The sequence below is a fragment of the Kitasatospora sp. NPDC094028 genome (assembly GCF_049543595.1).
GTDB lineage: Bacteria > Actinomycetota > Actinomycetes > Streptomycetales > Streptomycetaceae > Kitasatospora.
In genome coordinates, this window is sequence record NZ_JBMVFA010000029.1 from 62,015 (window position 1) to 114,594 (window position 52,580).

At 75.1% G+C, this 52,580-nt stretch carries 47 protein-coding genes and 2 pseudogenes; 18 read left to right on the forward strand and 31 right to left on the reverse strand.

Features of this window, described 5'->3' with window-relative positions; all coding sequences use genetic code 11:
• Nucleotides 1–208 precede the first annotated feature (208 nt).
• Both ACPC54_RS31815 and ACPC54_RS31820 read right to left on the reverse strand, forming a co-directional pair.
• Nucleotides 209–982 (reverse strand): hypothetical protein, encoded by a 774-nt coding sequence (locus tag ACPC54_RS31815; protein WP_498969811.1) that lies wholly within the window; start codon nucleotides 980–982, stop codon nucleotides 209–211.
• Complete coding sequence (locus tag ACPC54_RS31820; protein WP_498969812.1) at nucleotides 979–1,746, reverse strand: serine hydrolase domain-containing protein; 768 nt, start codon at nucleotides 1,744–1,746, stop codon at nucleotides 979–981. Before ACPC54_RS31820 ends, ACPC54_RS31815 begins: the two co-directional genes overlap by 4 nt.
• A 185-nt stretch (nucleotides 1,747–1,931) precedes the next feature.
• On the opposite strand from ACPC54_RS31820, the pseudogene ACPC54_RS31825 reads away from it, so the two are divergent.
• Nucleotides 1,932–2,072, forward strand: a pseudogene (locus tag ACPC54_RS31825) (response regulator transcription factor); the annotation flags it as partial.
• Nucleotides 2,073–2,103: 31 nt separating this feature from the next.
• Here the strand turns inward: ACPC54_RS31825 and ACPC54_RS31830 are convergent.
• On the reverse strand, nucleotides 2,104–3,042 hold the full coding sequence (locus ACPC54_RS31830; protein WP_498969814.1) for an NADP-dependent oxidoreductase: 939 nt from the start codon (nucleotides 3,040–3,042) through the stop codon (nucleotides 2,104–2,106).
• A gap of 131 nt (nucleotides 3,043–3,173) precedes the next feature.
• Here ACPC54_RS31830 and ACPC54_RS31835 point away from each other — a divergent pair, with 131 nt between their 5' ends.
• Nucleotides 3,174–3,581, forward strand: a complete 408-nt coding sequence (locus tag ACPC54_RS31835; RefSeq protein WP_498969815.1) for a winged helix-turn-helix transcriptional regulator — start codon at nucleotides 3,174–3,176, stop codon at nucleotides 3,579–3,581.
• Here the strand turns inward: ACPC54_RS31835 and ACPC54_RS31840 are convergent.
• The 7 genes from ACPC54_RS31840 to ACPC54_RS31870 all read right to left on the reverse strand — a co-directional run bounded on the left by ACPC54_RS31840 (nucleotide 3,554) and on the right by ACPC54_RS31870 (nucleotide 9,958).
• Nucleotides 3,554–4,447 (reverse strand): MerR family transcriptional regulator, encoded by an 894-nt coding sequence (locus ACPC54_RS31840; RefSeq protein ID WP_498969817.1) that lies wholly within the window; start codon nucleotides 4,445–4,447, stop codon nucleotides 3,554–3,556. The genes ACPC54_RS31835 and ACPC54_RS31840 overlap by 28 nt on opposite strands.
• A 54-nt stretch (nucleotides 4,448–4,501) precedes the next feature.
• Nucleotides 4,502–5,446 carry a DUF4232 domain-containing protein gene (locus ACPC54_RS31845; RefSeq protein WP_498969819.1) on the reverse strand — a complete coding sequence of 315 codons (945 nt, stop codon included), beginning with the start codon at nucleotides 5,444–5,446 and terminating at the stop codon, nucleotides 4,502–4,504.
• A gap of 89 nt (nucleotides 5,447–5,535) precedes the next feature.
• Entirely contained in the window at nucleotides 5,536–6,306 is a 771-nt protein-coding gene (gene uppS / locus ACPC54_RS31850; RefSeq protein WP_498969821.1) for a polyprenyl diphosphate synthase, read from the reverse strand.
• A gap of 131 nt (nucleotides 6,307–6,437) precedes the next feature.
• Nucleotides 6,438–7,223 carry a hypothetical protein gene (locus tag ACPC54_RS31855; protein WP_498969822.1) on the reverse strand — a complete coding sequence of 262 codons (786 nt, stop codon included), beginning with the start codon at nucleotides 7,221–7,223 and terminating at the stop codon, nucleotides 6,438–6,440.
• Nucleotides 7,220–7,519, reverse strand: a complete 300-nt coding sequence (locus tag ACPC54_RS31860; protein WP_033330549.1) for a PadR family transcriptional regulator — start codon at nucleotides 7,517–7,519, stop codon at nucleotides 7,220–7,222. The genes ACPC54_RS31855 and ACPC54_RS31860 overlap by 4 nt, the downstream gene beginning before the upstream one ends.
• A gap of 100 nt (nucleotides 7,520–7,619) precedes the next feature.
• On the reverse strand, nucleotides 7,620–8,453 hold the full coding sequence (locus tag ACPC54_RS31865; protein ID WP_498969824.1) for a hypothetical protein: 834 nt from the start codon (nucleotides 8,451–8,453) through the stop codon (nucleotides 7,620–7,622).
• Between the two features lie 95 nt (nucleotides 8,454–8,548).
• Nucleotides 8,549–9,958 carry an amidase gene (locus tag ACPC54_RS31870; RefSeq protein WP_498969826.1) on the reverse strand — a complete coding sequence of 470 codons (1,410 nt, stop codon included), beginning with the start codon at nucleotides 9,956–9,958 and terminating at the stop codon, nucleotides 8,549–8,551.
• A gap of 97 nt (nucleotides 9,959–10,055) precedes the next feature.
• Here ACPC54_RS31870 and ACPC54_RS31875 point away from each other — a divergent pair, with 97 nt between their 5' ends.
• The 10 genes from ACPC54_RS31875 (at nucleotide 10,056) to ACPC54_RS31920 (ending at nucleotide 20,165) form a co-directional block, all read left to right on the forward strand.
• Nucleotides 10,056–10,643, forward strand: a complete 588-nt coding sequence (locus ACPC54_RS31875) for a TetR/AcrR family transcriptional regulator (protein WP_498969828.1) — start codon at nucleotides 10,056–10,058, stop codon at nucleotides 10,641–10,643.
• A gap of 190 nt (nucleotides 10,644–10,833) precedes the next feature.
• A complete protein-coding gene (locus tag ACPC54_RS31880) occupies nucleotides 10,834–11,760 on the forward strand; it encodes an NADP-dependent oxidoreductase (RefSeq protein WP_498969829.1) in 927 nt (308 codons plus the stop codon).
• A gap of 30 nt (nucleotides 11,761–11,790) precedes the next feature.
• Nucleotides 11,791–12,726 (forward strand): AraC family transcriptional regulator, encoded by a 936-nt coding sequence (locus tag ACPC54_RS31885; protein WP_498969831.1) that lies wholly within the window; start codon nucleotides 11,791–11,793, stop codon nucleotides 12,724–12,726.
• 75 nt (nucleotides 12,727–12,801) lie between these two features.
• Nucleotides 12,802–13,944 carry an RNA ligase family protein gene (locus tag ACPC54_RS31890; protein WP_498969832.1) on the forward strand — a complete coding sequence of 381 codons (1,143 nt, stop codon included), beginning with the start codon at nucleotides 12,802–12,804 and terminating at the stop codon, nucleotides 13,942–13,944.
• A 131-nt stretch (nucleotides 13,945–14,075) separates the two neighbouring features.
• Nucleotides 14,076–14,438, forward strand: coding sequence for a YciI family protein (locus tag ACPC54_RS31895; protein ID WP_498969834.1), 363 nt, complete (start codon nucleotides 14,076–14,078; stop codon nucleotides 14,436–14,438).
• On the forward strand, nucleotides 14,435–15,697 hold the full coding sequence (locus ACPC54_RS31900; RefSeq protein WP_498969836.1) for an RNA polymerase sigma factor: 1,263 nt from the start codon (nucleotides 14,435–14,437) through the stop codon (nucleotides 15,695–15,697). Before ACPC54_RS31895 ends, ACPC54_RS31900 begins: the two co-directional genes overlap by 4 nt.
• Nucleotides 15,698–15,851: 154 nt before the next feature.
• Nucleotides 15,852–16,982 (forward strand): alpha/beta hydrolase, encoded by a 1,131-nt coding sequence (locus ACPC54_RS31905; RefSeq protein WP_498969838.1) that lies wholly within the window; start codon nucleotides 15,852–15,854, stop codon nucleotides 16,980–16,982.
• A gap of 107 nt (nucleotides 16,983–17,089) precedes the next feature.
• Nucleotides 17,090–18,010 carry an AurF N-oxygenase family protein gene (locus tag ACPC54_RS31910; protein WP_498969840.1) on the forward strand — a complete coding sequence of 307 codons (921 nt, stop codon included), beginning with the start codon at nucleotides 17,090–17,092 and terminating at the stop codon, nucleotides 18,008–18,010.
• Between the two features lie 50 nt (nucleotides 18,011–18,060).
• Nucleotides 18,061–19,773 (forward strand): FAD-dependent oxidoreductase, encoded by a 1,713-nt coding sequence (locus ACPC54_RS31915; protein WP_498969842.1) that lies wholly within the window; start codon nucleotides 18,061–18,063, stop codon nucleotides 19,771–19,773.
• Nucleotides 19,774–19,949: 176 nt separating this feature from the next.
• Entirely contained in the window at nucleotides 19,950–20,165 is a 216-nt protein-coding gene (locus tag ACPC54_RS31920) for a hypothetical protein (protein ID WP_498969844.1), read from the forward strand.
• 208 nt (nucleotides 20,166–20,373) lie between these two features.
• On the opposite strand, the pseudogene ACPC54_RS31925 reads toward ACPC54_RS31920, so the two are convergent.
• From ACPC54_RS31925 to ACPC54_RS31935, 3 genes and pseudogenes are all read right to left on the reverse strand, one after another.
• A pseudogene (locus ACPC54_RS31925) lies at nucleotides 20,374–21,249 on the reverse strand (aromatic ring-hydroxylating oxygenase subunit alpha); the annotation flags it as partial.
• 8 nt (nucleotides 21,250–21,257) lie between these two features.
• Nucleotides 21,258–22,112 (reverse strand): methyltransferase domain-containing protein, encoded by an 855-nt coding sequence (locus ACPC54_RS31930; RefSeq protein WP_498969846.1) that lies wholly within the window; start codon nucleotides 22,110–22,112, stop codon nucleotides 21,258–21,260.
• 85 nt (nucleotides 22,113–22,197) lie between these two features.
• Nucleotides 22,198–22,377, reverse strand: a complete 180-nt coding sequence (locus tag ACPC54_RS31935; protein ID WP_498969848.1) for a hypothetical protein — start codon at nucleotides 22,375–22,377, stop codon at nucleotides 22,198–22,200.
• Nucleotides 22,378–22,384: 7 nt separating this feature from the next.
• Between ACPC54_RS31935 and ACPC54_RS31940 the strand changes: the two genes are divergently transcribed.
• Entirely contained in the window at nucleotides 22,385–23,236 is an 852-nt protein-coding gene (locus tag ACPC54_RS31940; protein ID WP_498969850.1) for a TetR-like C-terminal domain-containing protein, read from the forward strand.
• Nucleotides 23,237–23,408: 172 nt separating this feature from the next.
• Here the strand turns inward: ACPC54_RS31940 and ACPC54_RS31945 are convergent, their stop codons facing one another.
• The 8 genes from ACPC54_RS31945 to ACPC54_RS31980 form a co-directional block, all read right to left on the reverse strand.
• Entirely contained in the window at nucleotides 23,409–25,979 is a 2,571-nt protein-coding gene (locus tag ACPC54_RS31945; RefSeq protein WP_498969852.1) for an FtsX-like permease family protein, read from the reverse strand.
• On the reverse strand, nucleotides 25,973–26,773 hold the full coding sequence (locus ACPC54_RS31950; RefSeq protein WP_498969854.1) for an ABC transporter ATP-binding protein: 801 nt from the start codon (nucleotides 26,771–26,773) through the stop codon (nucleotides 25,973–25,975). The genes ACPC54_RS31945 and ACPC54_RS31950 overlap by 7 nt, the downstream gene beginning before the upstream one ends.
• Nucleotides 26,774–26,885: 112 nt before the next feature.
• Complete coding sequence (locus ACPC54_RS31955) at nucleotides 26,886–27,011, reverse strand: hypothetical protein (protein WP_498969856.1); 126 nt, start codon at nucleotides 27,009–27,011, stop codon at nucleotides 26,886–26,888.
• Nucleotides 27,008–31,729 carry a DNA repair ATPase gene (locus ACPC54_RS31960; RefSeq protein ID WP_498969858.1) on the reverse strand — a complete coding sequence of 1,574 codons (4,722 nt, stop codon included), beginning with the start codon at nucleotides 31,727–31,729 and terminating at the stop codon, nucleotides 27,008–27,010. Before ACPC54_RS31960 ends, ACPC54_RS31955 begins: the two co-directional genes overlap by 4 nt.
• 37 nt (nucleotides 31,730–31,766) lie before the next feature.
• A complete protein-coding gene (locus tag ACPC54_RS31965; protein WP_498969860.1) occupies nucleotides 31,767–33,785 on the reverse strand; it encodes a flotillin family protein in 2,019 nt (672 codons plus the stop codon).
• A 63-nt stretch (nucleotides 33,786–33,848) separates the two neighbouring features.
• On the reverse strand, nucleotides 33,849–34,298 hold the full coding sequence (locus tag ACPC54_RS31970) for a hypothetical protein (RefSeq protein WP_498969862.1): 450 nt from the start codon (nucleotides 34,296–34,298) through the stop codon (nucleotides 33,849–33,851).
• Nucleotides 34,299–34,889: 591 nt separating this feature from the next.
• Nucleotides 34,890–36,005 carry a PucR family transcriptional regulator gene (locus ACPC54_RS31975; protein ID WP_498969864.1) on the reverse strand — a complete coding sequence of 372 codons (1,116 nt, stop codon included), beginning with the start codon at nucleotides 36,003–36,005 and terminating at the stop codon, nucleotides 34,890–34,892.
• A 98-nt stretch (nucleotides 36,006–36,103) separates the two neighbouring features.
• Entirely contained in the window at nucleotides 36,104–36,865 is a 762-nt protein-coding gene (locus ACPC54_RS31980) for a GntR family transcriptional regulator (RefSeq protein WP_498969866.1), read from the reverse strand.
• 196 nt (nucleotides 36,866–37,061) lie between these two features.
• Between ACPC54_RS31980 and ACPC54_RS31985 the strand changes: the two genes are divergently transcribed.
• The 3 genes from ACPC54_RS31985 (at nucleotide 37,062) to ACPC54_RS31995 (ending at nucleotide 39,086) form a co-directional block, all read left to right on the forward strand.
• Nucleotides 37,062–37,802, forward strand: a complete 741-nt coding sequence (locus ACPC54_RS31985; protein WP_498969868.1) for a tyrosine-protein phosphatase — start codon at nucleotides 37,062–37,064, stop codon at nucleotides 37,800–37,802.
• Between the two features lie 109 nt (nucleotides 37,803–37,911).
• A complete protein-coding gene (locus ACPC54_RS31990; RefSeq protein WP_498969870.1) occupies nucleotides 37,912–38,469 on the forward strand; it encodes a hypothetical protein in 558 nt (185 codons plus the stop codon).
• Nucleotides 38,470–38,522: 53 nt separating this feature from the next.
• The gene (locus ACPC54_RS31995; protein WP_498969872.1) at nucleotides 38,523–39,086 is read left to right on the forward strand and encodes a DUF4291 domain-containing protein; all 564 of its coding nucleotides are present in this window, start codon (nucleotides 38,523–38,525) and stop codon (nucleotides 39,084–39,086) included.
• A 12-nt stretch (nucleotides 39,087–39,098) separates the two neighbouring features.
• On the opposite strand, the gene ACPC54_RS32000 is transcribed toward ACPC54_RS31995, so the two are convergent.
• Both ACPC54_RS32000 and ACPC54_RS32005 read right to left on the reverse strand, forming a co-directional pair.
• On the reverse strand, nucleotides 39,099–39,944 hold the full coding sequence (locus ACPC54_RS32000; RefSeq protein ID WP_498969874.1) for an ABC transporter permease: 846 nt from the start codon (nucleotides 39,942–39,944) through the stop codon (nucleotides 39,099–39,101).
• On the reverse strand, nucleotides 39,941–40,852 hold the full coding sequence (locus tag ACPC54_RS32005; protein WP_498969876.1) for an ABC transporter ATP-binding protein: 912 nt from the start codon (nucleotides 40,850–40,852) through the stop codon (nucleotides 39,941–39,943). The genes ACPC54_RS32000 and ACPC54_RS32005 overlap by 4 nt, the downstream gene beginning before the upstream one ends.
• A gap of 134 nt (nucleotides 40,853–40,986) precedes the next feature.
• On the opposite strand from ACPC54_RS32005, the gene ACPC54_RS32010 reads away from it, so the two are divergent.
• Nucleotides 40,987–42,249, forward strand: a complete 1,263-nt coding sequence (locus tag ACPC54_RS32010) for a sensor histidine kinase (RefSeq protein WP_498969878.1) — start codon at nucleotides 40,987–40,989, stop codon at nucleotides 42,247–42,249.
• Nucleotides 42,246–42,917: a response regulator gene (locus ACPC54_RS32015; RefSeq protein ID WP_498969880.1), complete on the forward strand. Its 672-nt coding sequence runs from the start codon at nucleotides 42,246–42,248 to the stop codon at nucleotides 42,915–42,917. Before ACPC54_RS32010 ends, ACPC54_RS32015 begins: the two co-directional genes overlap by 4 nt.
• Before the next feature lie 123 nt (nucleotides 42,918–43,040).
• Here the strand turns inward: ACPC54_RS32015 and ACPC54_RS32020 are convergent, their stop codons facing one another.
• The 8 genes from ACPC54_RS32020 to ACPC54_RS32055 form a co-directional block, all read right to left on the reverse strand.
• A complete protein-coding gene (locus tag ACPC54_RS32020; RefSeq protein WP_498969881.1) occupies nucleotides 43,041–44,135 on the reverse strand; it encodes a hypothetical protein in 1,095 nt (364 codons plus the stop codon).
• A 358-nt stretch (nucleotides 44,136–44,493) separates the two neighbouring features.
• The gene (locus tag ACPC54_RS32025) at nucleotides 44,494–45,111 is read right to left on the reverse strand and encodes a hypothetical protein (protein WP_498969883.1); all 618 of its coding nucleotides are present in this window, start codon (nucleotides 45,109–45,111) and stop codon (nucleotides 44,494–44,496) included.
• A 130-nt stretch (nucleotides 45,112–45,241) separates the two neighbouring features.
• Nucleotides 45,242–46,261 carry an N-acetylglucosamine kinase gene (locus ACPC54_RS32030; protein WP_498969884.1) on the reverse strand — a complete coding sequence of 340 codons (1,020 nt, stop codon included), beginning with the start codon at nucleotides 46,259–46,261 and terminating at the stop codon, nucleotides 45,242–45,244.
• A 167-nt stretch (nucleotides 46,262–46,428) separates the two neighbouring features.
• Nucleotides 46,429–47,718, reverse strand: coding sequence for a 6-phospho-beta-glucosidase (locus tag ACPC54_RS32035; RefSeq protein ID WP_498969886.1), 1,290 nt, complete (start codon nucleotides 47,716–47,718; stop codon nucleotides 46,429–46,431).
• Nucleotides 47,718–48,629, reverse strand: coding sequence for a carbohydrate ABC transporter permease (locus tag ACPC54_RS32040; RefSeq protein WP_498969887.1), 912 nt, complete (start codon nucleotides 48,627–48,629; stop codon nucleotides 47,718–47,720). The genes ACPC54_RS32035 and ACPC54_RS32040 overlap by 1 nt, the downstream gene beginning before the upstream one ends.
• A 21-nt stretch (nucleotides 48,630–48,650) precedes the next feature.
• On the reverse strand, nucleotides 48,651–49,682 hold the full coding sequence (locus ACPC54_RS32045) for a carbohydrate ABC transporter permease (protein ID WP_498969888.1): 1,032 nt from the start codon (nucleotides 49,680–49,682) through the stop codon (nucleotides 48,651–48,653).
• A gap of 23 nt (nucleotides 49,683–49,705) precedes the next feature.
• The gene (locus ACPC54_RS32050; RefSeq protein ID WP_498969890.1) at nucleotides 49,706–51,061 is read right to left on the reverse strand and encodes an ABC transporter substrate-binding protein; all 1,356 of its coding nucleotides are present in this window, start codon (nucleotides 51,059–51,061) and stop codon (nucleotides 49,706–49,708) included.
• Between the two features lie 98 nt (nucleotides 51,062–51,159).
• Nucleotides 51,160–52,350: an ROK family transcriptional regulator gene (locus ACPC54_RS32055; protein WP_498969892.1), complete on the reverse strand. Its 1,191-nt coding sequence runs from the start codon at nucleotides 52,348–52,350 to the stop codon at nucleotides 51,160–51,162.
• Nucleotides 52,351–52,580: the final 230 nt, after the last annotated feature.

Genomic DNA, 52,580 nt, shown 5'->3' on the forward strand with positions numbered 1-52,580 from the left:
TTTTTGTCTGTGGGGTTTTTTTCTGTTTCCTGTCCCTTTCGGGGGGTGGGTTTTCAACCCCCCCCTCCCCAAATTATTAGTGGCCGGTCGATCCTCGGATCGACCGGCCACTTCGTCATATGCGGTCACCGTTGGCCCCGCACGGGTTCGTGCGGGGCCAACGGTGACCGTGCGCCGGGCCTTGCTGGGCCGGCGGCTCGCCGAAGCGCTACTTCCGTTGCATGGCGAGGTGGCACGGGTCCTGTTCCTCGGGCTCGCACAGCATGCTCGGGGACGAGGCCCCGTACACGTCCATGGTCTCGGTGCCGTTCAGGACGATGCTCTGCCCCTGGCCGTGCTCGGACGCCCCGGTGCGCGTCCAGTGCCCCGACAGGTAGACGGGCGGCCGGGTGTACCAGATCCGGTGCGGGTCCTCGCCGATGAAGTTGGTGCGGTACCGGCCGTCCGACTGCAGCTCCAGCACCCTGCCGCCGACTCCGGTCCACGTCCCGACGAGGGCCTGGTCGGAGGGGTCGGACGGCGCCCAGCGCTGGTCGGCGCGGTAGCAGGCGAAGCCCCACGTGGCCCCGGCGGCCAGCAGGGCGGCCCCGGCGAGAGCGGCGCCGCCGCGCAGCCACGGCGCCCGTCCGCGCGCCTTCACCGCGAAGACGACGGCGGCGGCCAGTGCCTGCAGCGGCCACAGGAACGCGAGCAGCATGCCCAGGTCGCACCAGGCCAGCCAGGCGAGGGAGGCGGGCTTGCCCCGGTCCTGCCGGGCGGCCGCGCCGCCGAGGCCGGTGAGCGCCATGCCGACCGCCCAGGCCAGCGCGACGTCGACGTACAGGTCGAACCCGGCGGCGTCCGCCGGCTGCGGGCCGTTCCAGTCGAACAGCGCCCGGACGGCGCACCACAGCAGGACCCCGACGATCCCGAGGCAGGCGAACGCCCGGCAGACGAACAGCAAGGTGCCGAGCGCGGCCCGCGCCCAGATCGATCTCTTCACGCAATCCCCCTGATCAGCGCGTTGCCTGCCAGAAGGTAGCCCGGATCCGCCCGGTGCGGCGGAACGGGCCGTTCCTGGTACAGAACTGCGACAGGCGGTCTTCCCCGCTCCCCGCCGGGGCTCAGTGGCAGAGGGCGGTGTCCACGACGGCTTCGAGGCGCTTCGTGACGGCCGGGTCGGCCGGGTCGGCCGGGACGGCGGTCACCGTGATCTCGGCGGCGCGGCCGTCGTCGGTGGCTCCGCCCCGGGTCTCGTAGCCCGGGATGTCGCCGCCGTGGCCCCAGTAGACGCCGCCGCAGGACAGCCGTCGGCTGATCAGCCCCAGCCCGGTTGGTGCTGCTGTAGCCGAACTTCGCCCCGGGGGTGGCGTCGGCCTTGTGCCGGAAGGCGAGGTCCAGGAGGTCGCGGGGTTCGAAGTAGCGGTGCCGGATGGTGGTGTCGTCGATGTCGCCCTCGTAGTCGGGAAGGCCGCTGGTGTGCTGGAGGAGTTGGCGGACGGTGATGCGGTGTCCGTCGATCCCCTCGCCGCGGACGACGTTCGGCAGGTAGGTCTCGACCGGTTCGTCGAGGCCGACCCGCCCTTCGCCGACCAGGCGGAGGGGGTGGCCAGGGTGCCCGCGAGGATGGCGCCGATGGCGAGGGTGGCCGCCGCCGACGACGAGGCCCGTCGGCGCTGCCGTGTGCGCTCGTTCATGAGTCAACTCCGTTGGAATCGTGGGGAATCGGCGGGAACGATCACGGGTTCCGGAGTCTCGGACGCGCATCGCGGAAAGACGGGAGAAACCGCTCCCTCGATCGGGGGAGGCCGCCGCCGGGCCGCCCGACCATACTGGCGATCATGATCACGGGAATCCGGCCGTTGCTGCGCGGCTCCACCTGCACGGGTGCACTGTTCGCCGTCGCCGGCGCGTTCGCGGGCCTGCCACTGGCGGTCCTGGCCCTGCTGCCGGCCGAGGCGCTGCGGGTGAGCCCGGAGACGGTGAAGACGCACGTCGGGAACGTGCTGATGAAGCTCGGCGCCCAGAACCGCACCCATGCGGTGGTGATCGCCTACGAGTCCGGCCCGGTGGTCCCGGGGTCGGGCGGCTGACGCGGCCCGAGCCCCCTTCCGTGCCGCGGGCTCAGGGGGTCAGGACCAGTCGGCCGCGCAGGCCGCCCGTGGCCAGGCGCTCGTGTGCCTCGGCGGCACGGGCCAGCGGCAGACGGTCGGCCACCCGCAGGGACAGCCGGCCGTCCGCGGCGAGCCGGGCCAGGCGGGTCAGGGCGGGGCCGTCCGCGGTGATCCACACGTTCGCCACCCGGATGCCGCGCAGCCCCACCGGCTCGCTGCCGCCCGCCACCGCGACGAACACCCCGCGGCTGCGCACCGCGCCCAGGGCCCGGACGCCGAGCAGCGCCGCGTCCACCGCGCCGTCCACTCCGCTCGGCACCAACGCCCGTACGGCGGCCGCCACATCGGGCACGTCGCGCGGCACGAACCACTCCGCGCCGAAGCCGCGCACCAGCGCCTCGTCCCCCTCCCCGGCCAGGGCGACCACGCGCAGGCCGCGCAGGGCGGCCAGTTCGACGGCGAAGCCGCCGACCGCGCCCGCCGCTCCGGTGACCAGCACGGTGGCGCCCGCCGGCAGGCCGAGCAGGTCGAGGGCCTGCAGGGCCGTGAGGCCGTTGAGCGGCAGTGTCGCCGCCTCCTGCGGCGGGATGCCGTCCGGGGCGAGGGCCAGCGCGTCGGCGTCCAGCACGGCGAAGTCGGCGTAGGTGCCGAGGTCGACGTCCAGGCGGTCGCGCAGACCGATCACCCGGCGGCCGGGCGCGAGGCCCGTCACCCCCGGTCCGACCGCGTCCACCAGCCCGGCCAGCTCCCAGCCGATGCCGGTCACCTCCCGGCGCGCCATCAGCCCCGCCCCGGCCAGCACCCCCGCACGGGTCGCCGCGTCCACCGGGTTGACCCCGGCCGCCTCCACCCGCACCCGCACTTCGCCCGGCCCCGGCTCGGGCCGCGCCACCTCCACCAGCTCCAGCGCCGCCGGGCCGCCGAACTCCCGCACCACCACCGCACGCATCACGCACACACCTCAACTTCCCACGGAAAAAACGGAATCGGGAACGCCACCCAACCTAGGGAGAGCTACTCTCCACAGGGAAGGACGCACTCCGAGGTGCGTACCGCACGGCAAGGGGAGTCGAGCAACCAGTGCCCACCATGACCGCCGCCCAGCGCCGCGCCGCCGCCCGCGCCGACTACGATGCCTACCTCGCCGAGTGCCCGGCCCGCCAACTCCTCGACCGGATCGGCGACAAGTGGGTCAGCCTGGTCGTCAACGCCCTCGCCGACGGGCCGCAGCGCTACAGCGACCTGCGCCGACGCCTCGCCGGGGTCAGCGAGAAGATGCTCACCCAGACCCTGCGCACCCTCGAACGCGACGGCCTGCTCACCCGGGCCGTCACCGCCGGGGTGCCCGCCCGCGTCGACTACGCGCTCACCCCCCTCGGGCGTGACCTGCTGCCGCTGGTGCGGGCCATCAAGACCTGGGCCGAGACCCACATGCCCGCCGTCCTCACCGCCCGCGCCGACTACGACGAGCGGCGCCCGGAGGCCTGACCGGGGCGGAACGGGACGGCGACGTCGGCGACGTGCTCACCGGCCTCGGCGGTCGCCCAGTTCGGGTAGTACACCTCGCGGTTCGAGGCGCTGCGGGTGTGGCCGCGCGCGGCGAGCCAGGCGCCGACCGCGTCGTGGGCGGCGGCCATCGCCGGGTAGCCGCCCTGCCCCTTCGTCACGGCGGTGTACGCCTCCCGGTGCGCCGGCTCGATCCGGACCCCGATCCGGCCGGACGGCTCCACCGCGTTGGCGGTCGGAGCGCAGACCTCGACCAGGCCGTCCGAGTCCTCGCTCACCAGGCCGTGGTAGACCGCGAACAGCGGCCCGGACAGGCACGCCCCCGCCTCCCGCAGGTGGGCGAACAGCAACTGGCTCGACTCCGCGAGGAAACCCGGCAGTTCGGCGGCGGTCACGTGCCGGCGGGCGAACAGGACCTTCTGCTCGGGCACCTCGCGCTCGGCGACCCCGTACCCGGCCGGGCTCCCGCCCGCCAGGACCTCCCGCGCGTAGCCCACCGCGTCCCGGCGGGCCGCGTGCTCGGCCTCCCGCTCCCGCCAGTACGCGTGCAGCGCGCCCACCGACTCCTCGCGGCCGCCCGCGTCGAGCACCGCGGCGATCCGCGCCAGCGGCATCCCGGTGGCCCGCAGCAGCCCGATCCGGCGGGCCCGCTCGACCTGCTCGGGCCCGTAACGGCGGACACCGCTGCGCGGTTCCACGAGCGCCGGCGGCAGCAGCCCCCTGCTCCCGTAGAGCCGCAGGGCCTTCAGGCTGAGCCTGGTCCGGGCGGCGAGCTCCCCGATGGCGATCAGTTCGTCGTGCACGGCCGGCCTGTCGTCCACGTCTTGTGCGTCCTGTGCGTCTGGCATGCCGCCACTGTGCTCCCTGCCCCTGGGACAGGGGCAACTCCCCGCCCGGGGGGGCTAGCCGGCCGGGTCCTTCACCCAGGCGCCGATGCCGAGGCGGCCGGTGGTGCCGAGGTCGAGTTCGGGGGTGACCGTGACGGGGGCGGCGTTCGGGGTGGCGCGGACCCGGACGTACGGGACGTTGACCGGGTCGCCGGACTCGGTCGTGTTGCGCCAGACCAGGGCGGAGTGGGCGCCCTCGCCGGGGCGGAGGGTGAACTTCTGCGGCGGGGCGTCCGCGCCGGTGCCGGTGGCGATCTCGGCGCCGCCGGAGAGGAGGCGGATGCCGTCGACCGGGCGGTGCTCCTGGTCGAGGAGCTGGAGGGTCGGGTAGCCGTCGAGGGCCACCGGGGACGTGCCGCAGTTGCGCAGGGTGAGGCCGACCACGCGCAGGCCCATCGCGGCGTCGCCCTGGTCGGCGTAGAGCCGGACGCCGGAGGGCGGGCAGGGACCGCCGGGCTGCGGGGCCTCGGCGGTGGGGACGCTGCGGACCCGGAGGATCGTCACCTGGCGGCCCGCCCCCGGCCGGGCAGACGCCCGGGGGTCGGCCGGGTCGATCCGGCCCCGCGCGGTGGCGCCCGGGGCGAGGGCGGTCGCGGTCTTCGGCACGGGCTCCAGGCCGCCGCCGGTCAGCGCGGGCCGGTCGAACGTCACGGTGACGTCGGCCGGTTCGCCGCCCTGGTTGGTGACCTCGTAGTCCCCGCAGACCGGGTCGACCGTGACCCGCACCCCGCCCTGGGCGAGTTCGGACGGCTTCGCCGCGCACTCCGCACGGTTGCGGGCGCCCGGGGTCGAAGCTCCGCCCGAACCTCCGCCCGAAGCTCCGGCGGACCCGCAGCCCGCGAGCAGGGCGGCAGCTGCCGCGACGGCGGTGGCCGAGGCGGTGGCGGAGACGGCGGCGGAGGCGACGGCGGAGGCGACGGCGGACGCGAGCGGGCGGGCGGGCTTGGCGAACTGGCGCATCGGACGAGTCGATCACGAACCGATCGGGGCTGCTGTGGTCCGCGCCACTCGCCGTGAAACAGCCCTGCAACGGTCCGGGTGATGCCGCGTCAGCTGCCGTAGCGGCGCTGGCGGGCGGCGAAGCTGCGGATCGCGCGGAGGAAGTCGATCTCGCGGAAGGCCGGCCAGTAGGCCTCGCAGAAGTAGAGCTCGGAGTAGGCGCTCTGCCAGAGCAGGAAGTTGGACAGGCGCTGCTCGCCGCTGGTGCGGATCACCAGGTCGGGGTCGGGGCGCCCGGCGGTGTAGAGGTGGGGCCCGATGTCGTCGACGGTCAGGGTGTCGGCGACCTCGGTGAGCGAGGCGCCGGCCCCGGCGCGGGCGTACATCAGGTCGCGCAGGGCGTCGACGACCTCCTGGCGGCCGCCGTAGCCGACCGCGAGGGTGACGTGGGCACCGGTGGTGCAGTCGCGGGTGGCCTCGACGGCTTCCTTGAGGGCGTGGGCGGTGCTGTCCGGCAGGGCGTCGAGCAGGCCGGCCAGGTGGACCTGCCAGGCCGGGTCCGGCCGGGCGAGCCGGTCGGTCACCACCTGCTCGATCACCCGCATGAGGAAGGCGACTTCGGCGTCACCGCGGCGCTGGAGGTTCTCGGTGGAGCAGACGAACACGGTGACGTGGCGGATGCCGAGTGCCTCGCACCAGGAGAGGACCTCCTCGACGTGCTCGGCGCCGACACGGTGGCCGAGGCTGGGGCTGGCCAGGCCCATCTGCCGGGCCCAGCGGCGGTTGCCGTCCATGATCAGCCCGACGTGCCGGGGCAGCGGACCGGCCGCGACCTGGCGGCGCAGGCGGCGGGTGTAGAGGGTGCGGAGCGGATCGGGCATGAGGGTGCCGTCCCGGTGGTTGGTGTCGGGTGAGGTGGGCCGTGGGCGGGCGGTGTGCGCGGGTGGGCACGTCGGCCGGCCGGTCGGGGGCGTACGGCCGGGGTGTGCGGCCGGGGTGTGCGGCGCAGCGGTCAGTCGGCCGGGGGCAGGTCGCGCAGGTCGCGCAGGGTGCCCGTGCAGACGGCCGTGAGCAGCAGCAGCCCGAGGCCCACGGCGGCGGCGAGCGGGTGGAGGCCGTCCGTCACCGCGGAGCCGAGCAGTGCGGCGCCGCCGGTCGCGCTGGCGGCGGCCAGCGTCCAGACGCCGGCGCGCAGCCGGCGGGTGGGCGGCGGGACGACGGCCTCGGCGCCGACGCCGGTGAAGATCCGCGGGATCTGGATCGCGCCGAGCGCGAGCGCGATCCACCAGCCGGCGAGCACGGCGACCCGCAGGGTGGGTGGCGCGGTGTCGATGCCGCTGTGCACGACGAGCACGACAGCCGTGCCGACCGCGGTGGGCAGGGCGAGCCGGCGTAGCGCCCAGCGCAGCAGCAGGAGTGCCGCCTCCACGGTCGGCCGGGGCCGGGGCGCGACCAGGGCGAGGCCGAGCAGCAGCAGGAGCGTGCTGCCGTGGGTGATCGCGGTACGGGCGTCGGCGGCCGTGGACGGCAGCGCGTCGGCCTGCTCGGCGGCCAGGTGGTTGAGGAACCAGGCGGCGAGCGCGACCGTGATGCCCATGGTGGCCACCCGGCGTTGCCGCTGGGCGGGGGAGTCGGCCGGCCATAACGCCGGGTGCAGCCACATGTCGGCGATGCCCGCGAGCAGGTTCGGCCATGACTTCCAGCCCGCGCCCCGGGCCTCGTCCTCCACCATGGCGCCCCAGCGCTCCCGGAAGGCGTCCGGGTAGAGGCGCACCAGGCTCCGGGCGATGACGCTCACGCCGGATTCACCCCCAGCCGCCGCAGCCCGGCGTCCGCCACCCGGGCCATGGTGCGCAGTTCGCGCTCCAGCACCTCCCGGCCCTGCGGTGTGAGCCGCACCGGGCGTTGGCGGCCCTGCCCGTCGAGCGGTTCGATGAGCTGCTTGGACTCCAGCCTGGTCAGTGCCCCGTACAGGCTGCCTGGGCCGAGGCGTTCGCCGGTCAGCTCCTCGATCGCGGTGTTGATGGCGTACCCGTGCAGCGGCCCGTCCGCGAGTGCGCAGAGCACCAGTGTCTGGGCGTCGTTGGCTTGCATGCCGTGGCGCTCCCTTCGGTCTGACTCCGCACCATACTACGCGTCACGAGCTACGTGCCACGTAGTACGGGTGATGCGGGGAGCGTGGCCTGATCGGACGTCAGCGGACCTCGATGTCGGCGTGGTGGACCTTGTAGCCTCCCTGCAGGACGGGGGCGAACGGGGCCGGGGCCATGCACGTCCCGACGACCGGCTGGTAGGGCTTGCCGGCGGCGTCCAGGGCCATGTCGCCTATGCCCCAGGAGAAGCCGAGGCGGGCGCCGCCGCGGCCGTCGCCGACCTCGCCGTCGCCGTCCTCGCCCTGGTAGATGCTTAGGCCGATCCGGTCGCCGACCGTCAGGACGTCCGACTCGGTCACGACGGCGGTCAGCGTGGCGACCGGGCCGCCGGTGGCCAGGCAGTCCACCGTGGCCTCGCCGGTGTACGTCCGGCCCGTCTCGGCGCTGTGGTGGGAGATCTTGACGGTGCCCTCGGCGTCGGTGGGCAGGCCGTGCTCCAGGCGGGTGCCCGGGAAGACGTGGGTGTACGGGGCCTGCCTGGCGTCGACGGTGAACCGGATCTCGTCCTTCGGGGCGAAGGCGTACATGATCCGGGCGGAGCCGCTGACGCTCGCCGGGCGCGGGTGCCGGCCGTCCTCCCGGGTGGGCGCGGCGGGCGCGGCGGCCGAGGTCGTCGAGGTCACCGGCGTCGCCGGTGTCGCCGAGGCCGTGCCGGCGGAGGCCTGGGTGACGCCGCCCAGCGCCGCCAGGGTCAGCGCGGCGGCGGCCGCGGCCCGCGCGGTACGGGCGCTGCGGGCGGTGGTGCTGGCGGTGGTGCGGGTGATGGTACGAGTGCTGGTGCCGATGCGGAACACGGTGGTCTCCCTCCCCGCGGCGACCCCGGTGGCCGCCGCCGCGATGCCCCAACTCTGGCCCCGGCGGCCCCACTCGCACATGTGCCGATCGGCATAAAGATCGCGCCCGCCCGGCCGCCTGCCCCTGCCGATCGGCAGGGGCAAGCACCCGGCCGCCCCGCCCGCCCGCCCCGCCGTCAGACCGGGTCGACGGGCGTGAACGTGCCGAGCCGGTCCTCCACCGCCTGCGCGGCGGCCAGGCACAGGTCCTCCCGGAACGGGCGCCCGACCAGCTGGACGCCCACCGGCAGCCCGTCCGCGTCGATCCCGGTCGGGACGGCGACGGCCGGCAGGCCGACCAGGCTGGTCACCGAGCAGAGCCGCCGGCCGACCGCGACGCGGTCCCGCCCCGCCTGGTCACGGGACTCCAGGCCGGGCTCGACCGGCGGCTCGGTGAACACCGGGCCGAGCAGCAGCGGGTACTCGTCCAGGAACTCGCCCCACGCCCGCCGGACGCCCGCCCACGCGCCGGTGAGCTTCATCAGCCCGGCCACGTCCGTCGGCGGGGCGCTGCGCATGGTGAACTCGATGAAGCGGCTGCCGGTTTCGCCGAGCAGTTCCCGCACGGCCGGCCAGGTGGGCGCGAACTCGGTGACGACGATCCGGTGGTAGATGTCCAGCGCCTCCTCGAAGCGCGGCACGTCCGGGAGTTCGCACACCTGGTGGCCCGCGTCGCGCAGGGCGTCGGCGGCCCGGGCCAGCGCGGCGTGGACGGTCGGGTGGGTGCCGAGGCCGCCCGGGTCGGCGACCAGGGCGACCTTCGCCGGGCCGGCGAGCGGCGGGCCGTCCAGCGGCACCGGGAGGGCGCGCGGGTCGCGCGGGTCGGGCCCGGCCAGCACGTCGTAGGCGAGCCGGAGGTCGCCGACCGTCCGGGCCAACGGGCCGTCCGTGACGAGGAGTTGGGAGGCGATGCCGGGGTCGTCCGGGCCGATCACGCGCTGGTCGGCGGCGAACCGGCCGGTGCTCGGGTTGAGGGCGGTCACGCCGCAGAACGAGGCCGGGATGCGGACCGAGCCGCCGGAGTCGTTGCCGAGCCCGAGCGGGGCCAGGCCGCAGGCGACGGCGGCGCCGTCCCCGCCGCTGCTGCCGCCCGGGGTGCGGGTGGCGTCCCAGGGGTTGCGGGTGTCCCCGTACAGCTCGCTGCGGGTGTGCATGCCGGCCAGGATCAGGGTGGGCATGTTGCTGTGCCCGATCGGCACGGCGCCGGCGGCGCGCAGCCGGGCGACGGGGACGGCGTCGGCCCGGGCGGTGAGCGCGGCGAACCGGCGCAGCCCGAAGGTGGTCGGCATGCCCTCGATCGGCGTGGACTCCTTGACGGTGAACGGCACGCCCGCGAGCGGCCCCAGCGGTTCGCCCGCCGCGCGGCGCCGGTCGGTGTCCTCGGCGGCCGCCCGGGCGCGCTCGGCGAGGAGCTGGGTGACGGCGTTGACCTGCGGGTTGACCTCGGCGATGCGGGCGAGGTGGCTGTCGAGCACCTCCACGGCCGACACCTCGCCGGCCCGGACGGCGGCGGCGAGGGCGCCGGCGGTCAGTTTCCACAGGGGCATGGGGATCCTCCTCCTCGACGGTTCCGATGCGAGTGCATCGGAAACGGAACCGTACCCGAGGATCCGATACAGTTGCATCGAATAAAGGAGGCCGGGCATGCCCAAGCAGGTGGACCACGAGGAACGGCGCCGGCGCATCGCCGACGCCGTCTGCCGGCTCATCGACGAAAGCGGCCTCGAAGCGGCCACCCTGCGCGACGTCGCCGCCCGCGCCGAGGTGTCGATGGGCGCCGTGCAGCGCTGCTTCCGCACCAAGGACGAGATGCTGCGGTTCGCGCTGCGGCACATCGGCGACCGCATCGCCGAGCGGGTCCGTACCCGCCTGCTCGCCGGCCCCGCCCAGTCCGCCGCCAGCGCGCTCGGCCACGTCACGACGGAACTGGCGTTGCTGCGCGCGGAACACCGCGCCGAGGCCCGGATCTGGCTCGCCTTCGTCGCCCGGGCCGCCGTCGACCCCGGCCTGGCGGAACTGCTGCGGGCCGGGTACGCGGAGTCCGAGGACCTGCTCGTCCGGCTCCTCGCGGAGGCCGGAGCGCCCGGTGCGCACCGCGAGGCCCGCACGCTGCTCGCCCTCGCGGACGGCCTCACCGCGCACGTGCTCCTCGGGCGGCTCGACGCCGAGGAGGCCGGGGAGTTGCTGCACGCGCACCTCGCGGCGCTGTGGGCGAAGCCGGGCGCTCCGTAGCCGGCGTCCGACCCGCCCGGTCCGACCCGCTCGGTCCGATCCGCTCCATCCGATCCGCTCCCGTGGCGAGACGATCGGACATCCGGTGAAGACTGAGGGATATTCATCCGCTCACCCGATCTCCCTACCGTTGAGGACATCGAGAACGGCCCCACCGGGGGCCGGTGTTGACCGGACGAAGGAGAACACGATGCGTGCGATGGTGCAGAAGGAGTTCGGCGGCCCCGAGGTGCTGCAGCTGGTCGAGACCGAGCGGCCGACGCTGCGCAGCGGCGAGGTGCTGGTGCGGGTCGAGGCCGCCGGGGTGAACCCGGTCGACCTGGCGGTGCGGTCGGGGGCGTTCCCGCTGCTGGGCGAGCCGCCGTTCACGATCGGCTGGGACGTCTCCGGCGTGGTCGAGGAGGCCGGGCCGGGGGCCCGCTACCGGGTGGGCGAGGAGGTCTACGGGATGCCGTTCTTCCCGCGCGCCGCCGGCGGCTACGCCGAGTACGTCGCCGCGCCCTCGCGCCAACTGGCCCGCAAGCCCGCCTCCCTGGACCACGTCCAGGCCGCCGCGCTGCCGCTGGCCGCGTTGACCGCCTGGCAGGGCCTGGTCGACCTGGCCGGGATCGGCGAAGGGCAGCGGGTGCTGATCCACCGGGCCGCCGGCGGCGTCGGCCACTTCGCCGTGCAGATCGCCAAGGCCCGTGGCGCGTACGTGATCGCGCTGGCCGGCGAGCCCAAGCACGGCTTCCTCAAGGAGCTCGGCGCGGACGAGGTGATCGACTACCGGACCACCGACTACACCGGCGCGGTGCGGGACGTCGACGTCGTCTTCGACTCCTCCTCCGAGAACACCCGGGCCCTGGAGGTGCTGAAGCCGGGCGGGACCCTGGTCAGCATCATGGAGCACTGGAACCAGGAGCTGGCCGCCGCGATCGAGGCCGCCGGGCGCCGGTTCGCCGGCGTCTCCGTCGAACCCGACTACGCCTCGCTGGAGGCGATCGCCGCCCTGGTGGACGCCGGCCGGATCCGCCCGCACATCGCGGCGACCTTCCCGCTCGCCGAGGCCGGCCGGGCGCACGAACTGGTCGGCTCCGGTAGCGTCCAGGGCAAGGTCGTACTGACCGTTGAGTGACCGGAACGGACGGATCGCAGGGGGCGGACGTTGGACATCCTGACCGAGGCACTGGGCTCCATGCGGACGGCACACCCGGCGTCCGTGCGCACCGAGGGCCGGGCGCCCTGGGGCCTGCGCCTGCCCCCGGTGGTCGGGGCCGTCTTCCACGTGGTGCTGTACGGCACCTGCTGGCTGGTCCCGGCGGACCGGGCCGCCGGCGGCGAGCCGGTCCCGCTCAGCCCCGGCGACGTGCTGTTCCTGCGGGACGGCCGCGGCCACGTCCTGGCCGACCGTCCGGACACCCCGGCGGTCGACGCGAACGCCTGCCGGTTCGACCGCAGCACGCCGATCGGCACCGTCTCGCTCGGCGGCGACGGCGCCCGGACCAGCCTGCTGTGCGGCAGCTACCACCTCGACCAGGGCCGCCCGCACCCGATGGTCCGCCAGCTGCCGGCCCTGATCCACCTGCCGACCCGGCACGGTCGTCACCCCGAACTCGCCTCCGCCGTCCAGCTGTTGGGTGCGGAGCTGGAGAACCCGCGGATCGGCTCGGCCGGGATCGTGCCGGCGCTGATCGACTCGCTGCTGCTGTACATCCTGCGGGCCTGGTTCGAGGACCAGCCCGCGGCCACCGCCGCGGGCTGGGCGGCGGCGATCCGGGACGCGGGCGTCGCCCCCGCCCTGGCGGCGATCCACGAGGCGCCGGCCACCCCGTGGACGGTGGAGTCGCTCGCGGACCGGGCGGGCCTGTCCCGGGCCGCCTTCGCCCGCCGGTTCACCTCGCTGGTCGGCGAGCCGCCGATGGCGTACCTGACCCGCTGGCGGATGACCACCGCCGCCCGCCTGCTGCGCGAGTCCGAGGCGCCGCTCACGGCCGTCGCCACCCAGGCCGGGTACGGCTCGGAGTACGCCTTCGCGAAGGCGTTCAAGCGGGAGTTCGGGCAGGCCCCCGGCGGCTACCGCCGGGAGGCCCGCGCGGCGTGACGCCCGGTCCGACGCCGCCGGTGCCCGCGGAATCCCCGTTGCCCGGGGGCGGGTGACCCGGCGAGGATCGAGGGCGTGCCCGCCGACGAGAGCCCCGAACCGACGCCCGGACCGACGCCCGGGCCGACGCCCGAACCGACGCCCGGATCGAGCCCCGAGCCGAGCCCCGAGCCGAGCCCCGAGCTGACGCCGTACCCCAAGGTCCCCGCCAAGGGGCGCCCCGACGCGCCCGGCAGCCGGGAGTGGATCGCGGCGGAGAAGGTGCACGGCGCGCACTTCGCGGTCCTGTGCGAGCCCGGCGGCGCCGTCCGCCCGGCCAAACGGCGCGAACTGCTCGGCGACGAAGGGCTGGACGGCTTCTTCGGCGTCAGCCGGATCTGGCCCCGGCTCGCCGTCACCGCCGCCCGCCTCGCCGCCGCCGTGCGCGCCGACCCGGCCCACCGCGCGGCCGGCGCGACGGTCACCGTGTACGGCGAACTCGCCGGCGGCCGCTACCCGCACCCCGACGTGCCCGCCGAGGACGGCGTCGACCCGGTGCAGACCGGCGTCTGGTACGCGCCCGGCCTGCACTGGCTGCCGTTCGACGCCACCGTCGAAACCCCCGAAGGCCGCTGGTGGATCGCCGACCGCGCCCTGCGCGCCGCCACGGCCGCCGCCGGACTCACCGCCGTGCCCCTGCTCGGCCGCGGCCCGCTCACCACCCTGCAACAGCTCCCGGTCGCCTACCCCAGCCGCGTCCCGGCCCTGCTCGGACTGCCCGAACTGCCGGACAACCACGCCGAGGGCTACGTCCTCAAACCGGCCGGGGAATGGCGCGAGACCGGCGCCGCCGAGGCCGCCGGTGTCGCCGGTGCGACCGGTGCCGCCGCCCGTCCGCTCCGCAAGGTCAAACAACGGGCCTTCGCCGAGGACGAGCGCTACGACGGCGCCCGCCCGTACCTCGTCCCGCCCCAGGGCGCGGCCGGCGTCCCCGGCTGGCTGCTCGCCCGGGCCAGCGCCCTGCTCACCCCCGCCCGCGCGGCCGCCGCCGTCAGCAAACTCGGGCCGCGCACCCCGCTGGACGCCGTCGCCGCCGAGATCGCCGCCGACGCGGCGGCCGAGCTCGCCGAGGCCCTCGGCGGCCTCGACGACGCCACCGAAGCCGCCCTGCGGGGCGCCCTCGGGCCCGGCGCCCGCTCGCTCGCCGCGTTCGACGCCGAGGACCGGGGGCGGCGCTGACCTGCGGCGATGCTCCTCCCGGAAATTTCCCGGTAGAAAACCGCCGGTTCGTGTCGAGACGCCGGCCCCCGCTCCGTCCCATGGATGACGGCACGCCAGCGGGGCGCGCGGAACGCAGGAGGAGAACGACCGTGAAGTACGTCGCGGCGATCTACGGCAACCAGGCCACGTGGGAGTCCTTCCCGGCCGAGGCCTGGCCGGAGGCCATCGCCAAGCAGGAGGCGTTCAACGCCCGCTACCGGGAGACCGGCGAGCTCATCGGCGCCTACGGGCTCGCCGACGCGGCCGCCGCCCAGCTGGTGCGGCGCGTCGACGGCGCGCCGGTCGTCACCGACGGGCCGTACCTGGAGACCAAGGAGTACCTGGCCAGCTTCTACCTGCTTGACTGCGAGAGCCTGGAGCGCGCCCAGCGGATCGCCGCCGACATGCCGTTCGCGGACGTCGAGCCGGTGGAACTGTGGCCGGTCCTGCACGAGTCCCCGGCCGGCGCGTGAACCTCCCCGACCCGGCCGTCGAGGACCTGCTGCGCGAACTCGCGCCGCAGGTCCTCGGCGTGCTGGTACGCCGCCACGGCGGGTTCGACACCTGCGAGGACGCGGTGCAGGAAGCCCTGCTCGCCGCCGCCCTGCGCTGGCCGCAGGACGGCCTGCCGGAACACCCGCGCGGCTGGCTGATCACGGTCGCCGGCCGCAAACTCCTCGACCAGGTCCGCAGCGAGGCCGCCCGGCGCCGCCGCGAGGAGACCCTCGCGCTCGCCACCCCGCAGGCCGCGCTGCTCGCGCCCGCCGCCGACGCGGGAGCGGACGGGGCCGCCGACGACTCCCTCGCGCTGCTGTTCCTCTGCTGCCACCCGGCCCTGTCCGCACCCAGCCGGATCGCCCTCACCCTGCGCGCGGTCGGCGGGCTCACCACCGCCCAGATCGCCGCCGCGTTCCTGGTCCCCGAAGCCACCATGGCGCAGCGGATCAGCCGCGCCAAGCAGAGCATCAGGACGGCCGGGGGCGGGTTCGGGCCGCTGGCCGCAGCGACGGCGACGGCGACGGCGGCTCGGCTCGGCGAAGTCCGGCAGGTGCTGTACCTGATCTTCAACGAGGGCTACACGGCCAGCGACGGCGAGGAGTTGACCTCGCCCGCACTCGCCACCGAGGCGATCCGCCTCACCCGGCTCCTGCTGCGCCACACCCCCGGCGACGCCGAGACCACCGGACTGCTCGCCCTCATGCTCCTCACCGACGCCCGCCGACCCGCCCGCACCGGCCCGGGCGGCGCGCTGATCCCCCTCGACGAGCAGGACCGCACGCTGTGGCGGAGCGAACTGCTCGACGAAGGCCTGGAGTTGATCGGCGAGGCACTGTCGGGCGGACAGGTCGGGCCGTACCAGGTGCAGGCGGCGATCGCGGCCGTGCACAGCGAGGCGCCGAGTGCCGAGCGGACGGACTGGCCGCAGATCCTGGTGCTCTACGACCTGCTGCTCGCCTTCGACGCCAACCCGATGGTCGCCCTCAACCGGGCCGTCGCGGTCGCCATGGTGCAGGGCGCGGAAGCCGGACTGGCGGTCGTCGACGCCCTGGCCGCCGACCGCCGCATGGCCCGCCATCACCGCCTGCTCGCCGTCCGCGCCCACCTGCTCGACCTCGCCGGCGCCGACCCGTCCACCACCGCCGAGGCCTACCGCACCGCCGCCACCCGCACCACGAGCGCCCCCGAACGCCGCCACCTGATCGACCGCGCGCAACGACGGGCGGCGGAGTAGAAAGCCGGCGCGCCCGGGCCGGCTGGGTGGCGGCTGGTGGAGTGGGAAGTCGGCCCGGCCGACTTCTCGTGCCGCGGGGAGGGGCCCCTTTCGGGGGGTGGGTGGGGGACGCATCATGGGGCTCCCGTTGTGCGACGCTCCCAGGAGGCAGCAGATGGCCACCCCGCAGACCACCCCGCAGACCACCCCGCAGACCACCCCGCAGACCGACCCGCAGACCACCCAGCGAACCGCCCGACGCGGCGTCCCGTTCCCCGTCCGGGTGCAGGCGCGGGCCCTTCGGGCCGTGTACGCGCTGCCGGCCGGGGTCCGGCGGGTGCTGGCCGGGGCGCCGGTGGTGCGGGACGGGCAGGCGCTGGCGGTGGACGCGCAGTTGATGCTGCGGCTGCAGCGGCTCTCGGGCGCGGCGCTGGTGGTGCCGGGCGGGGTGGGGCCGTCGCGGGTGGCGATGGACCTGTCCCGGCACCTGGTGGGCGGCCCGACCCTGCCGGTGGCCGTCCGGGAGGTGGCGATCCCGCAGCCGCACGGGGAGCTGCCGGCCACGCTGTACACGCCGCGCGGGCTGGCGGCCGGTTCCGGGCTGCTGGTGTTCCTGCACGGGGGCGGCTGGGTGGTGGGCAGCCGGGCGAGCCATGACCAGGTCTGCCGGTACCTGGCGCGGCGGGCCGGGGTGCGGGTGCTGTCGGTGGAGTACCGCCTGGCGCCGGAGCACCCGTTCCCGGCGGCGGCCGAGGACGCGCTGGCCGCGTTCGACTTCGCGCACGCCGGGGCGGCCGCGCTGGGCGCGGACCCGGCGCGGATCGCGGTCGGCGGGGACAGCGCGGGCGGCAACCTGGCGGCGGTGACGGCGCAGGCGGCGGTGCGGCGGGGCGGGCCGGCGCCGGCGTTCCAGCTGCTGCTGTACCCGGCGGCGGACGCCTCCGTCCGGCGCCGTTCGCGCGAGCTGTTCGCGGAGGGCTTCTACCTGACGAGTGCGCAGATGGACTGGTTCGCCGACCACTACGCCCCCGAGCCGGCCGACCGTACGGACCCGCGGCTGTCCCCGCTGCTGGCCGGGGACCTGGCGGGCCTGCCGCCCGCGTACGTCGGCACGGCGGGTTTCGACCCGCTGCGGGACGAGGGCGAGGCGTACGCGGAGGCGTTGCGCGCGGCGGGGGTGGCGGTGCGGCTGAGCCGGCACCGGGATCTCATCCACGGCTACGCCAACTACCTGGGGATCGGCGGCCGCTTCCTGGAGGCGACGGCCGAGGCGGCGGAGGCGCTGCGCGAAGCGGTGGGCAGCTAGCCGGTCGCCCGCTGCGCAGGGGCTTCTCGCGCTCACCCGCTTATTGTACTCTCCGTCTAATAAGCGGGTGAGCGGGCACCCGCAGGAGCAGGCACCTGGAGGCAGCCATGGCTCTCACCGACCCGGTGGCGCGGCACGACCACCGGCACACCACGGCGGACGACGACGTCTCGAAGCGGCTGCTGGAGTCGGCCGCGACCCTCTCCTACGACCCCTCGGTCGAGATCGACTGGGACGCCCCGCTCCCGCCGGAGCACCACGGCCTGAACCCGGAGTGGAGCACCCTCTACGGCACCCGGCTGTGGGACGAGATGACCGAGCAGCAGCGGGTGACCCTCACCCGGCACGAGGTCTGCTCGATCATGAACACCGGCATCTGGTTCGAGATGATCCTCCAGCAGATGGTGCTGCGCGACCAGTACCTCAACAACCCCGCCAGCGCCGAGTTCCGCTTCGCGCTCACCGAGATCGCCGACGAGTGCCGGCACTCGATCATGTTCGCCCGCGCCTGCGAGAAGATGGGCGTCCCCGCGTACCGGCCGCACAAGCTGATCGCCCAGGCGGGCCGGGCCTTCAAGTCGCTCGCGAAGGGCGAACTCGCCTACGGCGGCATCCTGGTGGCCGAGGAAGTGCTCGACGTCATGCAGCGCGACTGGATGCGCGGCGAGGACGTCCTGGAGATCGTCCGCGGCACCTCCCGGATCCACGTGGTCGAGGAGTCCCGGCACATGAAGTTCGCCCGGCAGGAGATCCGCGAGCGGATGCGCCACGCGGGCCCGGCCCGCCGCGCCAACGCGGCCTTCGGCATCGCGGTCTGCGCGTACGTGATCGTCTCCAGCATGGTCCACCCGGGCGTGTACAAGGCCGCCGGGCTCGACGTCGGGCGGGCGCTCGACGAGGTGAAGGCGAACGAGCACCGCAAGGCGATGCTGCGCACCAGCTCCCGCCACCTGATGGCGTTCCTCGCCGAGACCGGGCTGCTCACCCGCCGCTCGGCGGCGATCTACCGTCGCCTCCACATGCTCTGACGGTCCGCCAGTCAGCGCGGACCCCCCACAGCGAGGACCCCACTCCGGCCATGGCCTACGCGATCACCCAGACCTGTTGCAACGACGCCTCGTGCGTGTCCGTCTGCCCGGTCAACTGCATCCACCCGACCCCGGACGAGCCGGAGTTCGGCACCACCGACATGCTGTACATCGACCCGGCGGCCTGCATCGACTGCGGCGCCTGCGCGGACGCCTGCCCGGTGGACGCGGTGTTCCCGGTCGACCGGCTGCGCGGCCCGGACACCGTCTTCGGCCCGATCAACCGGGACTGGTACCGCGACCACCCCAGCGATCACGCCTGGGGCGCGCCCGCGTTCCCGCGCAGCCTGCCCGGCGAGTTCGGCCCGCTGCGGATCGCCGTCGTCGGCACCGGCCCGTCCGCCGGGTACACCGCGCAGGAACTGCTGCGCCGCACCGGCGCCGAGATCACCATGATCGACCGGCTGCCGGTGACCGGCGGGCTGCTGCGGCACGGCGTCGCCCCCGACCACCAGTCCACCAAGCGGATCGCGGAGAGCTTCGCGAGCGTCTTCCACGACCCGCGGCTGCGGATGCACCTCAACGTGGAGGTCGGCACCGACGTCACGCACGCGGAGCTGGCCGCGCACCACCACGCGGTGGTGTACGCGGTCGGCGCGGCCGCCGACCGGCGGCTCGGCATCCCCGGCGAGGACCTGCCGGGCAGCCTGCCGGCCACCACCTTCGTCGGCTGGTACAACGCCGAGCCCACGGTGCCGGCCGACGCCGTCGAGCTGTCCGCCGAGCGGGTCGCGGTGATCGGCAACGGCAACGTCGCCGTGGACATCGCCCGGATCCTGCTCACCGACCCGGACCGGCTCACCGCCACCGACATCGCCGACCACGCGCTCGCGGCGCTGCGTGCCGGCCGGGTGCGCGAGGTGGTGCTGCTGGCCCGGCGCGGGCCGGAGCAGGCGGCGTGGACGAAGGCGGAGTTCCTGGCGCTGCGGCAGCTGCCGGGGGTGGAGGTCGTGGTCGAGGACCACCCGCAGGTGCGGGCGGCGATCGAGGCGGCCGGGCCGGACTCGCGGGCGGCGCTGCTCGCGGGGCTGCCGCTGGTGCCGTCCGAAGCGGGGTCGGCTGGTGCGGGGCCGTCCGGAGCGGAGCCCGGCGCCGCGCGGCGGATCGTGCTGCGCTTCCTGTCGGCGCCGGTCGAGCTGGTGGCCGGCGCGGACGGCCGGGTCGCCGGGGTGACCGTCGAACGGACGGCCCTGGGCGCGGCCGGTGCGGACGGTGTGGCCGGTGCGGAAGGCTCGGTCACGGGGACGGGCGAGCGGGAGACCCTGCCGGCCGGGCTGGTGGTCCGCTCGATCGGGCACCGGGGCGTTCCGGTGCCCGGCCTGCCGTTCGACGAGGCGGCGGCGGCCGTCCCGCACCGGGGCGGGCGGGTCGTCGACCCGGGGACGGGGCGGCCGCTGCCGGGGGCGTACCTGGTCGGGTGGGCCAAGCGCGGGCCGTCCGGCGGGATCGGCGCCAACCGGGCCTGCGCGCGGGAGACCGTGGACGCGCTGCTGGACGACGCCGAGGCCCGTGCGCTGTCCGTCCCGGCAGGGAGCCGGCGGGACTTCGACCGGCTGGTGCGCGGACGGCGGCCGGACGCGGTGGGGCTCAAGGAGCTGCGGGCGGTGGACCGGGCGGAGCGCGCCCGGGGCGCGGCCGAGGGGCGGCCGCGGGTGAAGCTCGCCACCGTGCCGGCGCTGCTGGCGGCGGGGCGGCGGCGGTGAATCCCGAGGCGCCGGCTGCACGAGAAGTCGGACCGGCCGACTTCTCGTGCAGCCGGCGATCGTTCGCCTGCGCGGTTTCGCGCCGGGGTTGAACTCGCGGCCGCGGGTTGACGCGGCCGTGTCCCGATCCGGGTGGGGTGCGTTGGGCGGGTGTGAGTGCATTCGGGGTGAAGCCGGTGTCGCGTCGGCGACGACCGGTCGAAGAAACGATCCTGCACGGCGCGGAGCCGTTTCCGGGCCTCCCGGAACGGCCGCCCGACCGTCCGGAGGCGGCTGATCCGGAGGCCCCCATCTACGCCGAGCTGGCCCGGCGCTGGCAGGCCGAGGGCCGCACCGTGCCGGGCCTGCCCGACCCGGTCTGGGAGAACCTGGCCGCCCCGCGCGGGGCGTGAACACGGGCGCGGGCAGGACGGACGAGGCGGGAGCTCGGCGGGGGGCGTCCGCCACCTGGCCGTTCGGGTCCGCGGGGTCCGCCGGCTTCGCGGGGCCGGTCACGTCGGCCACGTCGGTCACGTCGGCGATGTCGGCCGGCCAGTCCGGATAGAACTGCCGCGACCACCGCCGGAACACGCCGATCGACCGCTCTCCCGGGACGAGCCGAGGCTGCGCCAGGTACCGCTTGTGCGCCAGCACCTGCCGGTCCTGCTTGATGATCCGCACCGCCGCCTGCAGCGCCAGCCAGGACGCCGCCCGGTCCAGGGCGCCGGCCGGGCCGAGCCGGGGCAGCGGCACGCTGACGCACGTCGCGAACCGCACCCTGGTCCGCCACGGCGCGACCGGCGTCGGCAGCACCCACACCCGCAAGGTGGCGCCCAGTTCCGGGAGTTCGGCGACCAGTCGGGTCAGTCCCAGCCCGGCCAAGGTCACCGGCTGCTCCAGGCTCACCGTGCCGAGCCCCGGGAAGCGGGTGGTGGTGCGTTGGTGGACGGTGAACAGCGGGCCGTCGACCTCCGGCGGGGCGGTCTCCCGGGTGTCCAGGCCGTGCAGCACGGTCGTGTGCCGGAAGTCCACGTTGTTCTCCATCACCTCCTGCGGGTGGGAGCTCACCTCCCCGCTCCACCAGGCGAGCGGTCGCACCCCGACCGGCGGCGGCAGCTGCCAGGCCGGCGGCTCGCCGGCCGGGCCGCACCAGACGAACAACGCGCCGTCCCGCTCGCAGAACTGACGTGGCGTCAGCGATGCCCGCAGCCGGGTGCCGTCCGGCGCGCCGGTGCAGGAGCCGTCCGGGCCGAAGGCGAACCCGTGGAACGGGCAGACCAGTTCCTCGCCCCGCACCCGGCCGCCGGCCCCGAAGTGCGCGCCCAGGTGCGGGCATTGCGGCCCGATCGCCCGGACGACGCCCCGCCGCGTCCGGTACAGCACCACGTCCTCGCCCATCAGCCGGGCCGTCCGCACCCGGCCGGGCGGCAGATCGCGCGTGCGGCCGACGCAGAACCAGCCGCTCGGGTAGGGGACCTGGGCCGGGCGCTCGTCCATGAAGGTGGTCACCTCGTCGGCTTGACGGCGGTGTGAACGTACCAGCCCGTCACGTTGCGGACGGCGTACATCTCCACCGTGGTACGGAGATTGAGCCACTTCGCCGGATCGCCGAACCGGCGCACCAGCTCCCACGGCAGCCGGAAGTACACGTGCACGGCCTCCGTGGTCGGCAGGTAGTACGAGGTCGCGTCCATCGCCTCCTCGACCTCGAACCCCGCCTCGGTGAGCAGGTGCGGCAGGTTGCGGGCGTGGTAGATCCGCGCGCCGGGGAGCACGTGCGCGTCCAGGTACGGTTCGAGGAGCGTTCGGAGGCGTGGCTCCATCTCGTCCAGCGGGCCGAGGCTCATCGGGCCGATCAGCACCAGCCGCCCGCCGGGGCGCAGCACCCGGTGGAACTCGGCCAGCGCGCGGCGCGGGTCGTAGGAGTGGACGAGCGTCTCCATCGAGTAGGCGCCGTCGAACTCGCCGTCGCCGAAGGGCAGTCGGTGGTAGTCGCCCCAGCGGAAGGCGGTCCGGCCGTCCAGCGCGGCCCGGGCGCTCAGCCGGCGGGCCTCGGCGAGCAGGACGTCCAGGACGTCGACCCCGTCGACCACCAGGCCGAACCGGGCGGCCATCGCCCGCGCCACCACCCCCGACCCGCAGCCGGCGTCCAGCACCCGTGCGCCCACCGGCAGTGCCAGCTTGCGGCCCAGGACGTCCTCCACCTGCCGCTGGGCCCGCCACAGCCGCCACTTCGACTGGCCCGGCTCCGTCCACCCCCAGTGCCGGGCGTTGCGCGCCACGAGGGCGTAGAAGAACCGGCTCCCGGTCCGCCCGTACACCCTGCGCAGCCCGGCGAGATCGAGTTCCTGAGCGCCCATGCGGACACGCTAGCGGCGGGCCCGGGGCCGCTCCCGGCGGCGCCACGCGGACTGCGCTGCCGGGAGGGAAGGTGCGGTCGTCGGACTATCCGACCAGGGCGAGCTCCAGCCACGGGACGATCCGGCCCATCGCCACGTCGAGGCGAGAGACGGCGCAGTGCCCGGTGTCCCGGATCAGCTCCATCCGGGTGGCCCGGCGCTCCGCGAACACCAGGGTGTCGTGCTGCGGGACGTGCACGTCGTCCTCGCCGTTGACCACCAGCATCGGCGCGTTGACGTCCCGGTCCAGCAGCGGGCGCAGGTCGAAGGCGGTGAAGGCCGCCTCGCGCTCGGCCCCGGCCGACCGTGCCGTTGCCGAGCGTCCGGGCGAAGGCGATCAGGCCCTCGACCACCTCGGCGCCGCCGTCCGGCGTCATCGGCAGGTGGTCGGTCTCGCCGGTGCCGGGCAGGTCGAACGCCAGCAGCCGCACCGGGAGGGCGAGCGCCAGCTGCTCCCAGATGCCGTGCAGGTCGGTCTTCCAGGAGTCCAGCCCGCCGCTGGCCAGCAGGACCGGGGCGTCGGCGGGCAGGCCGGGGGCCGCGATCAGGTGGACGGGGAGGGTGGCCGTGCCGCCCCGGTACGGGACGGTGACCGGGCGGCGCTCGAACTCCACCGGGAAGCCGGGGGCGGCGAGGACGTACTGCTCGACCTGGCGGGCCAGCGCGGTGCGCTTCGGGCCGTCCGCGAGCGAGGGGAACTCACCGCGAGCGACGAGGGCATCCCCGTGCCCGACACCGGGACCGTCCGCACCGACCTGGCCGCCTTCGCCCGCGCCCTGGCCGACTACCTGGCCACCCCGCTCGGCCGCGCCGTCGTCCGCGGAGCCGTCCTCGGCGCCGACGACCCGGCGCTCGCCGAGTCCTGGCAGGCCTTCTGGCAGTCCCGCCTCGACCAGGCCGGCGTGATCGTCCGCCGGGCCGTCGAACGCGGCGAACTCCCGGCCGACACGGACACCTCCCTCGCTCTGGAACTCCTCTGCGCCCCCCTCCAGGCCCGCGCCGTCCTCGGCCACCGCGCGATCGAGCCCGACCTCCCGGACCGCTTGGCGCACCTGGTCCTGGACGGGCTCCGCGGGCGGGCGTAGGAAGTCGGCGGGGTCGACTTCCTGTGCAGAGGCGTGAAGGGCCGTCGGAGCGCGCCGCGTCCCGGTGCCGCCCGGCCGCGCGCGGCGGCCGCGGGTGGGAACCGAAAGCGCCGCCGACTCCCGTGGAGTCAGCGGCACTTGAGGTCGCTGCGGCGCCCCGCGGGGCGGGGCCTCAGGCGGCTCCGGCGGCGCCGCGCAGGATGGTCTGGCCGTCGCGGCCGCGGAGGGCCAGGGCGGCCGGGAGCACCGCCGCCGTCAGGGCGATGGCCGCGCAGCAGGCGGCGAGGACGCCCAGGACGCCCCAGGGCACCACGGCGGGCGTGGGGCCGACCAGGTGGGTGAGGGCGGCCCAGGAGCCGCCGACGCTGAGCGCCGTGCCGAGCCCGCCGAGGAGGGTGCCGGCGGCCACGCACAGCAGCGTCTCGACGGCGACGGCGCGCAGCACCTGCGCCTTGGTGGCGCCGGCCAGGCGGAGCAGGGAGAGCTCCCGCCGCCGGTCGGTGACGGTCATGACCAGCGAGTTGGCGAGCGCGATCGCCGCGTAGCAGATCGCCAGGCCGAGGATCATCAACAGGGCGTTCCAGGAGGCCTCTTCGGTGCTGTCGGTGGCACCCGACCAGATCTCCTCGGGAGTGACGAGCCGCGCGCCGAGCCCGTCCACGGCGGTCCGCAGGGCGGCGGCGGCCTGCTGGCGGTCGGTGCCGGGCAGCAGCCGCAGGTCGATCCGGTCGGCGAGGGCCGGGCCGCCGACGCCGCCGGTGACGGCGTCGGGCGCGGTGACCCAGGCCTGGACGGCCTCGGCGCCGGTGCCGAGCAGGGCGGCGACCCGCAGGCTGCGCGGGGTGCCGTCGGCCAGCCGGACGTCCAGCTGCTGCCCGACCTGCGGCGCGCCGGGCCAGGTGCGGCTGAGCACGACGGAGCCGGGGCGCAGGTCGGCGAGCGAGCCCGCGACGACGGGGAGGCGGTCGACCTCGGCGAGCGCGGCCGGGTCGGCCGTGGCGGCGCGGAAGGCGACCAGGGTCTGGGCGGTCTGGTCGGCGGCGATCAGCGAGGTCGGGGTGGTGGCCAGCGCCCGGACGCCGGGGACGGCGTCGACGCGGTCGACCACGGCCCGGCTGAGCCCGGGGGTGCCGGCCGGGGTGACGACGAAGTCGGCGGCGGCCAGCCGGTTGTGGACCTCGGTGACCTGCGCGCGGTTGATGGTGTCGATGCTGCCGAGCAGGCAGCCGGCGAAGGCGACGATCAGCACCACCGGGGTGGTGGTCGCGGCGGTGCGCCGGAAGGCGGTGAGCGCGCTCTGCCGGGCGGTGGCCCAGACGATGCCGCCGCCGTCCTCCGCGGTGCGCCCGCGCAGCCGGGCCGCGAGGCCGGGTACGAGGGTCAGCAGCCGGATGACCGGCCCGGCCAGGACGCCCGCCAGCAGGACGCAGCCGGCGACGACGGCGAGCAGCAGGCTGAGCGAGTCGGCGGCGTTGGCGGCCGCGTCGGGCCAGTACCGGGCGGTGACCGCGACGGCCGCGAGCGCGCCGCCCAGCACCAGCAGGCCGCCGGTCCAGCGGAAGGCCAGCGAGATCCGCGAGGGCCGCTCGACGTCGGCCTCGGCCAGCGCCTCCCCGGGGCTGATCAGCCCGGCCTTGAGCGAGGACAGCAGCACGCCGCCGAGCGCGGTGAGCAGTCCGATCAGGGCGGCGGTCAGCAGCGCCCACCAGGCGATCGGGACGGTGAACCCGGCCGGGACCAGGTCGCGTTCGACCAGCCAGCGGCCGGCCGGGGCCGCCCCGGCCGCGCCGAGCGCGCACCCGGCGACGGAGGCGAGCACGCCGACCACCAGGGCCTCCCGGTGGACCAGGGTGCGCAGTTGGCGGCGGGTGGCGCCGATCAGCCGCAGCAGCGCGAGTTCCCGGCGGCGCTGGGCGATCGACAGGGCGAAGGTGCCGGCCACCACGAACACGGCGGTGCCGCCGGAGACCGCCGCGGACAGGCCGAGCGGGGTCTGCACGTCCTCCAGCCGGTGGCTGACCTCGGCGTGGTGCGGGTCGGCCTGGGCGCGGTCGGCGCCGGTGAGCACCCGGGCGACGTGGTCGCCGCCGGCGGCGACCACGGCCCGGCGCACCGCGTCGGCCGGGCCGAAGGCGGCCAGCGCGCCGACCGCGGGGCAGTACCGGGCGGCCTGCGCGTCGGTGAAGAAGACGGCGCGCTCGAACGGCTCGGCCTCGGTGACGCCGGAGACCGTGGCGGTGTGCGGGCCGTCGGCGGTGACGTACCGGACGGTCCGGCCGACCTGCTCCGGGCTGCCGCCGCCGACGACGACCTGGTCGTCGGCGGCGGGCGCGGTGCCGGCGGCCAGCCGGTAGCCGCCGAGCTCGGCGGCGGACCAGGCGCGGCCGACCTGGGGGCCGGCGGAGCCGGGGCCGTCCGCGAGCTGGGCGTAGAAGGTGCGGTCGGCGACGGTGCGCCCGGTCGCGGTGACGGCGGCGATCAGCTCGGGCGGCAGGCCCGGCTGGGCGGCGACCGGGGTCGGCGAGGTCTCGCCGGTCGCGGTCCGGAAGTCCACGCTGAGGTTCGCGGTGACCAGGACGGGCGCCTGCGAGAAGCGCTGACGGCCCTGGTCGGGGACGTCGACGGTGGCGGCGATGACCAGGATTGAGACGGCCATCAGGGCGACGCCGCAGGTCAGCGCGACGAAGCTGCCGACGAAGGAGGCCCAGCGCAGCCGGACCGAGGCGAGGGCGAGGGTCAGCACGCGACGGCCCCCGCGACACTCTCCGCGACACTCTCCGCGACGGCCCCCGCAACGGCAGCGGTCTCCAGCGCGGTCATCCGGGCGGCGACCTGTTCGGCGGTGGGCCGCTCCAGCTCGCCCGCCAGCCGGCCGTCCCGGAGGAAGACCACCCGGTCCGCGTAGGAGGCGGCGACCGGGTCGTGGGTGACCATGACCACGGCCCGGGTGGGGTCGTCGGCCATGCCGCGCAGCAGCGCCAGGACCTCGCGGCCGCTCGTGGTGTCCAGCGCGCCGGTCGGCTCGTCGGCCAGCAGTACGGCCGGGCGGGTGATCAGCGCCCGGGCGATGGCGACCCGCTGCTGCTGGCCGCCGGAGAGCTCGCCCGGCCGGTGCCCGGCCCGGTCCGCGAGGCCGACCGCGGCCAGCGCGGCCGTCACCTCGGCGGGCGCGGGGCGGCGGCCGGCGAGCCGGGCGGGGAGCGCCACGTTCTGGGCGGCGGTCAGGGCGGGGAGCAGGTTGAAGGACTGGAAGACGAAGCCGATCCGCTCCCGGCGCAGCACCGTCAGCTGCTTGTCGCGCAGGCCGCCGAGGACGGTGCCGTCGACCAGCACCTCGCCGCCGTCGATGGCTTCCAGGCCGGCGGCCGACCGCAGCAGGGTCGACTTGCCGGAGCCGGAGGGGCCCATGACGGCGGTGAAGGTGCCGAAGGGGAACCCGATGCTCACCTCGGCCAGGCCCACGACGGGTTCGGGGCCGCGCCGGTAGGTCCGGCGGACGGAGCGGAGTTCGACGGCGAGGCCTGTGCTGCTGTTCATGATCATATTTCAGCAGGCGGCGCGGGTCCGGACCAATGGCCGGGGGTTCACTTCCGGGGGTGTAGCCAGCTACACCCCCGGACACGCCCACCTCCGCTCACCCCTCGACCGCTCACCCCACGTCGCGGGCGGTGCTCCCACGCGCCGTCAGGTTCCAGGTGATGATCCGGCGGGGGTGCACCCGGATGACGTCCTTGCTGAACACGTCCTGCTGCACCGGCGGCACGTCGACGGTCACGCCGGCCCACGCCAGGCCCGCTTCAGCTCCTCCCACCGCCGCGCCCGCTCCGGCGTCAGGGTGCCCCGCAGCTCGGCGAGCTTGAGCAGCTGCGCCTCCGCGTCGGCGCCCAGCGGCTGGGCCTCGGCGCGGTAGTGCTCGGTGAGCAGGGCGTCGAGTTCGGGGCGGGTGAGGGCCGGGTCGAGGCGCTGGGCGAGTGTGGCCATGTTGCGGTAGGAGCCCTGGAGCAGGAACGGGGGTTCGGTGCGGGTGCGGTCGTCCTGCGCGGCGGAGGCGAGGTAGGCGCGGTTGACGGCCAGCACGGTGCCGCGCAGGTGCAGCAGCCCGGCCAGCACGGCGGTGGTCCGCTCGGCCTCGGCGGCCGGCCAGGCGGCGGTGAGCTGCCCGCCGGGGGTGCCCGAGGCCCGGGCGAGCAGGGTGTCCAGGTCGGCCGGTTCGGCGGTGGCGAGCGCGGCCAGGTGGGGGCTGGCGGGCAGGGCGTTCTCGACGAAGCTGAGCGCGAACAGGTCCTCGCGCCCGGCGACGGCGTCACCGAGGTTCCAGACGTCGGCGCGGTTGGCGAGCATGTCGGGCAGCCGGAACAGCCGGCCGGACTCGGTGTACGGGTTGGCGGCCATCACGACGGCGAAGCGCTTGCCGCGCAGGTCCCACTCGCGGGCCTCGCCGTCCCACACACCGTCGATCCGGCGCTGGGCGTCGCACAGCGGGATGAAGCGCTGCAGGAACTCGGGCGAGGTGTGCTGGACGTCGTCGAGGTAGAGCAGCACGTTGTCGCCCGCGTGCAGGGCGAAGTTGAGCTTCTCCAGCTCGCGCCGGGAGGTGGCGTCGGGGGCCTCGGCCGGGTCGAGCGAGGTGACGCGGTGGCCGAGGGCGGGGCCGCTGACGGAGACCAGCAGCAGGCCGAGCCGTTCGGCCAGGTACTCGACCAGGGTGGTCTTGCCGTAGCCGGGCGGGGAGACGAGCAGCAGCAGGCCGCTGCGGTCGACGGGCCCGCCGGCCTCGGCGGTGCCGAGCTGCTTGGCGAGGTTGTCGCCGACCAGCGGCAGGTACACCTGGTCGATGAGCCGGTTGCGGACGAAGCCGTTGAGCGGCGCCGGCCGGTACTGGTCGAGCCGCAGCCGGGTGTGCTCGGCGGCCAGCAGCTCGCTGCGCAGCCGCTGGTAGGCGCGGTGGCCGGGGGCGTCGGTGGCCTCGAACTCCCTCACCCGGGCGAGCAGTTCGTCGAGCCGGAGGTCCAGGGCGCCGCCGGAGACCCGCGGGTGGTCGCCGAGCAGGCCGGTCAGCCGGGTGCCGACCGGGCCCTCGGCGACGCGGCGCGGCAGGGTCGGGCAGAGCAGCGCGGCGGCGGCCTCGGCGAGGTCGCCGGGATCGGCGTCGGAGGCGGCCGACTCCAGCCAGGCGGCGGCGAGTTGGCGCCGTACGGGCAGCAGCGACGGCTCCTCGGGCAGTGCGGCCAGGGCCTCCGTCAGCCCGGCGGACTCGGGCGTGGCGCGGAACTTGTCGAGCAGTGCCGCCGCCCCGGCCGCGTACGCGAACGTCGGCTCAGCGGCGCCGAGTTCGGCCGCCAGGTAGCCCCCGGCCCCGACCGCTCCCGGTACGAACCCGGCGACCGCGGCGTCGAGTTCGGCGGCCAGCAGCTCCAGCGCCGGGACGGCCGCCCCGAACGCCCGCCGGGCGAGCGCCAGCGAGCGGGCCCGGGTGTGCCAGACCAGCCGCTGCCGCTCGTCCGTGCCGTGCGCCCAGTACAGCTGCGCGGCCGCCCGGGCCGCCGCCGGGTGCCGCAGCAGCCCGGCCCCGGCGTCGAGCCGCAGCAGCGCGCCGAGCAGCAGCGCCGCGTCGTGGTCGTGCACCCCGCGCTGGTAGCCCTCGTCGGGCCGCTGCTCGGCGGCCCGCCGCACGTACTCCAGCAGGTCCGCGTCGGGGGTCAGCGCCCCCGGCTCGGCGGCCAGCAGCAGGCTCGCCGCCAGGCACTCGGCGCGGTACAGCGCGGGCGTCTCGGAGGGCAGCGGCCGCGCCCAGTAGCGTTCGGTGGCGGCGAAGGCCGGGTCGGTGACGGGGGCGCGGTAGTCGGTGCCGGTAAGGGTGAAGGCGGGGCGGCCGCGCCAGGGCAGCAGGGTGAGTTCGGGCCGCTGGGTGGTGACGGCGAACAGGTGGCGGCCGAGCCGCAGGGTGCCGGGGCCGTCGCCGGCGAGGTCGGCGCGGTCGCGCAGCGCGCGGCGGGCCCGGCCGCGGGCGGCGCGCAGCCGTCCGGTCAGCTCCTCGGCCCGGACGCGGTCGCCGAGCGCGGTCAACCGGGCGGCCAGGTCGCGGAGTTTGACGGCGGTCGGGTCGGCGGCGAAGGCGGCGTCGATCTCGGCGGCGGTGTCGAGCGCGGCGAGGCGGCGGTGCAGGGTGTCGAGGATGCGGTCGGCGGAGGCGGCCAGTCGGTCGGCGCGGCGGGCGCGTTCCTCCAGCAGGTGCTGGCGGCGGGCGGTGAGCGCGTCGTGGACCTCGGTGCGCCGTTCGGCGAGCCGGTCGCCGAGGGCCTGGTCGGCGTCGGCGAAGCGGGTCTCCAGCTGTTCGATCCGCAGCAGCAACCGGCCGAGCTGGTCGTCGCAGGCCTCGGGGGTGTCGGCGGCGGCGAGCGCGGCGGTGACGGCCTGGGCGAGCAGGGCGGTCTCGGCGGCGAACTCGGCGGCGGCCTCCCGGGTGCGCAGCTCGCGGCGGCGGACGCTCAGGGTCGACCGGGCCCGGTTGAGCAGGCCGAGGACGTCGGCGAGCCGGTCGAGGACGGCGGTGCGGGTGGTGGCGTCGGCCAGGTCGAGGGTGCCGACCAGTTCGGAGACGGTCTGCAGGGCCTCGCTCTGCTCGCCCAGGCGCTCGAACAGCGGCGCGGCCTCGGCGGCGGTGGCGATGTCCGCACACCGTGCGGCCAGGTCGCCGGCCCGCTGCCGGTGCGGTTCGAAGGCGGTCGGCTCGGCGAGCCGGCCGACGGCCCGCGCGGCGGCCTCGGCCAGGCCCTCGGCGAGGTGCGCGGCGAGCGCGTCCACCCGGCCGGTGTCGACGCGCGGAAGGTCGCGCAGCGCCTCCACCCGGCCCTGGGCGCGGCGCAGCCCGGCCAGCCGGTCGACCCATTCGGCGGCGTCGGCCGGGGTCTCGCCGCGCGCGGTGCGCAGCAGGCCCTCGACGTGCTCGGCGGCCTCCTCGGCCTGGGTGGCGGCGTGCGCGGTGAGCCGGGCGATCGCCTCGTACTCGGCGATGACCCGGCGGGCGGTGTCGCGGATCTCGGCGAGCGGCGCGGCGAGGTCGCCGAGGCCGTCCTGGCCGAGCCAGTGGTGGCGGTCGGCGGTGCGGGTGCAGGCGGCGAGGACGGCCCGGTGGCCGGCCGGGGTGTCGGCGCCGGCCGCGGCGAGCCGGGCGAGGGCGAGGCAGTCGGCGAGGCCGCGGACCAGGTCGGCGTTGCCGATCCGGGCCAGCGGGCCGTGCCCGGGCGGTTGTTCGGCGGCGTGCCGTTCGCTGGTGAACGGGGTCTGCCACAGCTGGACGGGGTGCAGCCGGGTGGGCCCGTCCTCGGCGGGGCGCAGGGCGACGAGGGTGCCGTCGTCGAGCAGCGCGTAGCCCTGGCAGGCGAGCGGCGCGGCGGCCTCCTGGCGGACGGAGTTGTACGGCTGGAGCAGGGCGCGGCCGTCCGCGGCGGAGCGGAACTCGTACAGCACGTCCTCGCCGTTGGGCGAGACGACGGTGCGCTCGTGGGCGAGGCCGTCCACCGGCTGGTCGAAGGTGCGCACGGTGCCGTCCGTGAGGTGGCAGCCGCCGGGGAAGGCGACGCCCTGGTCGGCGGGCAGCCGCAGGCAGGCCTGGCCGAGCGCGTCGATCCGGGTGACGGTGCCGGTGGGCAGGTGGACGACCAGGTGCCGGACGGTCTCCTCCTGGTACGGGCGGACCCGCACCAGCAGCAGGGTGCCCAGGCGGGCGTGGGCGATCTGGGCGTCGGCGAGGGTCTGCAGCGCCTCGGCCAGTGGCTCGCGGTGCAGTTCGCGGCCGTCCGGGGCGGTGAGGGTGAGCCGGCCGCCGTCGACGCCGAGGCGCAGTTCCCCGGCGAGGTCGGCGCGCGGCGGGGTGCCGGGGGCGGCGGGCAGCTGGTCGTCGCGGGTGAGTGGCGTCCAGTCGAGCTGCTGCCCGTCCGCCGGGGTGTGGTCGCGTTCGCCGCGGCCGTCGTGGTAGCTCGGCTGCCCCTCGTCGGGGGCGAGCCAGCGCAGCACCCGGACGTCGGCGGCGGCCGGGCCGGTGCGGAAGACGGCGAGCAGCCGGCCGGCGGCCGGGCGCAGCCGGTCCAGCCGGGCGTCGCGGAAGTAGCGGCGCAGGTCGGCGAGGTCCTGGCGCAGCCGGGGGTCGTCGAGCAGGCTGCCCTCGGCGGGCGCGGGGGAGAGGTCGGGGTGGTGGAGGGTGAGGACCTCGGTGAAGTCCTCGTCGCCGCCGGTCGGTTCGACGGGCCGGGTGCCGAGCAGGAGCAGCCCGCCGGCGGCGGTGAGGTCCTGCGGCAGGCAGGCCCGGGCGGTGGTGAGCCGCCCGGTACCGGCCAGCCGCAGCTCCCCGCCGCCGAACTCGGCGACCCGTCGGGCGTTCAACGCCGTGGCCCGGTCGGCGAGTTCGGCGGCGGACCGGGCGAGCCGGTCGCGCAGGACCTCGTAGGTGCCGGCGTCGAGCCGGGGGTCGGAGGCGGCGGCGGTGGCGTCCACGGTCAGGTTCCTCGGGGTGTTCGGAGGTGCTGGGGGATCACTTGGAGCCGTTGGCCGCCGCGAGCGCCCCGATCGGCGTCTCGGCGATGCCCAACTTCTTTGCGGAGTCGAGCAGTTGGCGCAGCTGCCCGGCCTGCTCGCCGCCGCCGGCGCCGATCAGCCGCAGCAGCAGCGCGGAGACGGTGAGGTTCTGCACGTCGGCCGTGGAGACCGAGGACAGCACCCGGGTCAGGTCCTCGGTGAAGCTGGCGCTGCCGTCCAGCCAGGGCCCGGCCAGGGTCTGCGCGGTCTGCGAGTGGCCGACGAAGGCGTCCACCGCCTTGCCCGCCGACACCGACTGCACCAGCTTGTCGAAGAAGACCGAGTCCCCGCCGACGATGTCGATCCTGGCCTTCTCCAGGCCGGCCGCGACCAGCGCCGCCTGCGCCTCGGCGATCTGCCGCTGCGTGTCCAGCCCGGCGAGCCGGACGTCCTTCTCGGCGGCCAGCCGCAGCCGGTACTCCTCGTGCCCGCGCGAGGCCTCGTCCAGCTTGGCCATCGCCGCGGCCTTCTCGGTCAGGCCCTCGGCCTCCGCCTTCAGCTTGGCGCCGACCTCCAGCGCGGCGGCCCTGGCCTTCTCGGTCTGCACGACGGCCTCGGCGCGGCCCACCTTCTCCACCGCCGCGGCCTCCTGCTCCCGCACCTGCACCCGGGCCAGGCCCTCGGCGGCGGCCTCCGCCCGGACGCCCTCGGCCAGCTTGACCTTGGCGGCCGCGTCCAGCTCGGCGGCCTGCTGCCGGGCCTCGGCCAGCACCAGCGCCTCGCGGGCCTTGTGCGAGGCGGCCTGCTCGGCGGCCTCGGCGGCCTTGATGTCCTTGACCAGCTTCTCCTGCGCCTCCGCCTCGGCCTGGATGACGACGGCCTTGCGGACCCGCTCGGCCTCCTCGGTGGCGCGCAGCGTCTTGACGGCCTCCTCCTGCTCGGCGACGGTGCGCTCGACCGCGACCCGCTCGCGGACCACGTCGGCGACCTCCCGGCGGCGGGACTCGACCTCCTTCTGCTTGGCCATCACGGCCAGTTCGGTCTCCCGCTCGCGGCCGACGACCTCCAGCAGGCGGTCCTTCTCGATCCGCTCGTTCTCCACCGCGATCACCCGCTCGCGGTTCTTCTGCGCCACCGCGACCTCGCGGGCCTGGTTCTCCCGCTGCACCCCGAGCAGTTCCTCGGTGCGCAGGAAGGCGGTCTGCGCGTTCAGCCGCTCCTCCTCCTGCACCCGGGCGATCACCGCGTCCTCCTTGGCCCGCAGCGTCTCGATCTCGCGGCGCTGGCGGATCTCGGCGTCGGCCTGGCGGCGCTCCAGCTCCAGGACGGTCTCCCGGGCGTCGACGTTCTGCCGGGTGATCTCCTTCTCCTCGGTGCGCTGGTACTCGTTGGTGCGCACGTGCTCGATCGCGGTCAGCTCGGTGATCTTGCGGATGCCCTGGGCGTCGAGGATGTTGTCGGAGTCCAGCTGGCTCATCGGGGTCTGTTCCAGGTGGTCGATCGCCGCGTCCTCCAGGGTGTACCCGTTGAGGTCGGTGCCGATGACGGCGATGATCTGGTCCCGGAACTCGTGCCGGTGGGTGTACAGGTCGGTGAAGTCCAGCTGCTTGCCGACCGTCTTCAGCGCCTCGGCGAACTTCGCCGCGAAGAACTCCTGGATCGCCTGCGGGTCGCTGGCCCGGACGGTGCCGATCGACTGCGCGACCTTGACGACGTCCTCGACGGTCTTGTTCACCCGGACGAAGAACGAGATCCGGATGTCCGCCCGGATGTTGTCCCGGCAGATCAGGCCGTCCCGGCCGGCCCGGTGGATCTCCACCGTCTTCGCGGTGATGTCCATCAGCTCGGCCTTGTGCAGGACCGGCAGCACGATCGCGCCGGTGAAGGTGACGTCCACCTTCTTCGTGCGGGAGACGATCAGTGCCTTGCCCTGCTCGACCTTCTGGAACAGGCGGCCCACGAAGAGCAGCACGGCGAGCACGATGAGCAGCACGACGGCGACGAGTACGCCGAAACCCACGGCGATGGTGTCCATCACGGAGTCCTTTGACGAGAAGTGGTGCGAAGAAGTGGAGCGGGAAAGGGAAGTGACGGAACGTCAGGCACCCGGCGGCGAAGGGTCGAAGGCCGCGACCAGGAACACCTCGGCCTCCGGGTCGTAGTCGAAGACCAGGGCCGTCCGCCCGGCCGTCAGCCCGGGGTCGTCCTCGACCGTGCGGACCTGGACGGTCGCGGTGGAGCCGTCCTCGGCGGTGACCTCGGCCTGGCCGAAGTCGGCGGTCACCCGGCCGGTGCGGATCACGCAGACCCGGCCGACGAAGTCCGCCCTGGTCACCGGGCGGTCCTCCGGGAACAGTCGCGACAGCGGCCGGACGATCACCCGGGTGCCGGCCCAGGCGGCCACCAGCGCGCCGGCGAACACGCCGCCGCGCGCCGGGGCCCCCGTGGTGAGGACGGTGCCGGCCAGGCTGACGAACCAGGCGATCGCGACCAGCAGCGACACCGCCACCGTCGCCGGAACCCCGCCCAGCCCCAGCCCGTCCAGCACGCCCCCGTGATGATGGGACTCGGACCCCCCGTGCGCCGCGCCCCCGCCATGGTGCCCCCCGGCACCATGACCGGCCGCACCGTGCCCCCCGGCACCGTGCCCGACGTGGCCCACCTGACCCACGTGCCCGCCGTGTCCGGCGCCCACGTGGTGCCCGACGCCGTGCCCCCCGTGCAGGGCGTCGAACCCGAGACCGCCGACCAGCATCAACAGCCAGTACCCGACGACCACCACCAGCGCGAAACTGAACAGCGCGGTCGGAAAGGCCAGCGCCGCCGCGACGAATCCCCCGACCCCGGCCACGCTCCCCCGCCTCTCCGTCCGACACCGTACCCCGGCGCCACGAAAGATCGTGACAGCGCCGGGGGCGTCCGCACATTGCCAGGATCCGGCAATCTTTACGCCCCTTTGACACCCTGGTGCGCGCGTACCCGGTGACAGTGGAACAGCTCCGCAACAGCCGGGCGACGGGACCGTTGCAACCGGGTCGGCGCGCGGAGCCGGCGGGCAGGAGACGGGATCGGCTCGTTGCCGGATCCCGGACCCCAGACCCCGGACCCCGGATCCCGGAGCCGTGCGGCGGGGCGGTCCCTACAGCGGCTGCTCCGGCCAGTTCAGCAGGCGCGCCCCCATCGCCGCGGTCTCCAGCGTGAAGCGCTGCAGCGCGTCCGAAGGGTCGTAGCCGGTCAGCGACTTGATCCGCTCGAGCCGGTAGCTCAGGGTGCGCACGCTCAGCCCCAGCCGGCGCGCCGCCTCCGCGTTCACGTACGCCGCCTCCGCCTGGACCGCGATCGTGTCCAGCAGCGGACGGGCCCCGCCGCGCGCCTCCGTCAGCGGGCCCAGCACGCTGCGCACCAGGTCCGCCATCGCCGCCCGGTCCCGCATCAGCACCGGGAACACCAGCAGCTCCTCGGCCTTCAACTGCCGGGCGGCCAGGCCCAGGCGCTGCGCGTAGTCCAGCGCGTCCAGTGCCTCCTCGTAGCTGCGCAGCACCCCGCTCGCGCCCGAGTGCCGGCGCCCGGTCGCCACCCGCAGCACCGGGCGGTAGCCGGCGCCCGGGCGGAGCGTCAGGTCCGCGAACGCCTCCAGCACGGCCCGCTCGGAGTCCGGGGCGATGCACACCAACCGGCCGTCCTTGCTCGCCAGCAGCACGTCCCGCTCGCCGAACCGGCCCACCAGCTCGCGCTCCACCCGGTGCACCAGCGGATGGACGTCCGCGAACGGCTCCTCGCCGACCGCCACCGCCACCGCGTACGCCCCCGCCAGCCGCAGCCCGAACCGCTCGGCGCGCTCCGCCAGCAGGCCGAGGTCGCCGCGCCCGTACAGCAGGTCGTCGATGAACTCCCGCCGCGCCGCCTCCTCCTGGCGCACCGCCATCCGCTGCGCCCGCTCGTGCCCCTCGCCCAGCGCCGCCAGCGCGGCGTCGGTGGCGGCCAGCACCGCGTCGCCGGTGCGGCGCAGCTCGGCCACGCTGAGCGCCGCCGCCGGGCCGGGCAGCGTCTGCCAGGCCCGCCGGGCCGCCGCCAGACAGTGGGCGACCACCTCGCGCAGGCCGTAGCCGGACTCCGCGCAGTGCTCGCCGAGCCGGCGCAGGCCCTCCAGCTCGTCACGGCGCAGCAGCCGCCCGGTGCGGGAGGCCTCGGCCAGCAGGACGAGGTAGGCCTCGGTCAGCTCGGCCGGCACGTCGTGCTCGATCCCCTCGGTCACCGTGTCCCGACCCCCGTGCGGCTGCTGTTCACATGTCGACAATCCGGCCTCGCACCCTACCAGCGCCGGGCCGGGCCGGACCGGCCACGGCCGCCGCCTCACGACTCCCGGAAGCGCAGCACGAAGCGGGCGCTGCTGCCGTCGATCCGCCGCCGCACGTACAGCGCCGGGGTGCCGTCCGGGGTGCAGCTGACCCCCTCGCGCACCAGCAGCGCCGTGCCCGGCGGCACGCCCAGCAGCTCGGCGTCCGCGAGGTCCGCGCCCACCGCGCCGAACGCCCGCCAGTCGTACTCCAGCTCCACCCCGGCCGCCCGGGCCAGCGCCGGCACCAGGTTCCCCGGGTGGCCCGGGCGCACCAGCTCGGCGGGCAGCGGCCGGTACGGCACCCAGTAACTGCACGCCGCCTGCGGCCGGCCCCGGTGGCGGATCACCGAATCCACCCGGGACAGCTCGGCAGTCGGACGGCCCAGCTGCCGGGCCGCCTCCGCGTCCTCCGCCGACCCCGTCACCGGCGGGGCGCCCACCACGAACTCGCCGTCGTTCCCCTCGCCCTCCTCCGGCAGCGCGGCGTGCACGCTGCCCAGGTCGACGCGCTGGCTGCGCGGGTCCACCGCGATCGAGATCCGGACGGCCGGCGGGCGGACGAAGGTCCCCACGCCCCGGCGGATCTCCACCACGGCGGCCCGCTCCAGCTCCGCCACCGCCTGCCGCACGGTCAACCGGTTCACGCCGAACTCGGCGCTCAGCTCCGGCTCGCTCGGCAGCCGGGCGCCCGCCGGGTAGGTGCCGGCGTCGATCCGCTCCTGCAGCCGCAGGGCGAGCCGGCGGTACAGCGGGGTGCTCGGGGGGTTCGTGGCCACGGCCCGATCCTACGAAGCGGCGGCTCCGGGCGAAGGTCACAGGCCGTCCCGCTCGACGAAGCGGCCCGGCGGGAGTGGGATGGAGGGGTGTCCCGCCGGGCGTGGCTTGCCCGGCACCCCTGCGGCGGGTTACACATCTAGACGTCTAGATGTGTCGTGCCTGTCCGGGGCGCGGCCCCACCGAAAGGCCACGCGCATGTCCCTGGTCAATTTCCGCGACCCCGCCGTCCTCAGCGACCCCGAGGGTCGCCGGATACGCACTGGCGTGCTGTACCGCTCCGCGCAGCCCTTCCCCGCCGCCGACGCGGCCGTCGTCGACCAGCTGCGCTCCTGCGACATCCGCACCATCGTCGACCTGCGTGACACCCGCGAGACCGACCCCGCCGACTGGGCCGCCGCCGTCGACTCCGGCATCACCGTCGTCGCCGCCCCCGTCGACCCGGCCACCGACCGCCTCGCCGCCCGGCTCGGCACCATGACCACCGCCGCCGACCTCGGCGACTGGTACGTGCTGCTCGCCGAATCCGCTCCCCAGGCCGTCGCCGCCGCCGTGGAGGCCGCCGCCCGCCCCGGCGCCGTCCTGCTGCACTGCGCCGCCGGCAAGGACCGCACCGGCCTCGTCACCGCCCTGCTCCTCGACCTGCTCGGCGTCCCCGCCGACCGCATCGTCGCCGACTACGCCCGCACCGCCGACGCCCTCCCGCAGATCTTCGCCGGCCTCGCCGAACGCCACCGCACCGCCCTCAACGACCGCGTGCAGAGCGGGCAGCTCACCATCCCCGCGCCCCTCCTGGAAGCCCCCGCCGAGGCCATGGCCGTCTTCCTCGACCGCGTCCGCACCCACCACGGCGGCGCCGCCGCCTTCCTCCCCGCCTGCGGCGTCGCCGCGGCCACCCTCGGCGCCTTCCTCGACAAGGCGGCGCCCGTCCCCGCCTGACGGCCGCCCGTCCCCGCCGCGCCGCCGGCGAGGCCACGGCCTCCCCCGGCGCCCGGGCGGCCCCGCCCGGACGGCCACCGCGCCGCCGCCCCGCGTACCCTGGCGGCCCATGAGCTACTACGCCACGTGGTTCCTGATCCTCGCCCCCGCCGACGCCGTCGAGCGGCACGGGCCCGCCCTGCGGGCCCAGTTGGCCGAGCACGCGGCGGCCCCCGGCACCCGCGCGCTGTGGCAGCGCTGGGAGCGCGGCGAGCTGGGCCTCGACGAGCTGGAGGCGCTGGCCTCCGGCCCCTTCGGGCTCGACGTCGAGGCGATGTACGCGGTCTGGGAGGACTGCGGGGACCTGCGCCCGTACGGCGCCGTGTCCGCCCGCAACCGGTTCCCGATGCTGGGCCTGGCGCACGCGCTCGGCCCGGCGCGGATGGCGGAACTCCCCGGCTGGTTCGGGGACTTGGTGCTGAGTCCGGCCGAGGTGCGGGCCACCCTGCCCACCGTCGAGGCGGTGTTCGCGCTGGACGGCGCCGAACGGGCGGAGGCCGAGCGGCGGGCCGTCGAGGCCCTGTGGTCGGCGGACCCGGTGCGCGACCTGTTCGACACGGCCGTCCCGATCTGGCGCACGGCCGCCGCGGGCGGCCACGGTCTGATCGGCGCGCAGATCGTCCCGTGAGACGGTCGGTAATCCCGTTGCGCCGCCGCGGCCCCGCCCGGTGGACTGGCCCGATGACCGCCCTGCGCGAGATCCGCGCCGACCACGACGACCGGACGATCACGCTCTACCAGGCCTACCCGCCGGCCGTCGCCGAGCCCGCGCTGGCGGCGGGCCGGTTCGTCGCGCCGTTCGGCTTCCACCGGATGACGTGGATCAAGCCGTCGTTCCGCTGGCTGATGCACCGCAGCAACTGGGCCCGGAAGCCGGGCCAGACCAGGGTGCTGGCGGTGCGGATCACCCGGGAGGGCTGGGAGGAGGCGCTGGCCCGCGCCGTGCCGACCACCGCCCACCCGGACGAGCTGGCCCGGGCGGCCGTCCACGTCCAGTGGGATCCGGAGCGCTCGCTGCGCGGGGCGGCGCTGAACCACTACAGCATCCAGGTGGGCATCGGCCGTTCGCTGATCCGCACCTTCGCCGAGGAGTGGATCACCGGCCTCACCGACCTCACCCCGCAGGTGCAGCGGATCGCCGCGCTGGTGCGGGGCGGGCAGTCGGCGAAGGCGCAGCGGCTGCTGCCGCCGGAGCGCCCGTACCGGCTGCCCGCCGAGCTCGCCCGCCGCCTCGACCTCGGCTAGCCGAGCGGGACTTCACACGTCCCGCCGCCGCACCACGATCACCGTCACGGCCACCGCGACGGCCGCCCACACCCCCATGGTGATCCACGAGTCCAGCACGCTCGGCGCGTACTTCGACATCGTGGCGTTGGAGTTGGGGTTGTACGTGAGCCGGTCGACCGGGGCCAGCGGCAGGTGCCTGCCGATCTCGGCCAGCCACTTGTAGCGGTCCCCGCCGAACATCAGCGGCACGATGAAGAACAGCACGACCAGCGACACGATCGAGGCGGTGGCGTGCCGCAGCAGCGCGCCCAGTGCCATGCCGATCAGCGCGCACACCGGCACGATCAACGCGTAGCCGAGGACGGCCCGCTGGCTGACCGAGTCGGTGATGGACAGCCCGACGTGCCGGGAGGCCAGCATCGCGTTGCAGCTGAAGAAGGACACGGTCGACACCACCACCCCCGCCAGGGTGGTGATCCCGCCGATGAGCAGCACCTTGGCGGCGATCACCCCGCGCCGGTCGGGCACGGCGGCGAAGGTGGTGCGGATCAGCCCGGTGGCGTACTCGCCGAACACGGTGATCGCGCCCAGTGACCCGGCCGCGATCGCCATCAGGTAGCACGAGATGTCGCTGAGGGTGTGGTGCAGCGCGTCGTACCGGAACACCGGCATGCCCGGCAACCGCTTCGGTGGGTGGTCGATGTACGTCAGGTCGCTGTGGACGGCGTTGAGGTTGACGCCGATCGCCACCAGTACGGCGAGCGCCAGCACCCAGTAGGTGGAGCGCAGCGAGCGCAGTTTGATCCACTCGGCGGCGAGCAGGTCGGTGAACCGGGGTGTCGGTTCCACCACGGAACCAGCGGTGATGGCACTCATCGGGCGTCTCCGGCCAGGTATTCGACACTGTCGGCGGTCAGGGCCATGAACGCCGTCTCCAGCGACGACGTCCGGGTGGCGAGTTCGTGCAGCACCAGGCCGTGCCGCAGGGCGAGTTCACCGATCCGCTCGGCCGGCAGGCCGGTGACGATCCCGAACCGCTCCTCCGCCAGGGCCACTTCGGCCCCCTCACCGCGCAGCACCTCGGCCAGCGCGGCCAGTTCGGGCGTGCGCACGGCCACCGAGGTCTCCGCGTTGCGCGCCGAGAACTCCGCCAGGCTCTCGTCGGCGATCAGCCGGCCGCGCCCGATCACCACCAGCCGGTCGGCGGTGTGCTCCATCTCCGCCATCATGTGGCTGGAGACGAAGACCGTCCGCCCTTCCTCGGCGAGCCGCCGGAACAGCCCGCGCACCCACAGCACGCCCTCCGGGTCGAGCCCGTTCAGCGGCTCGTCGAAGAGCAGCACCGGCGGGTCGCCGAGCAGTGCGCCGGCGATACCGAGCCGCTGTTTCATGCCCAGCGAGTAGCCGCCGATCCGGCGCCCGGCGGCCTTGCCGAGGCCGACCTCGGTGAGCACCTCGTCGACCCGTCCGAGCGGGATGCGGTTGCTGCGGGCCAGCGCCGACAGGTGGGCCCGGGCGCTGCGGCCGCCGTGCACGTCGCCGGCGTCGAGCAGGGCGCCGATGTGCCGCAGGCCGCGCGGCCGACCGGCGAACGGCACGCCGTCGACGGTGGCGCGGCCCTCGGTGGGGGAGTCGAGGCCCAGGATCATCCGCAGCGTGGTGGACTTGCCCGCGCCGTTGGGGCCGAGGAAGCCGGTGACGGCCCCGGGCCGGACGGTGAAGCTCAGCCGGTCGACGGCCGTGGTGGCGCCGTACCGCTTGGTCAGTCGTTCGATCTCGATCACGGTGACGACTCTGCCGACGGCGGGCCCCGGGTGGCATCGGGCCGGGGGTCACACCTGCCGCCCGCCGCCTTCGCCCCGGGGATTACGCCCCCGGGCCGATGCCCCGCCGGACGGCCCGCGGCTACCATCGCGTCATGATCATCGAGCCCCGCCCGCCGCTGCTCCGGCGCCTGCCGCCCGGCGTGTGGGTGGCGGCGCTCTGGACGACCCTCGTGGTGTTCCGCTGCTTCACCCGCGACCGGGAGCTGGAGCTGCTGTTCACCTACCAGGGCAATCCCGAGGACATGCCGCTGGTGGTGACCGCCGCGGTCACCACCCTGGTCGCCTCCTTCCTCGTCCGGCTGCCGCTGCTCGCCATCACGGTGGCGCTCGCGGGCGGCCTCTACACCCTCGGCATCCGCACCGTCCAGGAGACGGCCCCGCTGCAGTTCCTGATCGCCTCCGCGGTCGTCGGGTACTGCGCGGCCACCCGCTCCCGTCGCGTCTCCCTGACGGCCCTCGCCCTGCCGATGGGCACCCTCACCGCGATCTATCTGTGGGGCGCGGTGAACGGCTACGGGGCCAATCCGTTCGCCTACCTGGGCTTCGGCGCCGTCACCGCCATCGCCTGGCTGGTCGGCAACACCGTCCACCAGGGCCGCGCGCACGCCGAGGCGCTGCGCGGCCAGGTCACCGACCAGGCCGTCACCGCCGAACGGCTGCGGATCGCCCGCGAGTTGCACGACATGGTCGCCCACAGCATCGGCATCATCGCGATCCAGGCCGGGATGGGCCGCCGGGTGATGGACACCCAGCCCGCCGAGACCCGGGCCGCCCTGGACGCCATCGAGACCACCAGCCGAGAGACGCTGGCCGGGCTGCGCCGGATGCTCGGCGCGCTGCGGCAGGCCGACGCCGAACCGGCGCCGCTCGAAGTCGCGCCGAGCCTCGAGGAGTTGGACCGCCTGGTGGCGAAGACCGCGGGCGCCGGCGTGCGGGTCGCGGTGACCCGGCTCGGCGAGGCCCGCGCGCTGCCGCCCGAGGTGGACCTCGCCGCGTACCGGATCGTCCAGGAGGCGGTCACCAACGTGGTCAAGCACTCCGGCACCCGGGACTGCCACGTCACCGTCGAGTACCGCCCGGGCGGCCTCGCACTCAGCGTCGTCGACCTCGGCACCGCCCAGGGCCCCGGCGATGGCACCGGCTACGGCCTGGCCGGCATGCGCGAGCGGGTCGCCCTGCTGCACGGCGAGTTCAGCGCCGGGCCGCGCCCCGAGGGCGGCTTCAAGGTCGCCGCCACCCTGCCGCTGCCCGAACCGCCGCTGTCCGAAGGGCCGGTGTCCGAAGGGCCGGTGTCCGAACGGTTGTTGTCCGAACCGCCGCTGCCCGAACCGACCACCCTGGAGGTGGCGCCGTGATCCGTGTCGTCCTGGTCGACGACCAGCCGCTCATCCGCACCGGCCTGCGCGTGCTGATGGCCGACACCCCGGACCTGCAGGTGGTCGGCGAGGCCGGCGACGGCGCCGAGGCCGTCGAGCTGGTCGCCCGGCTGCGCCCGGACGTCGTCGTGATGGACATCCGGATGCCGGGGGTGGACGGCATCGAGGCCACCCGCCGGATCACCGCCGCCCCGGACCTGCCCACCCACGTCCTCGTCCTCACCACCTTCGACGACGACGAGTACGTCTACGGCGCGCTGCGGGCCGGCGCCAGCGGCTTCCTGGTCAAGGACCTCGCGCTGGAGACCATCCTGGACGGCGTCCGGGTGGTCGCCGCCGGCGACGCCCTGATCGCCCCGGCCGTCACCCGGCGCCTGATCGGCGAGTTCGCCGCCCGCCCCGAGCCCGCCACCGCCGGGCCCGCGGGGCCGGCCCGGCGGCCGCTCACCGAGAGCGTCACCGAGCGCGAACGCGAGGTGCTGGTGCTGGTCGGCCGCGGCCTGTCCAACAGCGAGATCGCCGCCGAGCTCACCATCAGCGTCGCCACCGCGAAGGCCCACGTGGCCCGGCTGTTCAGCAAGCTCGACGCCCGCGACCGGGTCCACCTGGTCATCCAGGCCTACGAGTTCGGCCTGGTCGCGCCGTAGGGCCCGCGGCGCTCCCGGCGTCGCCCCACACGCGGGAGTGCCGCGGACCCCGGACGGCGGCGGCGCCGGGGCGGGCCCGCACAGCCCGCCCCGACGCCGCGCCTCACCGCGGCCCGTCCGCCGTCAGGGGACGACCGGGTGCGAGATCTCGCACCCGGAGGCGTCGTTCGCCCAGGTGCCCTGCATGGCGAAGGAGCCGGTCGCGAAGTTCACGTTCTGCGAGCCGCCGACCCCGCCGGTGCCCTTCCAGGCGCACTTGTCGGCGTTCTCGGAGCCGGACGAGTCCGTCCAGCCGCCGGCCGGGTTCTGGTCGGTGATGGTCTCCGAGTACTCGTGCCCGTAGACCATGGTCACGCCGTCCAGGGTGCCCGCGCTGCCGCTGTTGACGTAGTTCTGGCCGCAGGAGGTGCCCATGTCCGTCACGTACGGGTCGTTGGTGAACGCCACGTCGCCGTACGGGCTCGTCGCGGCACCGCCGGTCAGCGTGCTGTCGCCGTTCCAGTCGTGCCAGGCGCAGAAGTTGCCGGTGCTGGTGTTGAAGCCGTCCGGGTGGGTGCCGGTCGGCGAGAGCACCACGTACTGCACGTCGCGGTTGGCGGCCGCGGTGGTGTTGCCGAAGTGCCCGGCGGCCTTGACCGCCTCGGCGGCCAGCTGGTTGCCGTTGGCCTGGCCGGGCGCGGCCGCCGAGGTGTCCACCCACACGCCGGCCAGCGCGCCGCCGCTGGGGTAGGCGACGTGCGCGGCGGTGGACGGGCAGCTGGTGGCGCCCTTGGCGATGCCCTCGCAGTACTGGGTCATGACGCCGGACCAGGTCTCGCCGTTGGTGCCGAGGCCCTTGAACAGCTGCTGGGCCCGGACGGCTTCGCCCATCGGGTCGCCGCTGAGCGTGGTGTAGCCGGAGGCGTCGGTGCCCTGGGTGCCCCACTGGCTGCCCCAGAAGACCAGGTAGACCTTCGGTGCTCCGGTGGTGACGCCGATGCCGTCGACGCCGCCGCCGTAGCGCAGGTTGGAGGTGCGCTGGGCGCTGCTCGCCGCGGCGGCCTCGCGGGTCGGGTGGACGCCGTGCCGGTACGGGTGGCTCTGCCCGGCGGTCTCGTGCACCGGCTGGTCGGCCTGCGCGGCGGGGGCGGCCGCGAAGCCCGTGGCGGCCATGGCCAGCGCGCCGAGCCCGGTCAGGGCCCGCAGTCGCGTCCGGCGGAACGTGGGGGACATGCCCATCGTGAGGGTTCCTCTCTCCTGCCGAGCGCGCACCGGTGGGCCGCGACGGCAGCACGGGGGGACGAAGGGTGGGCAACGACGAGCCGCTGACCGGTAGTTGACGTATCGTCAGTTACCTGGCGGGGATGGGGGGAGCGGCTCTGTGTCGTCGACCGCCCGAAGCAAAGCAGAGCCGTTGAAACCGGGTCAACGAGGACGTCGGTAAAGGAATCACGCCCGAACGTAGCGAACGCCAAAAGCCCGCAGCTCACGGCCCGTCCATGCGCGTAGCGCAGCGGATTGCCAACAGTTGCGGGGAGGTTCTACACCGTATGGACGTCCCGCGAGCCCGACGTGGAGACGGGCGCGGGCGGCTGCGTCACGGCTGGTCGAGTTCGGTGATCTGCATGATCCGGCCGTGGGAGTCGAGGACCACGTCGTAGGCGTCGCCGTGGCAGGCGTAGGGGGCGGCCGGGACGAGGTCGGCCAGGCAGGTGTCGAGGTGGTCGACGAGCTCGGGGAGCCGGACGGGGTGGGGCGGGGCGCCGGGGGTGCGGTCGACGAGGGTGGCGGTGACGCCGGCGGCGGCGAAGCCGTAGTGGACGGGGGCGCCGGCGGGCTCGTAGCGCTCGTCCTCGCAGGCGTAGCGGGCGGGCTGGGCGGTGAGTTCGGCGGTGTCGGCGGTGACCACGACCATCACCTGGTGGCCCGGGCGGCGGACCGGGGCGGTACAGCTCGCGGCCGGCGCCGGGGCCGGGGCCGCCGCCGGGGCGTCCGGCCCGGAGGGATCGGCGGGATCGGCGGACTCGTCGAGGGCGTCCCCGTCCATGAGGTCGAAGTCGTCGTCCAGTACGTCCTCGCCGAGGTCGTCCGCGGAGGCCGCGGCCGAGGCGGCGGCCACCGTGGGCCGGGAGTCCGCGGGCGTGCAGGCGGTGAGCGCCGCGACGGCGGCGGAGCCGATCAGGGCGGCGGCGAGGAGGGTACGGGGCACGGCCATGGCACAAGTCTCCCCGGTGATCGCGAACATCGGCTCACCGGGTACACGACGGGCAGCCGGCGCACGGTTCCCGCCCCCGCCCGACGTGCGGATCGGGCGGGGACGGGAGTTCGGGGAAGAGCCGCAGCGGTCAGACCGAGACCGGCCGCGGCGACTCGTACGCCGCCCGGACGGCGGCCTGCGCCGCGGCCCCGGCGCCCAGGTGGTCGAGGCCGAGCAGCGCCGCGCCCAGCACCGGCGGCGCGACGACCACCCGCGGCTCGGCGAGCGGCGCGGCCGCGGCGAGCCGGGCGGTCAGGTTGTCGAGCAGCAACGGCTGCCGGGAGGCGAGCACGCCGCCGCCGAGCACGACCGGCGTGGGGGCGTCGAGCAGGCCGAGCCGGCCGAGCGCGACGACGGCGAGCCGGACGATCTCGTCGGCCTGCCGGTCGATCAGCTCCAGCGCGGTGGCGTCGCCCTCGGCCGCGGCGGCGAACAGCACCCGGACGATCTCGTGCAGCCGCTCCTCGGGCAGGTGCCCGAGGTGGACGGCTTCGGCGACGGCGCCGGCGCTGGGCAGGCCGAAGTGCGCGGCGATGGCGGCGGCCAGCGCGGTCGGCCCGCCCCGGCCGTCCTCGGCGCGGACGGCGTGCCACATGCTGGCGATGGCGAGCCCGCCGCCGCCGCCCCAGTCGCCGGTGAGCTCGCCGAGCGCGGGGAAGCGGGCGGTGCGCCCGTCCGGCAGCAGGCCGGCGCAGTTGATCCCGGCGCCGCAGACGACGGCGACGCCGCGCGGCCCGTCGGTGCCGGCCCGGAGCAGGCCGAAGGTGTCGTTGACGACGGTGTTGCTGGCGCCCCAGGGGTGCGATTCGAGGGCGCGGCGCAGCGCCTCCTCCTCGACCGGCAGGTCGGCGTTGGCGAGGCACGCGCTGACGTGGCTGGTCAGCACGCCGCTTCGGGTGGGGAGGCCGGCCGCCGCGGCGGCCTGCTCGACGAGCGGGGCGAGCCCGGCGACGGCGGCCGGGACGCCGACCCGGTGGGGGGTGAAGCCGCCGCCGCGGGCGGTGCCGTGGACGGTGCCGTCGGCGCCGATGAGGGCGACGTCGGTCTTGGAGTTGCCCGCGTCGATGGCGAGGACGCCGGGCAGGATGGGTTCGGGCTGGTGGGTCATCAGATCCCCGGGCTCGTACGTGGCCCGGCCGCGATCCCCGGCCGGGGTGCCCGGCCGGTTGGGCGGCCGGGGGTGGTCGGTCTCCGCGCCGAGCCGGCCCGCGGCGCCCGGACTGCCGGGCGGGCGCGGACCGGCGCACGGCGGGACCGGAGCACGACGGCGGGCCGTCAGGCCCACGAGAGGTGCTCGCGGTTGTGCGCGAGCAGCCGGTCCGTGAGCCGGTCGGCGAGTTCGAGCTGGCCGACCAGCGGGTGGGCGAGCAGGGCGTCGAACACCCGGTCGCGGCCGCCGTGCAGGGCGGCGTCGAGGGCGAGGTGCTCGTAGGCGGTGACGGCGGAGACCAGCCCGGCGAACAGCGGTTCGAGCGGCCGCTGCGGCAGCGGGCGCACGCCGGAGGCGTCCACCGACGCCGGGACCTCGATCACCGCGTCGTCCGGCAGGAAGGGCAGCACACCGTCGTTGCGGGTGTTGACGACCTGCACGGACGTGCCGCCGCCGGTGCCGAGCAGCGCGGCGATGAGCTGGACGGCGGCCTCCGAGTAGAACGCGCCGCCGCGCTTGCCGAGCAGCTCCGGTTTGGTGTCGAGGGCCGGGTCGGCGTACATCTCCAGCAGCTGCCGCTCGATCTCGGCGACCTGGGCGGCCCGCGAGCCCTGCTCCTTCAACTCCTCGACGACGACGTCGTGCTGGTAGAAGTAGCGCAGGTAGTAGGAGGGCACCACGCCGAGCCGCCGCACGAAGTCCTGTGGCAGGTGCAGGTCGTCGGCGATCTCCTTGCCGAAGCCCCGCAGCAGGTCCGGGAGCACCTCCCGGCCGCCCGCGGCGCCGGGGGCGTCGAGCAGGGTGACCCCGCGCTCCCAGGTCAGGTGGTTGAGCCCGACGTGGTCCAGCCGGACCAGCTCCGGGTCGACGCCCAGGTGCGCCGCGAACTTGCGCTGGAAGCCGATCGCGACGTTGCACAGGCCGACGGCCTTGTGCCCGGCGGTCTGCAGGGCGCGGGTGACGATGCCGACCGGGTTGGTGAAGTCGACGATCCAGGCGTCCGGGTTGGTGCGGCGGACCTGCTCGGCGATGTCCAGCACCACCGGGACGGTCCGCAGCGCCTTGGCGAGCCCGCCGGCGCCGGTGGTCTCCTGGCCGACGCAGCCGCACTCCAGCGGCCAGGTCTCGTCCTGGTTGCGGGCGGCCTGCCCTCCGACGCGCAGCTGCAGCAGCACGGCGTCGGCGTCCGCGACGCCCGCGGCCAGGTCGGTGGTCGTGGTGACCACCGCGGTGTGGCCCTGCTTGGCGAAGATCCGCCGGGCGAGGCCGCCGATTAGCTCCAGCCGCTCGGCGGCCGGGTCGATCAGCACCAGCTCGCCGATCGGCAGGGTGTCGCGCAGCCGCGCGAAGCCGTCGACGAGTTCCGGCGTGTACGTCGAACCACCGCCGACGATGGCCAGCTTGAGAGCGGACATCAGCCCTTGACCCCTGTCAGTGTCACGCCTTCGATGAAGGCCTTCTGAGCGAAGAAGAAGAGGACGATCACCGGCGCCATCACCAGCAGGGTGGCGGCCATGGTGAGGTTCCAGTTGGTGTGGTGGGCGGCCTTGAACGACTCCAGGCCGTAGCTGAGCGTCCAGGAGTCGTGGTTGTTGCTGGCGTAGATCTGCGGGCCGAAGTAGTCGTTCCAGCAGTAGAAGAACTGGAACAGCGCGACCGCCGCGATGGCCGGCTTGGCCATCGGCAGGACCACCCTCAGCAGGGTGCGCAGGTCGCCGCAGCCGTCGATCCGGGCCGCCTCGATGTACTCCTTGGGGATGGTCAGCAGGAACTGCCGCAGCAGGAAGATCGAGAAGGCGTCGCCGAAGGCCATCGGGATGATCAGCGGCCACAGCGAGCCGCTCAGGCCCATCTGCTTGGCCCAGAACAGGTACATCGGGATGACGGTGACCTGCGGCGGCAGCATCATCATCGCGATGACCGCCATCAGCGCCAGGTTGCGGCCGCGGAAGCGGAACTTGGCGAGCGCGTAGGCGACGGGCAGGCTGGAGACGACGGTCAGCAGCGTGCCGAGGCCGGCGTACAGCAGGGTGTTGCGCCACCAGGTGAGGAAGCCGGGGGTGTCCCACACCTTGGCGTAGTTGCCCCAGTTCCAGGAGGTGGGCCAGTAGTCGGTGGTGAGCGCCTGCTGGTCGTTCATCACCGAGGTGAGGAAGACGAAGACGAAGGGCAGCAGGAAGAACAGCGCGGCGGCGACGGCCAGCGCGTGCACGGCCACCCAGTTGAGCAGGGCGCGGCGCCGGGCGGCGCGGGCGGCGGGCCCGCCGCCGCGGGTGCGGGCGGACGCCCGGCCGCGCGTGGTGTCGAGCGTGGAGTCGAGAGTCATGTCGGAGTCCTCATCCGTCCGCTAGTCGTCGCTCGCCATGAAGCCGGACCGGCGGCGGAGCAGGATCGAGGTGACGGCCATCGAGATGGCGAACAGCACCAGGGCGACGACGCAGGCCGCGCCGTAGTTGAAGCGCTGGAAGCCGAGGTTGTAGACCATCTGCGGCAGGGTCCAGGTGGAGCCGGACGGGTAGCCCGGCTCGAAGGCCTGGCCGGAGGTGCCGGCGATGCCGCTGGCGACCTTCCCGGCGACGATCGCCTGGGTGTAGTACTGCATGGTCTGGATCACCCCGGTGACCACCGCGAACATGATGATCGGCGAGATGTTCGGCAGCGTGACGTACCGGAACCGCTGGAAGGGCCCGGCGCCGTCGAGTTCGGCCGCCTCGTACTGCTCCTTGGGGACGTCCAGCAGCGAGGCCATGAAGATGACCATCAGGTCGCCGATGCCCCACATGGCGAGCAGGGTGAGCGCGGGCTTCGACCAGCTGGGGTCGGAGAACCAGCCGGGCTGCGGCAGCCCCAGGTCGCCGAGCAGGTGGTTGAGCGGGCCGGTGCCGGGGTTGAGCAGGAAGGCGAAGGCGACGGTCGCGGCCACCGGCGGCGCCAGGTACGGCAGGTAGAACGCGGTGCGGAAGAAGCCGGCGCCGGTCTTCACCTTGGTGATCAGCAACCCGATGCCGAGGCCGAAGGCGACCCGCAGGGTCACCATGATCACCACCAGCCACAGGGTGTTGCGCAGGCCCTGCCAGAAGGTCGGCAGCTGGTTGAAGACGTAGTCCCAGTTCTTCAGGCCGTTGAAGCTCGGGGCTCCGAAGCCGTTGTAGCTGGTGAAGGAGAAGTAGGCGGTGGAGACCAGCGGGTAGACGAAGAAGACGCCGAAGCCGATCAGCCAGGGGGAGAGGAAGGCCAGGTTGCGGGCCGCCTCCCGGCGGCGCTTGCGGCGCAGCAGGTGCTGCGTGCCGGGCGCCGCCGGGTCGGTCGGTCCGGCGCTGCCTTCGGGGGCGCTGCCCTTGCGGGGGCCGTCCTTGCGGGTGCCGAACGCGAGTGACATGGGGGTTCCGTGGACCGGGGCCGTTACTTGGCCTGGGCGATGTCGGTGTCGACCTGCTTGGCGGTGGCGGCCAGCCCGGCCGCCAGGTCGGTCTGCTTGCCCGACTCGTAGTCGTAGCCGAGGTTCTGCAGCGTGGTGATGTAGCCGCTGCCGTTGACGGCCGCCGGGGTGGTGCCGGAGTGCGGGTTCTTGGCGATGTCGATGAAGGTCTTGAAGTTCGGGTCGACCGCCAGCTTCGGCGAGTTGAGCGCGTCGACGGTGCTGGGCACGTTGTGGATGGCGTTGGCGAAGTTGACGACCGCGTCGGTGTCGGTGGTCAGGTACTTCACGAACTCCCAGGACGCGGCCTGCTTCTTGCTGGTGCTGGCGATGCCGACGATGGTGCCGGTCTGGTAGCCGCGGCCCCAGGTGTCGGCCTGGTCGTCCGGGACGGGGAACGGCGCGGTGGCCCAGTCGAAGTCGGGCTTGTTGTCGGCGAGCGCCCCGGTGCGCCACTCGCCGTCGATGGCCATCGCGACCTTGCCGGTGATGAAGGGGTTCTTGGCGCTGAACTCCTCGCCGAAGGTGGAGCGGAACTTCTCCAGCTTGGTGTAGCCGCCGAGCTGGTCGACCAGGCCCTTCTGCCAGTTCAGCATGGCGGCGACCTTGGGGTCGGTGGCGAGGTTCGACTTGCCGTCCGGGCCGAAGTAGGTGGCGCCGTACTGGCCGAGGAAGTGCTCGGTGGTGGACTCGTAGCCGTGGTAGAGCGGCATGAAGCCGAGCTGCTTGAAGCCGTCGCCGTCCGGGACGGTCAGCAGCTTGATGTCCGCGGCGAACTCGCTGAAGGTCTTCGGCGGGTTGGCGATGCCGGCCGCCTCGAAGGCCTTCTTGTTGTAGTAGAGGCCGTACGTGTCGCCGAGCAGCGGCAGCGAGCACTGGTTGCCCTGGAACTGCGTGTAGTTGAGCATCGCGGCCGGGAAGGTCCTGGCCGGGTCGACGCCGGACTTCTGCAGCTGGGGCTTCAGGTCGATGAAGGCCTTGGTCGAGCAGAACATGCCGACGTTGTTGGTGCTGAAGGAGGACACCACGTCGGGCGCGTCGTCGCCGCCGGCCCGCAGGGCCTGGTTGACCTTGTCGTCCGCGACGTTGCTGACGGCCTTGACGTGGATGTTCGGGTGGGCCTTCTCGAAGGCGGCGATGTTGTCGTTGATCGCCTTCACGTCGCCGTCCTGGCTCCAGCCGTGCCAGAAGGTGATGGTGACGTCCTTGCCGGCGGCCGAGTCGTCGTTGCCGCCGGAGTCGTTGGAGCCGGTGCAGGCGGTGGTGAGCAGGGCCAGCACGGCGGAGCCGGCGACGGCGGCGATGATGCGGCGGCCTCTGCGGGAGGTGGTGGCGAGCACTTCGAGGTCCTCCTGGGGGTGCGCGGACCGGCGTCGTTGCCGGGCGCCCGCGTTCGGGGGTCGGGGGAGAGGTGGGTGAGCGGTGCGGTGCGGGAGCGTCAGTGGGTGGAGAAGACTGCCTCGCGGGCGTCGGCCAGCGCGCGCTGCAGCGCGCCGAGCAGGACGGGCGAGTCAGGCAGGGCACTGCTGCGGACGTGCGGCCGGGCGATGGAGATCCGGGCCAGCTCGTCCTCGACGAGCGCGCGCAGGCGCTCGCCGCCCGCGCTGGGCACCGCGCCGGAGAGGACCACCAGCTCGGGGTCCACGACGGCGACGATGGCGGCCAGCCCGACCGCGAGCCGGCCGGCCAGTTCGGTGAGGAACGCGTCGCCGGCGCCCGGGATCTCCAGGGCCTTGGCGATCGACTCCTCGGCGGTGGGCGCGCCGAGCCCGTGCTCACGGGCCAGGGCGCGGACGGCGGGTGCGCCGACCAGGTCCTGGAACCCGCCGAAGTTGCGGCGGCGCACGTCCCGCACGATCGGCGATCCGGGCACCGGCAGGTAGCCGATCTCCCCGGCCGCGCCGGTGAAGCCGCGGTGCAGCCGTCCGGCGATCACGATCGCGGCGCCGGTGCCGGCACCGGCCCAGAGCAGGACGAAGTCCTCGAAGCCGGCCGCCGCGCCGGAGGCCTGCTCGGCGACGGCGGCCAGGTTCACGTCGTTCTCGATCGACACCGGCGCGCCGATCGCCCCGGACAGCTCCTCGACCAGCCGCGGCGAGTGCCAGCCGGGCAGGTGGGAGGCGTAGCGCAGCTTGCCGGTGACCGGGTCGGGGGCGCCGCCGATGCCGATCGCGGCGGTGCGCAGACTGCCCTCGGGCAGGCCGGCGGCCCGGACGGCCTCGGCGGTGGCCGCGGCGACGGTGGCGACGGTCCCGGCGGCCGGGACGCCCTTCGTCGACACGGTGTGCTCGGCCAGCGTGCCGCCGGTGATGTCGGCGACGGCGACCCGGATCCCGGTCGGCGTGACGTCCAGCCCGGCGACGTACCCGGCGGTCGGATTCACCTGGTACAGCTGCGCGTTGGGGCCGGGACCGCCCGCCGTGGTGCCGACCGGCAGGACCAGCCCGGCCGCCTCCAGGCGGGCCAGCAGCTGGGAAGCGGTCGGCTTGGACAGCCCGGTGAGGGTGCCGATCTGGGTGCGGGAGAGCGGGCCGTTCGCCAGCAGCAGTTCGAGCGCGGCGCGGTCGTTGATGGCGCGCAGCAGGCTGGGAGTGCCGGCGAGGGGGGCCTTCGCGGTGGGTCCGGTCATGCGGGGCATCCTCCTCTGCCAGGGCGCATTCGCGAACTGTTAGGAAACTTTCCAGTCGCTTGGACATGGACCGTACGGGCCCTGTCAGCGGAGTGTCAATGCCCGCCGCAGCCCTGGATGTCGAAGCGTTACCACCCACCCACCCACCCACCCACCCACCCACCCACCCACCCACCCACCCACCCACCCACCCACCCACCCACCCACCCACCCACCCACCCACCCACCCA

Excerpts from the sequence above, each read along its gene's own strand:
- ACPC54_RS32055 (WP_498969892.1), bottom strand. The coding sequence starts at position 52,350 with ATGACCGGACCCACCGCGAAGGCCCCCCTCGCCGGCACTCCCAGCCTG.
- ACPC54_RS31830 (WP_498969814.1), bottom strand. The coding sequence starts at position 3,042 with ATGCGTGCGGTGGTGGTGCGGGAGTTCGGCGGCCCGGCGGCGCTGGAG.
- ACPC54_RS32020 (WP_498969881.1), bottom strand. The coding sequence starts at position 44,135 with ATGGGCATGTCCCCCACGTTCCGCCGGACGCGACTGCGGGCCCTGACC.
- ACPC54_RS31905 (WP_498969838.1), top strand. The coding sequence starts at position 15,852 with ATGGCCACCCCGCAGACCACCCCGCAGACCACCCCGCAGACCACCCCG.
- ACPC54_RS32040 (WP_498969887.1), bottom strand. The coding sequence starts at position 48,629 with ATGACTCTCGACTCCACGCTCGACACCACGCGCGGCCGGGCGTCCGCC.
- ACPC54_RS32030 (WP_498969884.1), bottom strand. The coding sequence starts at position 46,261 with ATGACCCACCAGCCCGAACCCATCCTGCCCGGCGTCCTCGCCATCGAC.
- ACPC54_RS31985 (WP_498969868.1), top strand. The coding sequence starts at position 37,062 with ATGTCCCTGGTCAATTTCCGCGACCCCGCCGTCCTCAGCGACCCCGAG.
- ACPC54_RS31820 (WP_498969812.1), bottom strand. The coding sequence starts at position 1,746 with ATGCGCGTCCGAGACTCCGGAACCCGTGATCGTTCCCGCCGATTCCCC.
- ACPC54_RS31990 (WP_498969870.1), top strand. The coding sequence starts at position 37,912 with ATGAGCTACTACGCCACGTGGTTCCTGATCCTCGCCCCCGCCGACGCC.
- ACPC54_RS31875 (WP_498969828.1), top strand. The coding sequence starts at position 10,056 with ATGCCCAAGCAGGTGGACCACGAGGAACGGCGCCGGCGCATCGCCGAC.
- ACPC54_RS31880 (WP_498969829.1), top strand. The coding sequence starts at position 10,834 with ATGCGTGCGATGGTGCAGAAGGAGTTCGGCGGCCCCGAGGTGCTGCAG.
- ACPC54_RS31845 (WP_498969819.1), bottom strand. The coding sequence starts at position 5,446 with ATGCGCCAGTTCGCCAAGCCCGCCCGCCCGCTCGCGTCCGCCGTCGCC.
- ACPC54_RS31965 (WP_498969860.1), bottom strand. The coding sequence starts at position 33,785 with ATGGACACCATCGCCGTGGGTTTCGGCGTACTCGTCGCCGTCGTGCTG.
- ACPC54_RS31840 (WP_498969817.1), bottom strand. The coding sequence starts at position 4,447 with ATGCCAGACGCACAGGACGCACAAGACGTGGACGACAGGCCGGCCGTG.
- ACPC54_RS31930 (WP_498969846.1), bottom strand. The coding sequence starts at position 22,112 with ATGGGCGCTCAGGAACTCGATCTCGCCGGGCTGCGCAGGGTGTACGGG.
- ACPC54_RS32035 (WP_498969886.1), bottom strand. The coding sequence starts at position 47,718 with ATGTCCGCTCTCAAGCTGGCCATCGTCGGCGGTGGTTCGACGTACACG.
- ACPC54_RS31995 (WP_498969872.1), top strand. The coding sequence starts at position 38,523 with ATGACCGCCCTGCGCGAGATCCGCGCCGACCACGACGACCGGACGATC.
- ACPC54_RS31915 (WP_498969842.1), top strand. The coding sequence starts at position 18,061 with ATGGCCTACGCGATCACCCAGACCTGTTGCAACGACGCCTCGTGCGTG.
- ACPC54_RS31860 (WP_033330549.1), bottom strand. The coding sequence starts at position 7,519 with ATGCAAGCCAACGACGCCCAGACACTGGTGCTCTGCGCACTCGCGGAC.
- ACPC54_RS31865 (WP_498969824.1), bottom strand. The coding sequence starts at position 8,453 with ATGTGCGAGTGGGGCCGCCGGGGCCAGAGTTGGGGCATCGCGGCGGCG.
- ACPC54_RS31910 (WP_498969840.1), top strand. The coding sequence starts at position 17,090 with ATGGCTCTCACCGACCCGGTGGCGCGGCACGACCACCGGCACACCACG.
- ACPC54_RS32025 (WP_498969883.1), bottom strand. The coding sequence starts at position 45,111 with ATGGCCGTGCCCCGTACCCTCCTCGCCGCCGCCCTGATCGGCTCCGCC.
- ACPC54_RS31935 (WP_498969848.1), bottom strand. The coding sequence starts at position 22,377 with ATGCTGGTGGTCAACGGCGAGGACGACGTGCACGTCCCGCAGCACGAC.
- ACPC54_RS32045 (WP_498969888.1), bottom strand. The coding sequence starts at position 49,682 with ATGTCACTCGCGTTCGGCACCCGCAAGGACGGCCCCCGCAAGGGCAGC.
- ACPC54_RS31870 (WP_498969826.1), bottom strand. The coding sequence starts at position 9,958 with ATGCCCCTGTGGAAACTGACCGCCGGCGCCCTCGCCGCCGCCGTCCGG.
- uppS (WP_498969821.1), bottom strand. The coding sequence starts at position 6,306 with ATGCCCGATCCGCTCCGCACCCTCTACACCCGCCGCCTGCGCCGCCAG.
- ACPC54_RS31950 (WP_498969854.1), bottom strand. The coding sequence starts at position 26,773 with ATGAACAGCAGCACAGGCCTCGCCGTCGAACTCCGCTCCGTCCGCCGG.
- ACPC54_RS32000 (WP_498969874.1), bottom strand. The coding sequence starts at position 39,944 with ATGAGTGCCATCACCGCTGGTTCCGTGGTGGAACCGACACCCCGGTTC.
- ACPC54_RS32010 (WP_498969878.1), top strand. The coding sequence starts at position 40,987 with ATGATCATCGAGCCCCGCCCGCCGCTGCTCCGGCGCCTGCCGCCCGGC.